Source organism: Streptomyces sp. NPDC101151, from assembly GCF_044768335.1.
Taxonomy (GTDB): Bacteria; Actinomycetota; Actinomycetes; order Streptomycetales; family Streptomycetaceae; genus Streptomyces.
In genome coordinates, this window is the sequence record NZ_JBIWPP010000013.1 from 1 (window position 1) to 57,181 (window position 57,181).

Consider the following 57,181-nt stretch of genomic DNA (forward strand, 5'->3'; position numbering starts at 1 on the left):
TTGGGTTTGGTTGTTTTTTGTTTTTGTTTGTGTTGGGTGTGGGGGGGGGGGGGGGGGTGGGGGGGTGGGGGGGGGGGGGGGGGGGGGGGGGGGGGTGGGGGGGGGGGGGGGGGGGGGGGGGCGGGGGGGGGGGGGGGGCCCCCCCGGGGGGGGCCCCCCCCCCCGCCGCATCGCTCAGCGCCCGAGAGCGCGGCGGCCGCGGCCCTGGGAGAGGACGGGCAGGTTGCGAGACGGCGCCTGCCCGCGCGTGTCCTCCTCGAGGCGCAGCGCCAGCGCCGGGCAGCGGCGCACCGCACGCAGCGCCTTCGCCTCCGCATAGCGCGGCACCTGCGCCTGCGCCACGGTCGGGAAACCGTCCGCTCCCAGTTCGAAGACCTCCGGGAGGATGTCGGCGCACAGGCCGTGGCCCCGGCACAGCGTCCAGTCGACGTAGATCTTCTGGCGGCTGGCGCCGCTCTCCTCGGGTTCTGCGCCGCCCGGGATGCCCGTGGGGCCCCTGCCCCCCTCGAAGAGCGGCAGAACGCCCTCCACGGGCCGTCCGCAGCCGTTTCCGAGGACGTGCGCGGCCAGGTCGTCGGTGAACGCCTTGATGGTCGACTCCAGGAACATCGCGGAGCCGTCGGGATGCGAACACGCCCCGCGCCGCTTCACGTTCTTCGCGACCTGCTTCAGCGCCTCCAGGGCGGCCGGTCCGCCGCCGTTGAGGATGTCCTCCATGCCGCGCGCGGCCGCGGGCAGTCCGAGGTAGCAGGGGCCGCACTGGCCGGCGCTCTCCTCGGCCAGCCACTGGGCCACCCGCAGTGACTCGCCCAGCGGGCAGGTGTCCTGGGTGATCGGCAGGATCGCGCCCGCGCCGAGCGAACCGCCCACCGCGTCCAGGGAGTTGCGGGAGACGATCGCCTCGTTGACGGTCGCCGCGTCGATCCACTTGCCGTGGTAGCCGCCGGTCAGCACACCCTGCGGCATCGGAGGGGCGCCTGCCAGCTGCAGGACGTAGCGCAGCGGCACGCCCGTGGGCACTTCGAGCACCATCGGGCGGGCGACCGCGCCGGAGACGGTGAGCATGACGGTGCCCGGCTCGTCGTACAGGCCGGTGTTGCCGTAGCGCTCGGGGCCGATCCGGGCGGCGATGGCCAGCTGCGCGAACGTCTCCGCGTTCGACAGCAGTGTGGGCGCCCCGCCGACGCCGGTCTGCGAGGCGCTGATCTTGCGGCCGGGCGGGATCGCCGGGCCGCCGTCGATCGAGCGGATCAGCGACGCGGCGGCGCCGGTGACCATGCGCACGGGGTTGCGCTGCACCCACGCGCGCAGCGCCGATCTGCGGCTGTTGCTCAGGCCGCGCTCGGCGAGCGCGGCCTCCATGGAGCGCTGGGTGGACTCCCGGGTGACCCCGATCACGAGCGTGCGTGCGCCCAGGGCCTCGGCGCACAGCAGGGCACCGTCCAGGATGAGGTGCGGGGCCCGGTTGATGAGCACCGTGTCCTTGCGGCAGGCCGGTTCGTCCTCACTGCCGTTGACGACGACGACCGGCCGTACGCCTCGCTTGATCGCCGACTCGGCGACCGAGCGCAGCTTCTTGTGGAAGGGGAAGCCCGCGCCGCCGCGGCCCTTGAGGTTGATGCCCTCCGCCAGTTGGGCGAGCTGTTCGCCGCCCAGGGGATCGAGCGGCCCGTGCACCTTGAGGTGCATGGGCAGGTCGAGTCGCTCCACAAGGTCGAAGCCCGACGTGAGCTGAGGAAGCCCGACCACGCGGACTTCGGGGACGTCGGGCAGGGCCTCGTTCACCTATAGCCTCCGGAAGGCGTGTTCCAAGGTTCGCCCGAACCCGGCGTGTCGTAGGAGGTGCCGGGGGTTGGTTCAGTGGCGGGACCGCTGTTGTACGTGTCACCCGAGTTGTACGTGCCGTAGAGGTTGTTCGTCTCACCCGTGTCGTACATGTCACTTCCGCCGTATCCGCCGGTGCCCGAATTGCCGTAGACCGGGATGTTGTATCCGGTGTCCTGCAGCGGGTCGTACGCCGACGGAGGGGCCTCGCCGACCGGCGGCGGGGACGGGATCGGCCAGCTGCCCGAGGTGCTGGACGGGCCGTCCATGCGCGGGATCGCCTCCGTGGCCTGCAGATCCAGTGGCAGGTCCATGCGCGTGGTCTGGCCGGGCGCGAACGGCTGCTGGGGGCGGCCCGGCGTGGACACCGCGCGGTAGGCCGCCGCGAAGCCGGACGCCGGCTCGGGGGCCGGGGCCACGGGGGTCTGGTACAGCGGCGCGGAGGCGGGAGCCTGCGACTCCGCGGGCGACGCCTTCGGTTCGCGCCGGCCCTCGAAGCCCGGCCGCCCGGACTCGGCGACCCGGGAGCGGCTCGCCTCCAGGTCGTCCATGCCCGGCCGCTCCGAGCTGCCCAGGACGGCGACGAGCCGGTCGGCGACCTTGCGCTTGAAGGGGCGCGGAGCCGAGCGCAGCGCGAGGGCGCCCATGACCCCCAGCAGCGACAGGCTGTAAAGGATCACGAAGATCGGCTTCGCCTGGCGACCCGCGTAGAGGCCGTGGACCAGCGCCGCGCACCAGGCCGGGTAGGCCAGCATGTGCATGGCCCGCCACCGGGCGGCGACGGGGGCGGGGGCGGCGAAGTTGCTGCGCAGGGCACCGGTGATGCCCACGAAGATCATCAGCAGGCCCGCCAGCGAGCCCAGCCCGATCAGCCCGGCGCTTCCGGTGATGCCGAGCGAGAACGGGATGATCGCGGCGATCAGCTGGGTGTGGTCCAGTGCGATCTTGGTGGTGATGTGCAGCAGCAGGAACGCGATGGAGGCGACCGCGGTCGTCCGGTGCACTGCCTGGCCGACGATCCGCTGGCGTGTGTTCAGGAAGATCCGGTCCTGTGCGAACAGGCCCCAGATCACCGAACAGCTGAGCGAGACGAGGGACAGCACGCCCGCACCGAAGTTCAGGAACTCACGGAACTGGCTGCCTCCCACCAGCACCGCCACGGGTATGAGCAGCAGGATGACAGCGGACGCCACTCCATAGGCCGACCGACCCGGCCTGGGGAGCGAGCTGTTACTACGACGAGGGTTCATGGGGGCAACTCCGAGCAGTTTCGGGAAAGCGGTCCCGCTGCCGAACTCTAAGTGGCGCCATACTGATCAGTACGAGGTTTGAGTTATTGCGTTGTTATCAAAGGACAATGCGCCTGGGATGTTGTCCCTTAGTGGGTGTTACGCGAAGTAATCTTTGACCTTGGTTCAATGCTGGTGGGCTTCGTGACATGTCCATCAGGCATACGGAAGCGCGTCGCGGCTTGCTCAAGTCCGTCGCAGGTCGCTCAGGGGCTGCGGTACCCTTGGCGCCATGCGTGCCGTACGCCTTCTGCTTAGCGGGCCGCGCTGATCAGTACCGACCACCGGTCGAACCGGACGGTCGGCATCGGCGCGGCGTCCCCTCCTGTGCGAGGGGTTTTTTCGTTTCCGCAGGCAGAGACGATCGATGGAGCTTTGAGGATCATGAGCGAGACGAACCCCGCTGCCACCGCCGAGGCGGCCGCGCCGCACCGCTACACGGCCGTCCTGGCGGCCGAGATCGAGGCACGCTGGCAGGACTTCTGGGACGCCGACGGCACCTACGCCGCTCCGAACCCGAAGGGTGACCTGGCCGGCGATCCCCGGCTGGTCGCGAAGCCCAAGAAGTTCATCATGGACATGTTCCCGTACCCCTCGGGCGCGGGCCTGCACGTCGGTCACCCCCTGGGCTACATCGCCACCGATGTCTACGCCCGGTTCCAGCGCATGACCGGCCACAACGTACTGCACACCCTGGGCTTCGACGCCTTCGGCCTGCCCGCAGAGCAGTACGCGGTACAGACCGGCACGCACCCGCGCGTGTCCACCGAGGCCAACATCGAGAACATGAAGGCCCAGCTGCGCCGGCTGGGTCTGGGCCACGACAAGCGCCGGTCGTTCGCCACGATCGACCCGGACTACTACAAGTGGACCCAGTGGATCTTCCTGCAGATCTTCAACTCCTGGTACGACGACGAGGCGAAGAAGGCCCGCCCGATCTCCGAGCTGATCGCCCAGTTCGAGAGCGGCGAGCGCGCCGTAGCCGGTGACCACGGGCGCACGTGGAACCAGCTGACCGCCGCCGAGCGCGCCGAGGTCCTGGGCGAGTACCGCCTGGCCTACGCCTCCGAATCCCCGGTCAACTGGTGCCCCGGCCTGGGCACCGTGCTGGCCAACGAGGAGGTCACCGCCGACGGCCGCTCCGAGCGCGGCAACTATCCGGTCTTCAAGGCCAAGCTGCGCCAGTGGAACATGCGCATCACCGCCTACGCCGACCGGCTGCTGGAGGACCTGGAGGAGCTGGACTGGCCCGAGGCCATCAAGCTGCAGCAGCGCAACTGGATCGGCCGCAGCGAGGGCGCCCGCGTCGACTTCCCGATCGACGGCGAGTACATCACGGTCTTCACCACCCGCCAGGACACCCTGTTCGGCGCGACCTACATGGTGCTGGCGCCCGAGCACCCGCTGGTCGAGAAGTTCACCCCCGAGGCATGGCCCGAGGGCACCCACCAGGTGTGGACCGGCGGTCACGCCACCCCGGCCGAGGCTGTCGCCGCCTACCGCGCGCAGGCCGCCTCGAAGTCCGACGTGGAGCGCCAGGCCGAGGCCAAGGACAAGACCGGCGTCTTCACCGGCGCCTTCGCGACCAACCCGGTCAACGGCGAGCAGGTCCCGGTCTTCATCGCCGACTACGTCCTGATGGGCTACGGCACCGGCGCGATCATGGCGGTCCCGGCGCACGACACCCGCGACTTCGCCTTCGCGCGCGCCTTCGAGCTGCCCATGCGCTGTGTCGTCGAGCCGGCCGACGACCGCGGCACCGACCCGTCCACCTGGGACGACGCCTTCGCGTCGTACGACGCGAAGATCGTCAACTCCTCCAGCGGCGACGTGAAGCTGGACGGCCTGGGTGTCACCGAGGCCAAGGCCCGCATCACCGAGTGGCTGGCGCGCAAGGGCATCGGCGAGGGCACCGTCAACTTCCGCCTGCGCGACTGGCTGTTCAGCCGTCAGCGCTACTGGGGCGAGCCCTTCCCGATCGTCTACGACGAGGACGGCGTCGCCCACGCGCTGCCCGAGTCGATGCTGCCGCTGGAGCTGCCGGAGGTCGAGGACTACTCGCCGCGCACCTTCGACCCGGACGACGCCGACACCCACCCCGAGACGCCGCTGTCGCGCAACGAGGACTGGGTCAACGTCACCCTGGACCTGGGCGACGGGCCGAGGAAGTACCGGCGCGAGACCAACACCATGCCCAACTGGGCCGGTTCCTGCTGGTACGAGCTGCGCTATCTGGACCCGCACAACGACCAGAAGCTGGTCGACCCCGAGATCGAGCAGTACTGGATGGGCCCGCGCGAGGGCCAGCCGCACGGCGGCGTCGACCTGTACGTCGGCGGCGCCGAGCACGCCGTGCTGCACCTGCTGTACGCGCGCTTCTGGTCCAAGGTGCTGTACGACCTGGGGCACGTCTCCTCGGCGGAGCCGTTCCACAAGCTGTTCAACCAGGGCATGATCCAGGCCTACGTCTACCGCGACAGCCGTGGCATCGCGGTGCCGGCCGCCGAGGTGGAGGAGCGCGACGGCGCGTACCACTACCAGGACGAGAAGGTCAGCCGCCTGCTGGGCAAGATGGGCAAGTCCCTGAAGAACGCGGTGACTCCGGACGAGATCTGCGCCGAGTACGGTGCGGACACGCTGCGCCTGTACGAGATGGCGATGGGCCCGCTGGACGTCTCCCGGCCCTGGGACACGCGCGCGGTGGTCGGCCAGTTCCGGCTGCTGCAGCGGCTGTGGCGCAACATCGTCGACGAGAACACCGGCGAGGTCACCGTCGTCGACGCCGAGCCCGACGAGGACACGCTGCGCGCCCTGCACAAGGCGATCGACGGCGTGCGCCAGGACCTGGAGGGCCTGCGCTTCAACACGGCCATCGCCAAGGTCACCGAGCTGAACAACCACCTGACCAAGGCGGGCGGCGCCGTGCCGCGGTCGGTCGCCGAGCCACTGGTGCTGATGGTCGCCCCGCTGGCCCCGCACATCGCCGAGGAGCTGTGGCGCACGCTGGGCCACACCGGCTCGGTCGTCCACGAGGACTTCCCGGTCGCCGACCCGCGGTACGTGGTGGACGAGACCGTGACCTGCGTCGTGCAGATCAAGGGCAAGGTCAAGGCCCGTCTGGAGGTGCCGCCGGCCATCTCCGAGGAGGAGCTGGAGAAGGTGGCCCTGTCCGACGAGAAGGTCGTCGCGGCACTGGACGGCGCGGGGATCCGCAAGGTGATCGTGCGGGCGCCGAAGCTGGTGAACATCGTTCCGGCCTGAGCGCCGGCCCGCTTCGGGGGCCTCGCACCGGGCGCGCCCGGTATCGGGGTGGTCCCCTACGGGCAGGTTCGGGGTTTTTCTGGAACTCCGGGCCTGCCCGCTGCGTTTACCGTGGAGAGCAGGGCGGCGTGTGTGCCGCGACAGGCCGAGGAGGAGCGTCATGGCAACAGTGCTCACCGTGTTCGCTCTGCTCTTCCTGGTCTTCGTCGGCCTCGGCGCGTACGCCACGGTCAAGGCGATCGGCGCCGCCAAACGCGGAGTGGACCGTACGATCGCGCAGGCCAGGCGCACGGTCGAGGACCACACCCTGCGCGCCAAGTCCTTCGCCCAGCCCGGCCCGGCCGGCGAGATCGCCCAGCTGCGGCTCACCCTGCGGACCTCCATGCGCGCCACCCAGGACGCGCTGCACGCGGGGGCGGCCGAGGACGAGTCGCTCAAGGAGTCTCTCGGCCTCTTCGAGAGGCTCAGCGTGCACGGCCGCGAGCTGGACGCCGAACTCAAGCGTCTGGAGTCCGAGCCCGACCGGAGCACGCTCACCGCGCGGCTGCCCGAACTGCGCAGCCGCACCGAGCGCATCACCAAGTCCGCCGACTCCCTGCGCTGGGCCGCCCGCGACCGGGCCCGCCGCTTCTCCGACGACGACCTGGACATGCTCAACGCCCAGATCGACGTGGAGGCAGGAGCCCTCCGGCACTGGACGGGGACCGAGCCCACACCGGCACCCCCACCGTGGCCCGACGCCCAGGCCGCCGCCGGCGGTCCGGCGGCGCAGCAGCAGACCTGGCAGGAGACACCGGGGTCCCGCACCGCCGAGGAGCCGACGACCCCCGCGATCACCCCGCCGGCGCAGCGCCCCGCCTATCCCTGGCAGAAGAAGCCGCGCCCCGAGAGCACCGCATGACCGGTCCGCTCCCGGACCGGCAGACAGGGGCCGGGCTGCCGTGCCGGCGCTACGGCAGGTAACCTCCAGCTCATGTCCCGCCATGTCGCGATCGTCACCGATTCAACGGCCTACCTGCCGCCGCGGACGATGGAGCGTCACGGCATCACAGCGGTGCCCCTGACCGTGGTCCTCGGCGACCAGGCGCTCGAAGAGGGCACCGAGATCTCGACCCGTTCCCTGGCCCAGGCGCTGCAGAAGCGGCGCCCGGTCACCACCTCCCGCCCCAGCCCCCAGGTGTTCGCGGAGACCTACCGCAGGGTCGCCGGGGCCGGGGCGAGCGGCATCGTCTCTCTGCACCTGTCCGCCGAGCTGTCAGGCACTTATGACGCGGCGGTCCTCGCGGCGCGTGAGGCACCGGTGCCGGTGCGGGTGGTGGACACCGGGATGGTCGCGATGGCCCTGGGCTTCTGCGCGCTAGCCGCGGCCGAGGCGGCGGAGGCGGGCGGCACGGTGGACGAGGCCGTGACGGCCGCCGAGAAGCGGGCCGCGGGCACCTCTGCCTACTTCTACGTCGACACGCTGGACTATCTGCGCCGCGGCGGCCGCATCGGTGCCGCACAGGCCCTGCTGGGTTCCGCCCTGGCCGTCAAGCCGTTGCTCCAGTTGGACGGCGGCCGCATCGAACTCCTCGAAAAGGTCCGTACGGCGTCCAGGGCGATCGCCCGCCTCGAGGAGATCGTCGCCGACCGGGCGGGCGGCACCGAGGTCGACATCGCCGTCCACCATCTCGCCGCCCCCGACCGGGCCTCCGCCCTCGCCGACCGGCTGCGGGGGCGGGTACCCGGCCTGACCGATCTGCATGTCAGCGAAGTCGGTGCGGTGATCGGGGCCCACACCGGGCCCGGGCTGCTGGGAGCGGTCGTCTCGCCGCGCTGACACCCGTTCCGCGGGCCGCCCTCACTCGTGCGAGTGATCAAGTTTTCCACAACTGGGCGGTAATCCCCGGGAATTGAGCAAGATCATCACGTCGTGGCGAGATGCCCGACGCTCGTCGCATGGCACTTCGATCACGCTCACGCATCGCCCACCCGACCAGCGGACCGGGCCGAGGCCCCGCCTCCGACGGCCGCATCCACCGCCGCCCCACCGCACGCAGCCGCACCCGTCACCGCGGGCCCGCACCGGCGGAGGAACTGCGCCGCCGAGCGGAACTCCTCTTCGGTGAACGGGCCGTGCAATGGGGGGAGTCGGGCAACGCCCCACCGAACGGGCAGCCGCCCGGGAGTACGACGACGATGACGGGGGCGGCGCCCGGTCTGCGGACGGGGTGCGCGGCGCCGCCCGGACCGGGTGAGGCGCGCCCGCCGTCCACCGAGCCCGGGCCGACCGGGCCGGCCGGGGCCCAACCGGCCGGTCCGGAGAGCGAATCGGAGATGATGCGCCCGCCCGTGCCGGGCCTGCGGGAACGAGCCGGGCTCGCTCTCCGGGAGCGGTTGCCGGTATGGCTCCAGCTGCGGTGCGGGATGGAGCGGCGGGGAGTGATCGCGCTCGCCATGGTGCTCGTGGTGGCCGCCGCGTTCGCCGTCCAGCACTTCTGGACCGGCCGGACGCAGACCGTGAGCGCTCCTCAAGTGGTCCGCGCGGAGACACCGTTCACCAGGAAGGGCGAGGGTACGAAGTCCGGTGGGTCCGTGAACGCCCGGTCCACGCCGGGCGGCGAGATCGTCGTGGACGTCAGCGGCAAGGTCCGCCGGCCCGGGATCAGGAGCCTGCCGGCCGGCTCCCGGGTGGCCGACGCGCTGCGGGCGGCGGGCGGGGTGCGACCGGGTGTCACCACCGAGGGGCTCAACCAGGCCCGCTTCCTGGTGGACGGCGAGCAGGTCCTGGTCGGCGCCAGCGCAGGGACGGCCCTCGCCCCGCCCGGGCCCGGCAGCGGTGCGGGCCCCGGATCGGCGGGAACGGGACCGGCGGCCCCGGTCTCCCTCAACACGGCGACCGCGGCCCAGCTCGACACCCTGCCCGGAGTGGGCCCCGTGCTGGCCCAGCACATCATCGACTACCGCACCCGGCACGGCGGCTTCCGCTCGGTGGCCGAGCTGCGCCAGGTCAACGGCATCGGCAACCGCCGCTTCTCCGACCTGCGGACCATGGTGCGGCCATGAGCGGCCCCTCGGACGTGCAGTCGCCGGTCGCTGCCGACCTGCGGCTGGTGGCCCCCGCATTAGCGGCCTGGGGGACGGCTGCCCTGGTCCTCGATGCCCCGCCGGGCCGGAGCGCCGGCATCGCGGTTGTCTGTCTGGTCGCCGGTGCCGTCCTGCTGTCGGCCAGACGGTGGGGGAGGCCGGGCCGGTCGCCCGCCCGGTTCGCCTGGGCCCGTGCCCCGATCGCCGCCGTGCTGCTGTGCGTGGCCGCGGCCGCCGCATCGGCCGGGCTGCACGGGGCGGATGTGCGGCGCGGGCCGCTGCCCGAGCTGGCCCGGCGGTCCGTGACCGTGACCGCCGAGGTCGAGCTGACCGGCGACCCCTGGCTGAGCAGGCAGCGGGTGCGGGGCGACCACGCGGCGCCCGTGGCGGTGCTCGCCAGGGCGGAAGTGCGCCGCGTGGAGGAGGGCGACGGGGCGATGGTCAGGACACGGACTCCGGTGCTGTTGGTCGTCGACGCGGACGTTCCGGCACCGCACGCACCTCCCGGCGGGGAAGCGCCCGCCGTGCCGGGCACGCACGGTGCGCGCACAGCCTGGCTCGGGCTGCTGCCCTCCACCCGGCTGCGGCTGAACGCCCGGCCGGCCCCCGCCCTGACCGGCGGTGACCGGACCGCGGCCGTGCTGCGCGTGCGGAGCGCGCCCGTGCCGGACGTCGTCGCGGGACCGAACGGCCCGCAGCGGCTGGCGGGCCGGCTCCGGGCCGGGTTGCGAGAGGCGACCGAGGGACTGCCGGCGGACGCCCGGGCGCTGCTTCCCGGACTGGTCGTCGGCGACACCTCGCGGATCACGCCCGAACTGGACGACGCCTTCAAGGAGACGGATCTGGCGCACACGCTCGCCGTCTCGGGCAGCAACCTCACGATCCTGCTCGCGCTGCTCATCGGGCCGCCCGGACTGGCCCAACGCGTCGAGCGCCGCGGACTCGCCCCGCGTCTGGGGCTCTCGCTGCGGGCCACCGCCGTGCTCGCGGGCGCGCTCACACTCGGCTTCGTGATCGTGTGCCGGCCCGACCCCAGCGTGCTGCGGGCCGCGGCCTGCGGCTCGATCGCCCTGCTCGCCCTGGCGACAGGGCGCCGCAGATCTCTGATCCCGGCGCTGGCGACGGCCGTACTCCTGCTGGTCCTGTACGACCCCTGGCTGGCCCGCAGTTACGGCTTTCTGCTCTCCGTGCTGGCCACCGGTGCGCTGCTCGTGCTGGCGCCCGGCTGGAGCGAGGCGTTGCGGCGGCGCCGGGTGCCTCCCCGGCTTGCCGAGGGACTGGCCGCGGCCGCCGCCGCGCAGGCGGTGTGCGCGCCGGTCGTGGCGGTGCTGTCGGCCCGGGTGAGCCTGGTGGCGGTGCCCTGCAACCTGCTGGCCGAGGTCGCGGTCGCTCCGGCCACGGTTCTGGGGTTCGCCGCGCTTGCCACGGCGCCCGTGGCGATGCCGGTGGCCAAGGCGCTGGCGTGGTGCGCGGGCTGGCCCGCCGGATGGATCGCGGGCGTCGCGCGGACCGGGGCAGCGCTGCCCGGCGGAGGAGTGGACTGGCCGGAGAGCTGGCCCGGGGCGCTGCTGCTCGCCGCGGTCACCGTGGCCGTCGTCCTGGCCGGGCGGCGGCTGCTGCGGCACCCCTGGTGGTGCGGTGCGCTCGGCGTGCTGCTCCTGCTGGTGGTGGTGCGGCCGGCGCCGCTGACCCGGGTGATCACGGGTTGGCCGCCGCCGGGCTGGCGGTACGCGATGTGTGACGTCGGGCAGGGCGACGCGACCGTGCTGGCGGCCGGCGAGGGAGCCGGGGTGGTCGTGGACGCCGGACCCGACCCCGCGCTCGTCGACCGCTGCCTGCGCGAGCTGGGCATCACCCGTGTCCCGCTGCTCGTCCTGACCCACTTCCACGCCGACCATGTCGCGGGACTGCCCGGCGTGCTGCGGGGCCGTTCGGTGGCGGCGATCGAGACCACGGACTTCGAGGAACCGGCGGACCAGGCCGAGTTCGTGAGAAGGGCCGCGGCCGAGCGGCACATCCCGCTCACCCGGGCCGTGGCCGGGGAGGAGCGGCGCACCGGACCGCTGGCCTGGCGGGTGCTGTGGCCACCGGCGGCTCCGGCCCCCGGGCAGCTCCCGGTACCGGAGCCGGACGGACCCAACGACGCCAGTGTCGCCCTGCTCGTCCGGTCCGGCGGGCTGCGGATGCTGCTGCTCGGGGACCTCGAACCCCCGGCCCAGCAAGCCCTGTTGCGGTCCCCGGCCGCGGCCGGGATGGCGGGAGTGGACGTCCTGAAGGTGGCCCACCACGGCTCGTCGTATCAGGACCCGGACCTGATACGGCTGGTGTCCCCGCGGCTTGCGCTCATCTCCTGCGGCGCCGACAACCCCTACGGCCACCCGGCACCGGCGACCGTCGCCGCGCTGAGGGCCGGCGGGGCGGTGGTACTGCGCACGGACCGGGACGGGGCGCTCGCGGTCGGCGGGGCGGACGGGGAGGTGCGGGTGACGAGAGACTGAGGGGCGGGTGTTCACGCAGACTGAGTGCATGAACTCAGCACGGGCAGACGCCTATCTCCGCCGCCTCGGGGCCACCCGCCCGCAGCACCCCACCACCGGGGCCCTGCGCGAGCTGCACCTGCGCCATCTGCGGACCGTCCCCTTCGAGAACCTGTCGATCCACCTCGGCGAGGAGATCGTGCTGGAGGAGAAGCGGCTGCTGGACAAGGTGGTCGAGGCGCGGCGGGGCGGCTTCTGCTACGAACTCAACGGCGCGTTCGGCGCCCTGCTCAGCGCCCTCGGCTACGAGGTCGGGCTGCTCGCGGGACGGGTCTACGGGGACGAAGGCCGGCTCGGCATCCCGTACGACCATCTCGCACTGCGGGTGCGGACTGCCGACGGCGGTGACTGGCTCGCCGACGTCGGGTTCGGGGCGCACAGCCACTATCCGCTGGCGTTCGCGGAACGCGGGGACCAGACGGACCCCGGTGGGACGTTCCGGGTGGCCGAGGCCGGTGCGGACCCCGCCGGGGTGCTCGGCGGCGGGGGCGCCTCGGCCGGGACGGCGGACCTGGACGTCCTGCGCAACGGCAAGCCGCAGTACCGGCTGGAGACGCGGCCCCGTGCGTTCGGGGACTTCGCGGCGGGGGCCTGGTGGCACAGCACCTCGCCGCACTCGCACTTCACCCGGTCCCTGGTGTGCTCACGGGTGACGGACGACGGAGGGCGGATCACCATCGGCGGGCGGACGTTGACGACGACGGCTCCCGACGGACGGAAGGAGACACGGGAACTGGGCACGGACGAGGAGGTGCTGTCGGTGTACCGGGAGCGGTTCGGGATCGGGCTGAGCAGCGTGCCGACGGTGCGGAGCCGGAACGGGAACGAATGAGAGACCGCGACGTACGGCTCGTGCTCACGAGCCGCCCTGGCCGTTCCGGCCCCGCCGGGTGCCGGGAGAATAGGGCCGTGAGCGATGTGAGACATGTGCTGGTGCTGCCCGACCGGGATGCCGCCGAGGAGGCGGCCGAGGCGCTCGGGGAACGGTTCGCCGTCGACGAGGAGCCCCAGCTCGTCCGGGACGCCCTGGCCGGTGAGGACGACGCGGAGGACGCCCAGTGGCTGGTGGTCCTGCACGACGAGAGCGGACGCCTGGACCCCGCCGAGCTGGACGCGTTCGCGGGCGAGTGGGACGGCTGGCGCGAGGAGCCGTGACCCCGACACGGACTCCGGGTGCGGTCCGGGACGGGTCAGGGTGGCGAGCAGGTTCGCTGTCAGTGCCGCGTGGGATGCTGTAGGCGATGGCCAGAAAGACTGCGAATGACGACCCTCTCGCCCCGGTGACCCTGGCCGTGGGCCAGGAGGACCTCCTGCTCGACCGTGCCGTGCAGGAGGTGGTGGCCGCCGCCAGGGCCGCCGATGCCGACACGGACGTACGGGACCTGACCCCGGACCAGTTGCAGCCCGGCACGCTCGCCGAGCTGACGAGTCCCTCGCTCTTCGCCGAGCGCAAGGTCGTGGTCGTACGCAACGCGCAGGATCTCTCGGCCGACACGGTCAAGGACGTGAAGGCGTACCTGGGGGCGCCCGCGGAGGAGATCACCCTCGTGCTGCTGCATGCGGGCGGTGCGAAGGGCAAGGGGCTGCTGGACGCCGCGCGCAAGGTGGGGGCGCGGGAGGTGGCCTGTCCGAAGATGACCAAGCCGGCGGACCGGCTGGCGTTCGTGAGAGGGGAGTTCCGCGGTTTCGGGCGGTCGGCGACGCCCGAGGCCTGCCAGGCGCTGGTCGACGCGATCGGCAGCGACCTGCGCGAGCTGGCCTCCGCGGTGGCGCAGCTCGTCGCCGACGTCGAGGGGACGATCGACGAGGCCGTCGTCGGGCGGTACTACACCGGGCGGGCCGAGGCATCCAGCTTCACGGTCGCCGACCGGGCGGTGGAGGGCCGTACGGCGGAGGCGCTGGAGGCGCTGCGATGGTCGCTGGCCACCGGAGTGGCCCCGGTGATGATCACCAGCGCGCTGGCCCAGGGAGTGCGGGCGATCGGGAAGCTGTCGTCGGCGCGCGGTGGCCGGCCCGCCGATCTGGCCCGTGAGCTGGGCATGCCGCCGTGGAAGATCGACCGTGTGCGTCAGCAGATGCGCGGCTGGACGCCGGACGGGGTGGCCGTGGCGCTGCGGGCGGTCGCCGAGGCCGACGCCGGTGTGAAGGGCGGTGGCGACGACCCCGGGTACGCCCTGGAGAAAGCGGTCGTGACGATCGCGCGGGCCGCGCGGTCCAGAGGGCGGGGCTGAGTCGCCCGGCGGGAGGGGTGATCCAGTCGCCCCGCCGTCGCCGACGAGGAGAATCGGAGCTGTCAGCCGTACATCGCCGACGTACGGAAAGGTGGCGATCGCCATGGCTGAACACCCGCACGCAACGCTCGTCCGAAAGAGTTACGACGCCTTCGCCCGCGCCGACCTGGACGCGCTGCGCGGGCTGATGACGACGGACGTCACCCATCATGTGCCCGGCAGCCACCCGTTGTCCGGTGACTTCAAGGGCCAGGACGCGGTCATCGGCATGTACAAGCGGCTCTTCCAGGAGACCGGTGGCAGCATGCGCGCCCAGTTGCGCAATGTGTTCGTCGACGGCCGGGGTCACGCCGTGGCCCTGCACCACATCACCGCGGAGCGCGCGGGCAGGCGCTATGCCGAGGACGCATGCCAGGTCTTCCGGATCGTCGGGGACAAGATCACCGACATCGACGAGTGCGTGGGGGACATCGATCTGGACAACGCGTTCTGGTCGTGACGCACGGGCCCTGGGCGGCCATGCCGAAGGCCCCGCCGCCCACCCTGGGGAAGGGAGGGCGCCGGGGCCTTCGGACCAAGCTGTCGGATCCACGCCCGCGTGGCGAACGCAGGCCGCGCGTGAATCCTGGGGTGCCGGTCGGGAGCGGATGAGAGAGGGCCCGCTCTGGGTCCTTCCGGCGGTCAGATCAAAAGGGAGTTTCAGCCCTTGAGGGACGCGACCTTGGAAGCAAGCGCCGACTTCTTGTTGGCGGCCTGGTTCTTGTGGATGACGCCCTTCGAGACGGCCTTGTCGAGCGCACGCGCGGCAGCGCGCTGCAGCTCGGTGGCCTTCTCGACGTCACCCGCGGCAGCGGCCTCGCGGGCCTTGCGGACGGCGGTCTTCAGGGAGGACTTGACGGCCTTGTTGCGCAGCCGAGCCTTCTCGTTGGTCTTGATCCGCTTGATCTGGGACTTGATGTTCGCCACGAAGGAGCCTTTTCAGGTTCGGGAGCGGGGCCGCTCGGGCCCCGTACCGGTGATCCAAAATTTTCTGTTGTGCCTCGCGCTGAGAGGGCATGAGGCACAGCCATCTACAGTACCAGTGGCCCTCCGGGCGGCCCAAAACGGTCCCCGGTCCCTCCGCGTGGGACCATGGAGACTACGTAACGATCCGACCCGAGGCATAAGGCGCCTCAAGAGACAGGACCCTGCGTGCCCGCGACCCCTAACCATGTGCCCGAGCCGAGCCGTACCGCCCCGGCTCAGATCCGCAATTTCTGCATCATCGCGCACATCGACCACGGCAAGTCCACACTCGCCGACCGGATGCTCCAGCTGACCGGTGTGGTCGAGCAGCGGCAGATGCGTGCTCAGTACCTCGACCGGATGGACATCGAGCGCGAGCGCGGCATCACGATCAAGTCCCAGGCGGTGCGTCTGCCCTGGGCCCCGACCGAGGGCCCCGACCAGGGCACGACGCACATCCTCAACATGATCGACACCCCGGGGCACGTCGACTTCACCTATGAGGTCTCGCGGTCGCTGGCCGCCTGTGAGGGGACCGTCCTCCTCGTCGACGCCGCCCAGGGCATCGAGGCGCAGACCCTCGCCAACCTCTACCTGGCGATGGAGAACGAGCTCACGATCATCCCCGTGCTGAACAAGATCGACCTGCCGGCCGCGCAGCCCGAGAAGTTCGCCGAGGAGCTGGCGAACCTGGTCGGCTGCGACCCGTCGGACGTGCTGAAGGTCTCCGCCAAGACCGGCCTCGGTGTCGACTCGCTGCTCAACAAGGTCGTCAAGGAGATCCCGGCGCCGGTCGGGGTCGCCGACGCGCCGGCCCGCGCCATGATCTTCGACTCGGTCTACGACTCCTACCGCGGTGTCGTGACCTACGTCCGTGTCATCGACGGCCAGCTCAACAAGCGCGAACGCATCAGGATGATGTCGACCGGCGCCACCCACGAGCTGCTGGAGATCGGCACCAACTCGCCCGAGATGCTCCCCGCCGACGGCCTCGGCGTGGGCGAGGTGGGCTACCTGATCACCGGTGTGAAGGACGTCCGCCAGTCCAAGGTCGGCGACACCGTCACCAGCCAGGCCAAGGGCGCCACGGAGGCCCTCGGCGGTTACAAGGACCCGAAGCCGATGGTCTTCTCGGGTCTGTATCCGCTGGACGGCTCCGACTACCCCGAGCTGCGCGAGGCTCTGGACAAGCTGCAGCTCAACGACGCCGCGCTCGTCTACGAGCCGGAGACCTCCGCCGCCCTCGGCTTCGGCTTCCGCGTCGGCTTCCTCGGACTGCTGCACCTGGACGTGATCCGGGAGCGGCTGGAGCGCGAGTTCGGCCTCGACCTGATCGCCACCGCGCCCAACGTGGTCTACCGGGTGGTCATGGAGGACGGCACCGAGCATGTCGTCACCAACCCGAGCGAGTTCCCCGAGGGCAAGATCGACGAGGTGTACGAGCCGGTCGTGCGCGCCACCGTCCTGGCGCCGACCGAGTTCATCGGCTCGATCATGGAGCTGTGCCAGACCCGGCGCGGCACCCTGCTCGGCATGGACTACCTCTCCGAGGACCGGGTCGAGATCCGCTACACCCTCCCGCTCGCGGAGATCGTCTTCGACTTCTTCGACCAGCTGAAGTCCAAGACCCGCGGTTACGCGTCCCTCGACTACGAGCCCACCGGCGAGCAGACCTCCAGCCTGGTCAAGGTCGACATCCTGCTGCACGGCGACAAGGTGGACGCCTTCTCGGCGATCACCCACAAGGACGCCGCGTACGCGTACGGGGTGCGGCTCGTCGCCAAGCTGCGCGAGCTCATCCCGCGGCAGGCCTTCGAGGTGCCGATCCAGGCGGCCATCGGCTCCCGGGTCATCGCCCGCGAGACCATCCGCGCCATCCGCAAGGACGTCCTCGCCAAGTGCTACGGCGGTGACATCTCCCGTAAGCGGAAGCTGCTGGAGAAGCAGAAGGAAGGCAAGAAGCGGATGAAGATGGTGGGTTCCGTGGAGGTTCCGCAGGAAGCCTTCATCGCGGTCCTCTCCAGTGATGACAGCGCGGGGTCGGCCAAGGGCAAGAAGTAGTCAGCGGCCGAACGGGTTGCGTCCGCAAACCGGGCACACGGGGGCTCGTCGTACGAAAGTGCGGCGAGCCCCTACGCGTGCGTAGCGTCGCTCTGCGTGGAAAGTGACAGGCCGATGCCCCTTACGCAGCGGCCGGTCGCGCCTTACTCTGATCCCTGCTCGATAGTTACTCGCGAGTTAAACAACAAGTCCGAACCTCACCCGTGAGTTAACCCAGCCGCACTTGAGCCAGCCGCACCGTCGCGGGCCCCGGAGGATGTCGTGAGCGACACACAGACCCTGATCGAGAACCGTTCGCCGTCCGTGGCGGCCCTCTTCCTGGAGCGCGTGGCGGCCACACCGGACGCCGAGGCCTACCGCCACCCCGTCCCGCCTGCCTCCGGCCAGGGCCCCGACGACTGGAAGTCGCTGAGCTGGGGCGAGGCCGCGCAGCGGGTGTACGCGATCGCGGCCGGGCTCATCGAACTGGGCCTGCAGCCGGAGCAGCGGGTGGCGCTCGCCTCCTCGACCCGCGTCGAGTGGATCCTCGCCGACCTCGGCATCATGTGTGCGGGCGGCGCCACCACGACCGTCTACCCGCAGACCAACGCCGACGAGTCGGCGTTCATCCTTTCCGACTCCGAGAGCCGGGTCCTGATCGCCGAGGACGCGGACCAGGTCGCCAAGGCCGTGGAGAAGCGTCCTGAGCTGCCCGCACTGACCAAGGTCGTCGTCATCGACCCGGCCGGTGTCGAGAGCGGCGACTGGGTGATCACCCTCGCCGAACTGGAGCAGCGCGGCGCCGCCTACCTGGAGCAGCACCCGGAGCTGATCAAGGAGCGGGTCGGCGCGATCACCAGGGACCAGCTGGCCACCCTCATCTACACCTCCGGCACCACCGGCCGCCCCAAGGGCGTGCGACTGCCGCACGACAACTGGGCGTACATGGCGAAGGCCATCGCCGCGACCGGCCTGGTCACCATGGACGACGTGCAGTACCTCTGGCTGCCGCTCGCCCACGTCTTCGGCAAGGTCCTCACCTCCGGCCAGATCGAGGTCGGCCACGTCACCGCCGTCGACGGCCGCGTCGACAAGATCATCGAAAACCTTCCGGTGGTGCAGCCGACGTACATGGCGGCCGTGCCGCGCATCTTCGAGAAGGTCTACAACGGCGTCGCGGCCAAGGCCCGCGAGGGCGGCGGGGCGAAGTACAAGATCTTCCAGTGGGCCGCCGAGGTCGCCCGCGAGTACGCCAAGGCCAGCCAGGACAACTTCCGCCGCACCGGCACCGCCGCCGTGCCGTTCGGCCTGGCCGCCAAGCACAAGGTCGCCGACGCCCTCGTCTACTCCAAGCTTCGTGAGGCCTTCGGCGGCCGGCTGCGCGCCTGCGTCTCGGGCGCCTCCGCCCTCTCTCCCGAGATCGGCTACTTCTTCGCCGGCGCCGGCATCCACATCCTGGAGGGCTACGGCCTCACCGAGACCTCCGCCGCCTCCTTCGTGAACCCCGGCGAGGCCTACCGCACCGGAACCGTCGGCAAGCCGCTGCCCGGCACCGAGGTCCGCATCGCGGACGACGGCGAGATCCTGCTGCGCGGCCCTGGTGTCATGCAGGGCTACCACCAGCAGCCCGAGAAGACCGCCGAGGTGCTGGAGTCCGACGGCTGGTTCCACACCGGCGACATCGGTGAGCTGTCGCCCGACGGCTACCTGCGCATCACGGACCGCAAGAAGGACCTCATCAAGACCTCCGGCGGCAAGTACGTCGCACCCGCCGAGGTCGAGGGCCAGTTCAAGGCGGTGTGCCCCTACGTCTCCAACATCCTGGTGCACGGCGCCGACCGGAACTACTGCACCGCCCTCATCGCCCTGGACGAGATCGCCATCGCCCAGTGGGCCAAGGAGAACGGCCTGGAAGGCAGGTCGTACGCCGAGATCGTGGCCGCGCCGCAGACGGTCGACATGGTCGATGGCTACGTCAAGCAGCTCAACGAGGGCCTGCAGCGCTGGCAGACCATCAAGAAGTTCCGGCTGCTGCCGCGCGACCTGGACGTGGAGCACGGCGAGATCACGCCGAGCCTGAAGCTGAAGCGGCCTGTCGTCGAGCGGGAGTACAAGAACCTGATCGACGACATGTACGCGGGGACGCGGGAGGCATAGCGCGCCTTCCCAGGGGGTGGTGGGGCGGCGGGACCGTCGGCGGCCGCGGTTCGTGCGTGGCCGATCGCGGCCGCGCGGCGGAGCTGCATATGCCGCGGAGCTGCATATATCGACGCGACCCCGCCCCCCTGGGCAGCTTGCGCTCGGCCCCGCTCGAAACTGTCCGTCTTTGAGCACTCAAGTAGCACACTTCTCATACGTTGCTGCCCGCTTCGGTAACTCAACGCTAACGGCTGCGCTCGGTCTGTCACCCTGGCCGCATGGACATGGCGGCCATACCGACGCAGCGGGAGACGGAGCCCCGGGCCTGTGACGCGCCCGCGCACGACGGCGCGGGCCCGCGCGCACGGGGGCGGGCCACCCTGCCCGGCAGCCCCCTCGCGCCCGGTTCCGCCCGCGTGCTGTTGCGCGCCGCGTTCGCCGAGTGGGCCGACCAGGGACTCACCGGGTCCGAGGGATCCACGCGGCTGGCCGACGACGCCATGGCCGTCGTCAGCGAACTGGTCACCAACGCCGTCGTACACGCGGGCACCGAGGTGGAGATCGACTGGCGCCTGGAGCGGACGGGCGCGTTCGTCGTGGAGGTGTGCGACCACCATCCCGCGCGTGCCCCGCGCGATCCCGCGGGCGGCGAGGCACCGTACGACATTCCCGACCACGGGCGCGGCCTGCGTATGGTCGCCACCCTCGCCGAGTCCTGGGGCGTCACCTACCGCGCCGGCACCAAGACGGTGTGGGCGCGGCTGCCCGCCGGCGGCAAGGAGGACCCGGACGGGCCCGCCCCGGACCACACCCTGGAGGCCGCAGAGGCCCTCGCCCCGCATCCACCGCGCCCCGGGGCAGACCGGGACTGGCTCGGCCGGGGCGCGCTGTCCTTCCTCGCCGAGGCCTCCGACCTGCTCGCCGGACAACTGGACGAGACCCTGGTCACGGCCCTCACCGGCCAGCTGATCGTGCCCCGGCTCGCCGACTGGTGCGCGGTGTGGCTGGAGGACGAGGCGACCCTGCGCGGCGGCGACGGCGGCGCGCCCGCGCGCGTCTGGCACACCACCGAGAGCCGCATCGAGGAGCTGTCCCGCGCGCTGGAGAAGGACCCGCCGTGCCCGCGGGACGGGATGGGGGTCCCCCCGTTCGAGCGAAGTCGGGAGTGGGGGAGGTCCGGCCCGGAACCGTACCCCTGGCCCGGCGACGCGCTCGGTCCGCAGGGCGCCCACGGCACGTCGCTGGCGTACCGGCTGATCGCGGGCGGCCGGCCGCTCGGCACGCTGGTCATCGGACGCTGCGGGCTGGAGGGCTTCCCCGACGAGGTCACCGGTCTCGTCGAGGACCTCGGCCGCCGCGTGGCCCTCGCCATCGGCGCGGCCCGCCAGTACGCCCGGCAGGTCACCATCAGCGCGGTCCTGCAGCGCGGCCTGCTGCCCGGCGCGGTCGCCGAGATCCCCGGGGTGAGCAGCGCGCTCGTCTACGAGCCCTGCGACAAGGGCGGCCCGAGCGGCGACTTCTACGACCTGTTCCCGGCGGGCGACGGCCGCTGGTGCTTCGCCGTCGGCGATGTGCAGGGCAAGGGCCCCGAGGCGGCGGTCGTGATCGGACTCGCCCGCCCCTGGCTGCGCCTGCTCGCCCGCGAGGGCTACCGGGTCGCCGACGTCCTCGACCGTCTCAACCAGCTCCTCCTGGACGACGCCACCGAGGCCGCCGACGCGGCCGCCCGCGCGCTGGTCGCCGTCGGCGGCCGGCCCGTGGTCGCCGGGGAGGGCCCGCAGACCCGCTTCCTGTCCCTCCTGTACGGCGAGCTGACCCCGCACGACGGCGGTGTCCGCTGCACCCTCGCCTCCGCCGGGCACCCCCTGCCGCTGCTGCTGCGCCCCGACGGCGAGGTGCGCACCGCCGCCCGGCCGCAGACCCTGCTCGGCGTCGTGGAGGACGAGACCTACACCAGCGAGACCGTCGAGCTGGGGCCGGGCGACAGCCTGTTGTGCGTCACCGACGGTGTGACCGAGCGCCGCTCCGGCACCCGCCAGTTCGACGACGGCGACGGGCTCGCACAGGCCCTGTCCGGCTGTGCGGGCCTGAGCGCCGAGCTGATCGCGGAAAGGATCCGGCGCCTGGTGCACGACTTCGGCGGCGGTCTCCCGGAGGACGACCTGGCCCTGCTGGTGCTCCAGGCGGGGTGAGCGTCGCCGTACGGGACAATGGGAGACATGCCTTCCGCACTCCCCGACGGCGAGCCCGTCCCCGCCGACGGCGCGCTGCCCGCCTCCGCGCTCGCCGGAGCCGCCGGCCGCCCCCTCGGGTTCTATCTGCACGTCCCGTACTGCGCGACCCGCTGCGGCTACTGCGACTTCAACACGTACACCGCGACCGAGCTGCGCGGCACCGGCGGAGTGCTCGCCTCCAGGGACAACTACGCGGACACCCTGACCGACGAGATCCGCCTGGCCCGCAAGGTGCTCGGCGACGACCCGCGCGAGGTCCGTACGGTCTTCGTCGGCGGCGGTACGCCGACGCTGCTGGCCGCCGAGGACCTGGTACGGATGCTGGGCGCGATCCGCGACGAGTTCGGTCTCGCGCCGGACGCGGAGATCACGACGGAGGCGAACCCGGAGTCCGTCGACCCGGCCTACCTCGCCACGCTGCGGGAGGGCGGCTTCAACCGGATCTCCTTCGGCATGCAGAGCGCGAAGCAGCACGTGCTGCGCGTGCTCGACCGCACGCACACTCCGGGACGTCCCGAGGCATGCGTGGCGGAGGCGCGGGCGGCCGGCTTCGAGCACGTCAATCTCGACCTGATCTACGGCACCCCCGGGGAGTCCGACGACGACTGGCGGGCTTCCCTGGAGGCGGCGCTCGGTGCGGGGCCGGACCACGTCAGCGCCTACGCGCTGATCGTCGAGGAGGGCACCCAGCTCGCGCGTCGCATCCGCCGGGGCGAGGTCCCGATGACCGACGACGACGTCCACGCCGACCGGTACCTGATCGCCGAGGAGGCCCTGTCGGCGGCGGGCTTCGACTGGTACGAGGTCTCCAACTGGGCCACCTCCGAGTCCGGGCGCTGCCTGCACAACGAGCTGTACTGGCGGGGCGCGGACTGGTGGGGCGCGGGGCCGGGTGCGCACTCGCACGTGGGCGGCGTGCGGTGGTGGAACGTCAAGCATCCGGGGGCGTACGCGGCGGCGCTGGCTTCGGGGCGGTCGCCGGGGGCCGGGCGGGAGGTCCTGTCGGAGGAGGACCGGCGGGTGGAGCGGATCCTGCTGGAACTGAGGCTGCGGGAGGGCGTTCCGTTGGCGCTGCTGAAGGAGGAGGGGCTTGCGTCGTCCCGGCGGGCGCTGGCGGACGAGCTGCTGGAGTCCGGTCCCTACGCGCAGGGGCGGGCGGTGCTGACGCTGCGGGGGCGGCTGCTGGCGGACGCGGTGGTGCGGGACTTGGTGGACTGATCACTCCGGTGAGTGAATCGGTGCGGAACGCCGGTTCGGTCCCTAACCTGGTTCGTAGGCTGCCGCCGTAATTGCATGGTGGCGGAAACCGGAGGGCTGCGGAGATGACCGCTGTGGACGACCGACCGATGACCACCGGCATCGTGAAGATCTTTGAGAACCTTGAGGTTCCCGACGGCTTCAAAGTCGAGCTCCTCCGGGGGGTAATTGTGATGATGGCGGGGCCAGACGTGGCCCATAACGACATCGTGGAAGCTGTCCAGGACCAGATCCCTCGGCGACAGTGGCGGCGACTTCAGACCCAGGACATCGCCATCCTCGAAGAGACCAGCGAGCCGCAGCCCGACCTCGTGGTGGTCGAGCGTGGCGCTGGACCCGGTCAAGGGAGGTTGATGCCGTCTGAGGTCATCACCTTGCTCGTGGAGGTTGTCTCCAAGACAAGCGTGGACCGGGACTACGGGGTCAAGCGTTCGATCTACGCAGCGGCAAAGATCCCCGCTTACTTCATCATCGACCCCGTCATGGGCCAGTGCGTACTGCTCACCGAACCGACGGGTCACGGAGAGGATGCGGATTACCGGTGCCAGCGGGTCACCAAGTTCGGCGACCTCACGCCATTGGAGCCCCTTGGTATCGAACTGGACACCAGCGAGTTCGCCACGTACGAGAAGGTCAGGCCCCACCGCTGGCCGTAACGAAGTCGATCAGCTCCTCCACCCGCCCCAGCAACTCCGGCTCCAGGTCCTTGTAGGACCGCACGCACGACAGAATCCCCTGCCAAGCGGCCCCCGTGTTCTCCGGCCAGCCCAGCGCCCGGCACACCCCCGTCTTCCAGTCCTGGCCGCGCGGCACCCGGGGCCAGCCGGGGATCCCCAGGGACGACGGCTTCACCGCCTCCCAGATGTCGATGTACGGGTGGCCGACGACCAACGCGTGCTCACTGGTCACGGACTCCGCGATCCGCCACTCCTTCGTGCCCGGCACCAAGTGATCCACGAGCACACCCAGGCGCGCGTCCGGCCCCGGCCCGAACCCGGCCACGATCGACGGCAGGTCGTCCACGCCCTCCAGGTACTCCACGACCACGCCCTCGATGCGCAGGTCGTCGCCCCACACCTTCTCGACCAGCTCGGCGTCGTGCCGGCCCTCGACGTAGATACGGCCGGCCCGGGCCACACGCGCGCGTGCGCCGGGCACGGCCACCGAACCGGATGCCGTCCGGGTGGGCCGCACCGGACCCGAGGAGGCCTTCACCAGGGTGACCGCCCTGCCCTCCAGCAGGAAGCCGCGCGGCTCCAGCGGGAACACCCGGTGCTTGCCGAACCGGTCCTCCAGCGTCACCGTGCCCGCCTCGCAGCGGATCACCGCCCCGCAGAACCCGGTACCGGGCTCCTCCACCACCAGCCCCGGCTCGGCCGGTACCTCGGGCACGGGCCTGGGCTTCTTCCACGGCGGGGTCAGGTCGGGGGTGTACGTACGAGAGCGCGGGCCCGAAGGGCCCTCGTCGGAAGGGCGGTGGCGGGAGACGGGTGGGCGCATTCGGATGACGATAGGAGAACCGCGGGACCCGCACTCACGACACGCCGAAACGTGCTGCCAGCTCGTCGCGTTGCCGTCGTACGAACGCGGCGTCCACCACCGCTCCGTGACCGGGCACGTACAGTGCGTCCTCGCCGCCCAGGGCGAGCAACCGGCCGAGCGCGTCCGGCCATCGCGACGGTACGGCGTCCGGGCCCGCCTGGGGCTCGCCGGACTCCTCGACCAGGTCGCCGCAGAAGACCACCTCCGGCCCGCCGGAGGCCGAGCCGGGGACGAGGACCGCGAGATCGTGCGCCGTGTGGCCGGGGCCCACGTTGGCCAGCAACGCCTGGCGGCCGTCGCCGAGGTCCAGCGTCCACTCGCCCGAGACCGGATGCCGGGGCGGGACCAGGGCGTCCACCGCCTCGTCCGCGTCCGACTCCGGCAGGCCGTTCCTGATCGCGTCCAGGCGCAGGTCCTCGCGTTCGTGCGCGAAGACCGCGTCGATGCCCACCGCCGCGTACACCTCGGCCCCGGCGAAGGCGGCCGCGCCGAAGACGTGGTCGAAGTGGGGGTGGGTGAGCGCGAGATGGGTCACACGGTGCCCCGCCAGCTGCTGTGCCCGCGTCCGCACCCGCTCGCCCTCGGCCAGACTCGACCCGGCGTCCACCACCAGCGCCGTGCCCGCGCCGACGACCAGGCCCGCGGTGCAGTCCCAGCCGGGCAGCCGGCACCGCCCGACCCCGGGCGCCAGCCGCTCCCACCCCAGCTCTTCCCAAGTCACCGTCATACCGCGACGCTAGCGGTACAACCTTCCCCCGCTCCCGGCTTCGCTCGGGCGGGGGGGACCCATCGGCAGGACCGACCTTGCCCAGTGAGTACCCCACGGCCGTACACTGGGCCGGGGATCGCTGGCACTCGGAGACGCAGAGTGCCAGGTGGGTGACGCGAAGGGCCGAGGGGAAGACATGCGGGAGGTGCGCGCGGATGCTGAGTGAACGCAGGCTTCAGGTGCTGCGCGCCATCGTCCAGGACTACGTGGGCACCGAGGAGCCGGTGGGATCGAAAGCGCTCACCGAGCGGCACAACCTCGGCGTCTCCCCGGCGACCGTGCGCAACGACATGGCTGCCCTGGAGGACGAGGGGTTCATCGCCCAGCCGCACACCAGTGCCGGGCGCATCCCCACGGACAAGGGCTACCGGCTGTTCGTGGACAAGCTCGCGGGCGTCAAGCCGATGACGCCGCCCGAGCGCCGGGCCATCCAGAACTTCCTGGAAGGCGCCGTCGATCTCGACGACGTCGTGGCCCGCACGGTACGGCTGCTCGCGCAGCTGACCCGGCAGGTCGCCGTCGTGCAGTACCCGTCCCTGACCCGCTCGACCGTGCGGCACGTGGAGCTGCTCTCCCTCGCGCCCGCGCGTGTGATGCTCGTGCTGATCACGGACACGGGCCGGGTGGAGCAGCGGATGGTCGACTGCCCGGCGCCCTTCGGGGAGGCGTCCCTGGCGGACTTCAGGGCCCGGCTGAACAGCCGGGTCGCGGGCCGCCGGTTCACCGACGTGCCGAGTCTGGTCGAGGACCTGCCCGATGCCTTCGAGCTCGAGGACCGCGGTACGGTCTCCACGGTGCTCTCCACACTGCTGGAGACACTGGTCGAGGAGAACGAGGAGCGGCTGATGATCGGCGGTACCGCCAATCTCACCCGCTTCGGACATGATTTTCCCCTCATGATCCGGCCTGTCCTGGAGGCCCTCGAGGAGCAGGTCGTGCTCCTCAAGCTCCTGGGCGAGGCGAAGGATCCGGGCATGACCGTGCGCATCGGGCACGAGAACGCCCATGAGGGACTCAACTCCACCTCCGTCGTGTCGGTCGGCTACGGTTCGGGCGGCGAGGCGGTTGCCAAGCTCGGCGTGGTCGGACCGACCCGCATGGACTATCCGGGAACGATGGGAGCGGTACGCGCAGTGGCACGGTACGTCGGACAGATCCTGGCGGAGTCGTAAGTGGCCACGGACTACTACGCCGTTCTCGGCGTGCGCCGCGACGCGTCGCAGGATGAGATCAAGAAGGCGTTCCGTCGGCTCGCGCGCGAGCTGCACCCGGACGTCAATCCCGACCCGAAGACCCAGGAGCGGTTCAAGGAGATCAACGCCGCTTACGAGGTTTTGTCGGACCCGCAGAAGAAGCAGGTCTACGACCTCGGCGGCGACCCGCTCTCCCAGGCCGGCGGTGCCGGTGCGGGCGGCTTCGGGGCCGGTGGCTTCGGCAACTTCTCCGACATCATGGACGCGTTCTTCGGTACGGCGTCGCAGCGCGGCCCGCGCTCGCGCACCCGGCGCGGCCAGGACGCGATGATCCGGATCGAGGTCGAGCTGGACGAGGCGGCCTTCGGGACGACCAAGGACATCCAGGTCGACACCGCGGTCGTCTGCAACACCTGCAACGGTGAGGGCGCGGCTCCCGGCACGTCCGCCCAGACGTGTGACATGTGCCGTGGCCGCGGTGAGGTCTCCCAGGTGACCCGGTCCTTCCTGGGCCAGGTCATGACCTCCCGCCCCTGCCCCCAGTGCCAGGGCTTCGGCACGGTCGTGCCGACCCCGTGCCCGGAGTGCGCGGGCGACGGCCGGGTCCGCTCCCGGCGCACCCTCACCGTCAAGATCCCGGCCGGTGTCGACAACGGCACCCGGATCCAGCTCGCCGGCGAGGGCGAGGTCGGCCCCGGCGGCGGTCCGGCCGGTGACCTGTACGTCGAGATCCACGAGCTGCCGCACCAGACCTTCCAGCGGCGCGGCGACGACCTGCACTGCACGGTCACGATCCCGATGACGGCGGCGGCCCTCGGCACCAAGGTGCCGCTGGAGACCCTGGACGGCATGGAGGAGGTCGACATCCGGCCCGGCACCCAGTCCGGCCAGTCGATCCCGCTGCACAACCGGGGCGTCACGCATCTGCGCGGCGGCGGCCGGGGCGATCTGATCGTCCACGTCGAGGTCATGACCCCGAGCAAGCTGGACCCCGAGCAGGAGCGAGTGCTGCGCGAGCTGGCGAAGCTGCGGGGCGAGGAACGGCCGCAGGGACAGTTCCAGCCCGGGCAGCAGGGGCTGTTCTCACGGTTGAAGGACGCGTTCAACGGGCGCTGAGGCTCTCGGAGGGGGTGCCTCGGCACCCCCTTATGCCCGCGGCCTATGCCACGGGAAGCCCGGATTCGGACTTGTTCAAAGGACGTGACAACATGCCGTCATGTCCTCCGCACTGACCGATCTCTTCCCCCAGCCGATCGTGCAGGCCCCCATGGCGGGCGGTGTCTCCGTCCCGCAGCTCGCCGCCGCCGTGTCCGAGGCGGGCGGTCTCGGGTTCCTCGCCGCCGGATACAAGACCGCCGACGGCATGTACCAGGAGATCAAGCAGCTGCGGGGGCTCACGAGCCGGCCCTTCGGCGTGAACCTCTTCATGCCCCAGCCGGAATACCCCGGTGCGAACACCGGCCCCACCGGAGCGGCCAATGCCGTGCCCCCGTCGGGCGCCGTCGAGGTCTACGCCCATCAGCTGGCCGGTGAGGCCGCCTGGTACGAGACCGAACTGGGCGACCCCGACAGCGGCCGGGACGACGGCTACGACGCAAAGCTCGCCGTCCTCCTCGACAACCCGGTGCCGGTGGTCTCCTTCCACTTCGGCGTCCCGGGCCGGGAGGTCCTGGACTCCCTGCGCCGGGCCGGGACCTTCACCCTGGTCACCGTCACCACCGCCGAGGAGGCCCTCGCGGTCGAGCGGGCCGGGGCGGACGCGGTGATCGCGCAGGGCGTGGAGGCCGGCGGTCACCAGGGCACCCACCGGGACATCCCGGAGAACGACGGCTCCGGCATCGGCCTGCTGTCGCTGGTCGCGCAGATCCGGGAGGCCGTGAGCATCCCGGTCGTCGCGGCCGGCGGCATCATGCGCGGCAGCCAGATCGCCGCCGTCCTCGCGGCGGGCGCGAGCGCGGCCCAGCTGGGCACGGCGTTCCTCGCCACCCCCGAGTCAGGCGCCCACGCCCTGCACAAGCAGGCGCTGACCAACCCCCTGTACGCACGCACCGAGTTGACCCGCGCCTTCTCCGGCCGCCCGGCGCGCGGACTGGTCAATCGCTTCCTGCGCGAGCACGGCCCCTACGCCCCCGCCGCCTACCCCGAGATCCACCACCTGACCTCGCCGCTGCGCAAGGCCGCCGCCAAGGCCGGTGACGCGCAGGGCATGGCGCTGTGGGCGGGCCAGGGACACCGGATGGCCCGGGAGCTGCCGGCCGGGGAGCTGGTGGGGGTGCTGGCGGCCGAACTCGCCGCCGCTCGGACAGCGTTGTCGGCCGGAGGTGACGGGCGATGACCGCCCCGGTCTTCGTGGTGGACCGACTCGAAGGCGTCGGGCCGGAGTTCGTGCTCGACGGGCCCGAAGGACGGCACGCCGTCTCCGTGAAGCGGCTGCGGCCGGGCGAGGACGTCGTCCTCACCGACGGGCGCGGCCGCTGGGCCGAGGGTGTCGTCAAGGCGGCCGAGGGCAAGGACCGCCTGGTGGTCATGGACCTGGAGTCCGTCCACGAGGAACCCGAGGAGTCCCCCCGTATCACCGTCGTCCAGGCCCTCCCGAAGGGCGACCGGGGCGAGCTGGCCGTCGAGACGATGACCGAGGTCGGCGTCGACGCCATCGTGCCCTGGCAGGCGTCCCGGTGCATCACACAGTGGAAGGGCGACCGCGGTCAGAAGGCGCTCGGCAAGTGGCGGGCCACCGCCCGGGAAGCCGGCAAGCAGTCCCGCCGGATCCGCTTCCCCGAGGTCGCGGACGCGGCGACGGCCAAGCAGGTTGCCTCACTTCTGGCCAAGGCGGACTTCGCGGCCGTACTCCACGAGAGCGGCGACGAGCGGCTCGCCACCGCCGAACTCCCCACCGAGGGCGAGATCGTGCTCGTCGTCGGCCCCGAGGGCGGCGTCTCGCCCGAAGAGCTGGCCCTCTTCGCTCAGGCGGGCGCACACCCTTATGTGCTCGGCCCCACCGTGCTGCGCACCTCCACCGCCGGCACCGCCGCCGCGGCACTCCTCCTGGGCCGCACCGGCCGCTGGTCCTGACACCTGGGGAACACGATGGAACTCGCCCAGATACGGCTCCTGGTCACCGACTTCGCCGCCTGCTACCGCTTCTACGCCGAGGTCCTCGGCCTCAAGCCGCAGTCGGGCGCGACCGAGGGCCCGTACGAGAAGTTCAGCCCGCACGCCGGCTCCGCCGGGATCGCGCTGCAGGACCGCGCCATGATGGCCGAGATCCTGGACGAGCTGGGCGACACGGCGACGGGCCACCGGTCCCTGGTCGTCCTGCGCGTCGACGACCTCGACGCCTACTGCGAGCAGATCACCGCCCGCGGCGCCACCCTCGTCCACGGCCCGGCTCCCATGACCGACCGCATGCGCGCGGCCCACCTCAGGGACCCGGAGGGCAATCTGGTGGAACTCCAGGAGTGGCTGCTGCTGCGCGGCTGACGGCGACGGAGGGCAGCAGCTCCCACCCGTCCAGCTCGCCGGCCGCCCACCCGCGGCTCCGCACCTCGTCCACGAAGGCCCGTACGACACCGGGTTCGTGCAGATTGACCGAGTGCCCGCGTCCATCGGCGACCAGCCCGGAATGGCTGTAGCCCATGCCACCGCCGGCGACCCGCCCCGCCCCGTTCCGGAACACGATCAGGGTGGCGGCCCCGTCCCGGTACAGGGCCAGCACCTCCCGGCAGGGCGCACCGACCGTGTGCCGGTGCCGGACGGTCCACCGGTGGACGGTCCCCTCCACCACAAGGCGCCTGAGCCTGCGTTCACTGCGCATCCGGCCAGGCTAGGCGGCCGGGCAGCGCCCCGCCTCGGGTTTTCCGCGGGAATCGGCTGGACGTCCGCACGGCGCACGGCGAAGGAGCGGTGCGCTGTGCCCGGGTCCCACAGCTCCACCCACTCGCCGGCGGCTCCGAAGGACAGCACCGGGTGGCCTCTGACCACCGGGTCGTTGTCGACGGGGACCGGGCGCGCGACAGGGCGTACACGGACGAGCGTCCCGTGCAGGCCGAAGTGGGCCCGTGTGTCATCCGATGGTGACGTCTCCGAACTGACGAGTGGCCATATGCGGCCTTCCGCCGTGCGCGGGCCGGTGGCACGCTGCCCTCCATGGGGGTATTGAGGCGGATTCGGCGTCGGCCGCGACCCGTGCGCGTGCTGGCCGTGGCAGGACTCGCGGTGGCGAGCGTGGGTGCGGTGACGGCGTGCCGGCCGGGGGATCTCAGCTCGGCCTCGGCGGCGTACACCACCGACCAGACCGCGACCGCGAAGCTGAAGCGGCAGCATGTGGACGTCAGTTGGCTCTCCTGCACCGGGAACTACGGCAAGGGCGGCTACACGCCCGGGAAGCCCCCCTCGCCGACCGAGTCCACCGTCGTCTCCGTCGACTGTCAGGGGCAGACCACGGACGGGCGGAAGATCACCGTCACCGGGAAGGTGACCAAGGCGGTCGACGGCGCCTGTGTCCGCGGGGATCTGACGGCGAGGGTCGGCGGCAGGCAGGTGTTCCACGTCAGCGGGCTCGGCGACTGCGACGCCACGAAGGGGCCGACCTACAAGCCGCCCGTCACCTACCGGCCCCCCGGCGGGCAGCCGACCGTCACCGTGACCGTGACGCGGACGTTGTGGTGCAAGGCTGATCCGACCTGCTGGCCCGTGCAGGGCAAGTGATCCGAACCAGGGGCGCTGGCGCCGGACGCTGCGTAGAGTGACGGGGTGACTCAGGGCGCTTCGACGGGATCCTCCGGCTACCTCCGATTCCCCCATCTCCACGGCGACTTGGTGGCCTTCGCCGCCGAGGACGACGTATGGCTGGCGCCCCTGGAGGGCGGGCGGGCCTGGCGGGTTAGCGCCGACAACGTGCCGGTGAACCATCCCCGTATCTCGCCCGACGGCACGACCGTCGCCTGGACCTCCACCCGCGACGGCGCCCCCGAGGTGCACATCGCCCCGGTCGACGGCGGTCGGTCCAAGCGGCTGACGTACTGGGGCAGCTGGAAGACCCAGGTGCGCGGCTGGACCCCGGACGGCGAGGTCCTCGCGGTCAGCACCCAGGGCCAGGCGAGCCTGCGCCGCACCTGGGCGCGTGCCGTCCCACTGGACGGCGGACCGGCCACGACCCTGCCGTACGGGCCGGTCGGCGACATCGCGTACGGCCCCCGAACCGCGCTGCTGTCCGCCCCGATGGGCCGTGAGGCCGCCTGGTGGAAGCGCTACCGGGGCGGCACGGCGGGCAAGTTGTGGATCGGCGGGGACGGCAGCGACACGGACGTCGGCGCCGGGGAACGCGCCGGGGAGTTCGTCCGGCTGCACGAGGAGCTGGACGGCAACCTCGAGTACCCGCTGTGGGTGGGGGACCGGATCGCGTTCCTGTCCGACCACGAGGGCACCGGCGCCCTCTACTCCTCGCTCGCCGACGGGACGGAGCTGCGGCGCCACACACCCCTTGGGGGCATCTCCCGCTCGGGCGAGGCCGAGAGTGGGGGAGGCTTCTACGCCCGGCACGCCGCCACCGACGGTCACCGGGTCGTGTACTCGAGCGCGGGTGAACTCTGGCTGCTCGACGACCTCGACGCCGCCGAACCGCGCCGGCTGGACATCCGGCTCGGCGGCCCGCGTGTGGACCTGCAGCCGTTCCCGGTCAACGCCTCCCGCTGGTTCGGCTCGGCCGCCCCCGACCACACCGCGCGCGGCAGCGCGGTCGCCGTGCGCGGCGCCGTCCACTGGGTCACCCACCGCTCCGGCCCGGCCCGCGCACTCGCCGCACAGCCCGGCGTACGGGCCCGGCTGCCGCGCACCTTCCGCACGGAGGGCGAGGAGTGGGTGGTGTGGGTGACGGACGCCGAGGGGGAGGACGCCCTGGAGTTCGCGCCCGCCACCGGCATCACCCTCGGTACGACCCCGCGCCGGCTCGCCGTCGGACAGCTCGGCCGCGTCCTGGAGCTCGCCATGGCTCCCGACGGCAGCAGGGCCGCCGTCGCCTCGCACGACGGCCGGCTGCTGCTGGTCGAGCGCGAGAGCGGCGAGGTCCGCGAGGTGGACCGCAGCGAGCACGGTGACGTTTCCGACCTCGCCTTCTCGCCGGACTCCGGCTGGCTGGCCTGGTCGCACCCCGGGCCGCGGCCGCTCGCCCAGCTCCGCATCGCCAACACCACCGACCTGTCGGTCACCGAGGCCACCCCGCTGCGCTTCCAGGACTACGCGCCCGCCTTCACCCTGGACGGCAGGCACCTCGCGTTCCTCTCCAGCCGCTCCTTCGACCCGGTCTACGACGAGCACGTCTTCGACCTGGCCTTCGTGGAGGGCGTCCGCCCGCACCTGATCACCCTCGCCGCGACCACCCCATCCCCGTTCGGGCCGCAGCGGCACGGCCGGCCCTTCGGGACCCCCGACAAGGAGGAGACGCCCGACAGCGAGGGCACCCCGGCGACCCGGATCGACCTCGACGGCCTCGCCGACCGCATCGTGCCCTTCCCGGTCGAGGCCGCCCGCTACTCCAATCTGCGCGCCGCCAAGGACGGGGTTCTGTGGCTGCGCCACCCGGTGCGCGGGGTCCTCGGCGCCACCCGCGCCACGCCCGACGCCCCCGACCCGAAGACCGAGCTGGAGCGGTACGACCTCGCCCAGCAGCGCCTGGAGCACCTCGCCGCCGACGCCGACCACTTCGAGGTCAGCGGCGACGGCAAGCGGGTGCTGCTGTGGAGCGACGGCCGGCTCAGGGTCGTACCCGCCGACCGGCGCGCCTCCGACGACGAGGACAGCGACTCGAACATCTCCGTCGACCTCAGCCGGATCCGGCAGACCGTCGACCCGGTCGCCGAATGGCGGCAGATGTACGACGAGACGGGCCGCGTCATGCGGGACAACTTCTGGCGGCCCGACATGAACGGAGTCGACTGGGACGGCGTCCTCGACCGCTACCGGCCCCTCCTCGGCCGCCTCGCCACCCACGACGACCTCGTCGACCTCCTGTGGGAGGTGCAGGGCGAACTCGGTACCTCGCACGCCTATGTCACCCCGCACGGCGGCTTCGGCAGCGGCGCCCGGCAGGGCCTGCTCGGCGCCGACATCTCCCGTCACGAGGACGGCAGTTGGCGTATCGACCGCATCCTGCCCTCGGAGACCTCCGACCCGAACGCCCGCTCCCCGCTCGCCGCGCCCGGCGTCGCCGTGCGCCCCGGGGACGCGATCGTCGCGGTCGCCGGACAGCCGGTCGACCCGGTGACCGGCCCCGGCCCGCTGCTGATCGGCACCGCCGGGAAGCCCGTCGAGCTGACCGTCTCGCCCGCCGGCGGGGGCGACCTCCGGCACGCGGTCGTGGTCCCCCTCGCGGACGAGGAACCACTGCGCTACCACGCCTGGGTCGCCGACCGCCGCGCCTACGTCCACGAGACGTCCGGCGGCCGCCTCGGCTATCTCCATGTGCCGGACATGCAGGCGCCCGGCTGGGCCCAGATCCACCGCGATCTGCGCATCGAAGTGGCCCGCGAGGGGCTCGTCGTCGACGTGCGGGAGAACCGTGGCGGCCACACCTCCCAGCTCGTCGTGGAGAAGCTGGCCCGGCGGATCGTCGGCTGGGACCTGCCCCGCGGCATGCAGCCCGAGAGCTATCCGAGGGACGCGCCGCGCGGTCCCGTCGTCGCCGTCGCCAACGAGTTCTCCGGCTCCGACGGCGACATCGTCAACGCGGCGATCCGCGCCCTCGGTATCGGCCCGGTCGTCGGCACCCGCACCTGGGGCGGCGTCATCGGCATCGACAGCCGCTACCACCTGGTCGACGGCACCCTGATCACCCAGCCGAAGTACGCGTTCTGGCTGGAGGGGTCCGGATGGGGCGTCGAGAACCACGGCGTGGACCCGGACGTGGAGGTGGTCCAGCGCCCGCAGGACTGGGCGGCGGGCAGGGACACCCAGCTCGACGAGGCAGTGAGGCTGGCGCTTGAGGCACTGGAGGCGGCACCCGCGAAGACGCCGCCGGGCCTGCCCACCTGAGAGGCGCGGGGCCGTGCCGGCATGCGGCTCCACCGCGTGGGAGCGACCGGCCCTAACCGGCCCGCACTCGGCCGACTACCATGCCCTCGTACTAGATCATCCGGCGTGAGGAGGCACACCCATGGCGGGAGAGCCGCAGGACGACTGCCTGTTCTGCAAGATCGTCGCGGGGCACATCCCGGCGACGGTCGTCCGTGAGACCGAGACCACCGTCGCCTTCCGCGACATAAACCCCCAGGCGCCCACCCACATCCTGGTGATCCCCAAGGTGCACCACCCGGACGCGGCTTCCCTCGCCACCGCCGAGCCGGGGGTCGCAGCGGACGTACTGCGTGAAGCCGGCCAAGTCGCCGAGGACGAGAAGCTGGAGAGCTACCGCATCGTCTTCAACACCGGCAGCGGCGCCGGCCAGACCGTCTGGCACGCCCACGCGCATGTGCTCGGCGGCCGTGGCATGGAATGGCCCCCCGGATAAGCCGCCATGTCCGTCCGTGAATTGGTGGTCCTCGGCACCGCCAGCCAGGTCCCGACCCGGCACCGCAACCACAACGGCTACCTGCTGCGCTGGGACGGCGAGGGCATCCTGTTCGACCCCGGCGAGGGCACGCAACGCCAGATGCTGCGCGCCGGGGTCGCCGCCCACGACCTGAACCGGATCTGCGTCACGCACTTCCACGGCGACCACTCCCTCGGCCTCGCCGGAGTCATCCAGCGGATCAACCTCGACCAGGTGCCGCACGAGGTCACCGCGCACTACCCGCGCTCCGGGCAGCGCTTCTTCGAGCGGCTGCGGTACGCGACCGCCTACCGGGAGACGGTCCGCCTCACCGAGGCACCGGTCGCCGCCGACGGCACCCTCGCGACGACCCCGTCGTACACGCTTCAGGCCCGCAGGCTGTCCCACCCCGTCGAGTCCTACGGCTACCGGCTGACCGAACCCGACGGGCGCCGCATGCTGCCCGACCGGCTCGCCGCGCACGGGATCAAGGGGCCGGACGTCGGCCGCATCCAGCGCGAGGGCCGGATCGGGGACGTGAGCCTGGACGAGGTGAGCGAGGCGCGGCGCGGGCAGCGGTTCGCGTTCGTCATGGACACCCGGCTCTGTGACGGGGTGCATGCGCTCGCCGAGGGCTGCGATCTGCTTGTCATCGAGTCGACCTTCCTCGACGAGGACGTCGAGCTGGCCGTGGACCACGGTCATCTGACGGCCGGCCAGGCGGCGGCCGTGGCACGGGACGCGGGGGTGCGGCACCTCGTCCTCACCCACTTCAGCCAGCGCTACTCCGACCCCGAGGAGTTCGAGCGGCAGGCCCGCGCCGCCGGGTTCGAGGGCGAGCTGACCGTGGCGCACGACCTGCAGAGAGTGCCGCTGCCCAAGCGCAGATGAACAGGTGGGAGGGCCGTACGATGCTTTGATGTCCCTCCCCAAGGCAGAACTGCACCTCCACATCGAAGGCACTCTGGAGCCCGAGCTGGCGTTCGAGCTGGCCGCGCGCAACGGCGTCGAGCTGCCCTACGCCGACACCGACGAGCTGCGCAAGGCGTACCAGTTCGAGGACCTCCAGTCCTTCCTGAACCTGTACTACGAGCTGATGGCCGTCCTGCGCACCGAGCAGGACTTCGCGGACCTGGCCGACGCCTATCTCGCCCGCGCCGCCACGCAGGGTGTGCGGCACGCCGAGATCTTCTTCGACCCGCAGGCCCATCTCGCCCGGGGCGTGACCATGGGCACGGTGGTGGAGGGGCTGTGGCGGGCGCTCGGCCGCAGCGAGGAGAACCACGGTGTCTCCACCAGACTGATCATGTGTTTCCTGCGCGACGAGTCTGCCGACTCGGCCCTGGAGACGCTGGAGGGGGCGAGGCCCTACCTGGACCGGATCACCGGTATCGGCCTCGACTCGGCCGAGGTCGGGCATCCGCCGGCGAAGTTCCGGGAGGTGTACGAGGCGGCCGCCGCGCTCGGGCTGCGCCGGGTGGCGCACGCCGGTGAGGAGGGCCCGCCGGCGTACATCACCGAGGCCCTGGACGTGCTCGGCGTGGAGCGGGTCGACCACGGCCTGCGCTGCATGGAGGACCCGGCGCTGGTCGAGCGGCTGGTCCGGGACCGTATTCCGCTGACCCTGTGCCCGCTGTCCAATGTGCGGCTGCGGGCGGTCGACGTCCTCGCGGACCATCCCCTACCGGCGATGCTCGACGCCGGCCTGCTGTGCACGGTCAACTCCGACGACCCGGCCTACTTCGGCGGCTACGCCGGTGACAACTTCGACGCGGTGCGCGCGACGCTGGGCCTCGGCGAGGAGCGGCTGCGCGAGCTGGCCCGCAACTCCTTCCTCGCGTCCTTCCTTGAGGACGACGAGGAGCGGCGGGCGGGTTACCTGGCCGAGGTGGAGGCGTACGAGTTCGGGTAGGCGGTCTCGTAGGCGCGCCGGGCGGGCACGGCGGGCGTCTCCACCGCGACCTCCACGACCGGCAGGGGCCGCCTGCCCGCCCGCAGCGCCACCGCCGTCATCGGCACCGCCACCCCGAGCAGCCCGACGGCCAGCACCTCGCCCATGACCGGGAAGCCCGCCCACGCGCCCAGCACGCTCCCGGCCAGCGGTCCCGCCGCCGTGCCCAGCGAGGACGCCGAGCCGACCAGCACCGCCCAGCGGCCGCGCGGGTCCAGGGAGGCGGCCAGGCCGATGACGTACGACAGCACGACCGGGTAGAGCAGGTTCCAGGCGATCTCGCCCGCCGCGAAGGCCGGCAGGTCGGTCGCCGACGCGCTGAGCGCGATACAGCCCGCGATGAGCACCGTACCCACGCCGATCGGCACCGCCCGGCCCATCCGGGGCCCGAGCGCTCCCGCGCCCAGGACCCCGACCAGCCCCGCACCGAGCGCGAGCGCGAACACCGCGCCGACGGTGACCTCGGTGAGGTGCGCCTGGCCGAGACCTATGCGGCCGCTGACACCCCACAGCGAGTTCTGGGCCAGGGACCAGCAGAGCATGGCCGCGGCCAGCAGCAGACCGGCGCGGCGGCGGGGGAGCCGGCCGCGCCCGGTGGACGAACGGGCCGCGGCCGTACGACCGGACAGGCGCCCGGTGAGCGGCCACACCGCGAGGGCGGTCAGCGCGATCGCGGTGAGCGGCTGCCCGTGGCCGGGGCCGAGGCGCGGGAGCGTCAGGTAGAGGGCGCCCGCGAGCGCGGAGACCCCCAGCAGGCCGAGCGTGGTGACCCGGTGCGGGTCGTTCCCCCAGGCTCTCGGCTTCGTTCTGGCTGGGGGCGCCCCGAGGGCCGCGATACCGCTCGCGGCGACCGCGGTGACCGTGCCGGATCCGAACCCGCCGACGAGCGCGCCCACGACGACGGCCGGTACGACCTCGGTGAGGGCCGCCCCGCCGTAGCCGAGGAAGGCGAGTGTGAGCCCGAGCCGGGCGAGGGTGCGGGCGCCGATCCGCTCGACCCGGGAGGCCAGCAGAAAGCCCGCCGCGGCCGAACTCAGCAGAAGCGCACTGCCGATGGCTCCGGCCGAGGCGGCGGAGAGCGGAAGCCCGGCGTCGAGCCGGCCGACGGTGGTCGGCAGCAGATACGGGGCGAGATACCCGGCCGTGAAAAGGGCGACGAGGGGCCAGGGCATGGAGCGGGGGGCGAACACGGGCGTTCCCAGGGCAGGCGAAAGGAGCGGCTCGAAGAGGGGGAGGGGCGACGGCCGTCGACGGACGGGAACGCGCGAGCAAGTTGTATCAAGCACGTGGTTCGGGAAAGAAGTTCGGTGGACGTGATCCGGGTCACTCTTGTGTTTGGAGCCGGTGGGTGCGGGTAAAAGAGCGCCTCGCCGCCGGCCGATGACGGTTTCCTGCGCGCGGAAGCCGAGGCTGCCGCAAGGCCTGCCCGGCGTTCCGGTCGAGCCCGATCCCGTGAGAGCCCATTGACGACCCCTTGTTCGTGTATCTAGCCTCTGTTCTCATACATAGACGCCATTCATAAGGGGAGATGGTCAGGTGGGCGGCGACCCGAGTGCGCACGACGTGACGCGACGACTGCGGGAGGGCATGGCGCACGGCGTGCTGTCCTTCCCGCTCACCGCCTTCCACGACGACGGCTCCCTCGATCCCGACGGCTTCCGCGCCCATGTCACCGCGCGGCTCGCCGCCGGGCCCGGGGCCGTCTTCCCGGCCTGCGGCACCGGCGAGTTCTTCTCGCTGGACGAGGAGGAGTACCGGCAGGTCGTCACCATCGCCGTGGAGGAGGCGGCCGGCCGGTGCCCGGTGGTGGCCGGGGCCGGGTACGGCTGGGCGCAGGCCGCCCGGTTCGCCCGGATCGCCGAGGAGGCCGGCGCCGACGCCCTGCTCGTGCTGCCGCACTACCTCGTCGCCGCCCCGCAGGAGGGCCTCGTCGCCCAGCTGGAGGAGCTCGCGGCCCGCACCCGGCTGCCGATCGTCGCCTACCAGCGCGGCCAGGTCGCCTATGCGGTGGCCTCGTTGCGGCGCATCACGCGCATCCCGAACGTCATCGGCCTCAAGGACGGCCACAGTGACCTCGACCGCCTCCAGCGTCTCACCCTCGCCGCCCCCGCGGACTTCCTGTTCTTCAACGGCGCCGCGACCGCCGAGATCCAGGCCAGGGCCTACGCCGGCGTCGGTGTCCCCGCCTACTCCTCCGCCGTGCACGCCTTCGCCCCCGAGATCGCGGACGCCTTCTTCACCGCCCTGCGGGGCGGTGACCACGGCACGACCGAGAAACTGCTGCGCGACTTCTACGTCCCCTTCGTCGAAGTCCGCGACCGCACACCCGGATACGCGGTGTCCCTGGTGAAGGCGGCGGCCCGGCTCCGCGGCGAGCGCGTCGGCCCCGTCCGCGCCCCGCTCACCGACCCCTCGTCCGCCGACCTCGCCGACCTGAAGGCCCTCCTCGCCGCCGGACTCGACCTCGTAGGAGCCTCTCTGTGACCCGTGACCTGACCATCGCCGAGGTGCGGCTGACGCCGATCCTGGTCGCCGACCCGCCGCTGCTCAACACCCAGGGCGTGCATCAGCCGTACACCCCCCGGCTGATCGTGGAGGTCGTGACGGCCGACGGGATCACCGGCCTCGGCGAGACCTACGGCGACACCAGGTACCTGGAGCTGGCCCGGCCCCTCGCCGAGCGCCTCCCCGGACGCTCGGTCATGGATGTGAACGGCCTGTTCGCCCTCGACCTGGCTGTGGACGACAGCCGGGTCAGGGGTGCCGTGGACGCGGGCGGCCTGCGCGGCGTGCAGAGCGCCGACAAGCTGCGGCTGTCCGTGCTGTCCGCCTTCGAGGTGGCCTGTCTGGACGCCCAGGGCAGGGCGCTCGGGCTGCCCGTGCACGCGCTGCTCGGCGGCAAGGTGCGGGACGCGGTCGAGTACAGCGCCTATCTCTTCTACAAGTGGGCCGGCCACCCGGAGGGCGTCGCGGCCGAGCCGGACGACTGGGGTGCCGCCCTGGACCCGGCCTCGGTCGTCGCCCAGGCCCGGGAGTTCAAGGAGCGGTACGGGTTCACCTCCTTCAAGCTCAAGGGCGGCGTCTTCCCGCCCGAGGAGGAGATCGCGGCCGTACGCGCCCTCGCCGAGGCCTTCCCCGGGCATCCCTTGCGGCTGGACCCCAACGGCGCCTGGTCCGTCGAGACCTCGCTGAACGTGGCGAAGGAACTCGGGGACGTCCTCGAGTACCTGGAGGACCCCACCCTGGGCACCCCGGCGATGGCCGAGGTCTCCGCCGGGACGCAGGTCCCGCTCGCCACCAACATGTGCGTGACCACCTTCGGCGAGATCAAGGAGGCGTTCGCCAAGGACGCCGTCCAGGTGGTGCTCTCCGACCACCACTACTGGGGCGGGCTGCGCAACACCCGGCACCTCGCCGCGATCTGCGACGTCTTCGGCGTCGGGGTGTCCATGCACTCCAACACCCACCTCGGCATCAGTCTCGCCGCGATGACCCAGGTGGCATCCACCGTTCCGGGCCTCCGTCACGCCTGCGACTCCCACTACCCCTGGCAGTCCGAGGACGTCCTCACCGAGCGGCTCGCCTTCACCGGCGGCAGGGTCGTGGTGTCCGACGCGCCCGGTCTCGGCGTCGAGCTGGACCGGGACGAACTGGCCCGGCTGCACCGGCGGTGGGCCGAGGACGACGGCACGATGCGCGAGCGCGACGACGCGGCGGCGATGCGGGTGGCCGAGCCCGGATGGCGGACGCCGGTGATGCCCCGCTGGTAGCCGAGCCCCGGTGCGACCGGTGGTGACCCACGGGTGGCCGCGCGCCCGTGCCACCGGCGCTGCCCCTGGGGGATGTGGTGCACACTGGCCAGATCCGCACCACGTCAGGGAGCGCACCGTGACCCCGTCCCGCACGATCGCCGGAGAGGAACCCGAGCACCTCACGCAGGCAGCGCGCTGCCAGGCCCAGGTCGACCCGCTGGCCGCGCTGCGCGCACCGGGCGATCCGCCCTGGGACGTGTACCTCACGGGCACGGTCTTCCTCGACATCATCTTCACCGGCCTGGACTCGGCACCCGTGCGCGGCACCGAGTCCTGGGCCCGGGGGATGGGCTCCAGCCCGGGCGGGATCGCCAACATGGCCACGGCTCTCGCCCGCCTCGGACTGCGCACGTCCCTCGCGGCGGCCTTCGGGGACGACCACTACGGCGAGTACTGCTGGGACACGCTGGAACAGGGCGAGGGCATCGACCTCACCCCCTCGCGGACGGTGCCCGGCTGGCACTCGCCGGTGACCGTCTCCATGGCCTACGAGGGCGAGCGGACCATGGTGTCCCACGGCCACGAGCCGCCGCCGGAGGAGCCGGCACCGGACCTCCCTCCCCGCGCGCGTGCGGCCGTCGCCTCGCTCACCCCCGGGACGCGCGCCCCCTGGATCGCCGAGGCCGCACGGGAGGGCACCCGGATCTTCGCGGACGTCGGCTGGGACGACACCGGGGCCTGGGAACTGCCGGGCCTCACCGACCTCCGGCACTGCGAGGCGTTCCTGCCCAACGCGGAGGAGGCGATGCGGTACACCGGCGCGCGGTGCCCGCGGGAGGCGGCGCGTGCGCTGACCGAGCATGTGCCGGTGGCGGTGGTGACGCTCGGGGCCGAGGGGGCGTACGCGGTGGACCGGCGTACCGGCGAGACGGCCGAGGTGCCCGCGATCGGCGTGGAGGCGCTGGATCCGACCGGGGCGGGGGACGTCTTCGTGGCGGGGTTCGTCACCGGCACGCTGGCCGGGTGGCCGCTGGCGGACCGGCTGGCCTTCGCGGGGCTCACGGCGGCGCTGTCCGTGCAGGAGTTCGGTGGCTCGCTTTCGGCGCCGGGGTGGTCGGAGATCGGCGCGTGGTGGCGGCGGGTGCAGTCGGTGGAGGGACAGGATCCGGCCGCGCTGCGACGGTACGCGTTCTTGGAGCCGCTGGTCCCGGAGGAGCTGGACCGGCCGTGGCCGCTCAGGCGTGCGGTGCCGACGATCGGCTTCCGGCGCTCGGGGTGACCGGCACGGCTCTTCGTCCTTGAGCGCCCTCGACTTTCCCGCGCCGAACGCCGGTTGCCGCTGCCCGTGAACGCCCCCGTGAACGCCCCCGTGAACGCCCCCGTCACGCCCGTCGAACGGAGCGCGGCGGGGGGGGCGGACGTACACCGGCGAGTACAGCACGGACGGTGAGAACGGGGAGGGGGCCGGTACGGCGACGCCGGGCGGCGCGGCGCGGACCCAGGACGTCGGCGCGTTCATGACGGCGGCCGACGGCTGGACGGGGGTGAGGGGGACGGAGACGTTCGAGGACTTCACCGTCCAGCCGATCTCTCCGTACGGAAAAGCCCTACGGCGTTGTCAGTGCACCGTCGTACTCTGGACAGTGCGAGGCCGCCCTCAGCTACGCGGCCGTGACGAGGAGGAACCGCAGGCCTTAAGCGCCGGCCCATGACTCAGACACCCACAGCTCACACCCCCGCGCAGGAGCAGGCGAGAGCGCAGTTGACCGTCCCCGCCCAGCACCCCATGGTGACCGTGCTGGGTTCCGGCGACTCCCTCCTGCGCGTGATCGAGAAGGCCTTCCCGGCAGCCGACATACATGTCCGGGGCAATGAGATCAGCGCGGTCGGCGACCCTGCGGACGTCGCCCTCATTTCGCGCGTGTTCGACGAGATGATGCTGGTGCTCCGCACCGGGCAGCCGATGACGGAGGACGCAGTGGAACGCTCGATCGCCATGCTCAAGGCGAGCGAGAACGGGACGAGTGACGGTCCGGAGACCCCGGCCCAGGTACTGACACAGAACATCCTGTCCTCGCGTGGCCGCACGATCCGCCCCAAGACCCTCAACCAGAAGCGGTACGTCGACGCGATCGACAACCACACGATCGTCTTCGGTATCGGCCCCGCCGGTACGGGCAAGACCTACCTGGCGATGGCCAAGGCTGTGCAGGCCCTGCAGTCCAAGCAGGTCAACCGGATCATCCTGACCCGTCCCGCGGTGGAGGCCGGCGAGCGCCTCGGCTTCCTGCCGGGCACGCTCTACGAGAAGATCGACCCCTACCTGCGCCCGCTGTACGACGCGCTGCACGACATGCTCGACCCCGACTCGATCCCGCGGCTGATGGCGGCGGGGACGATCGAGGTCGCGCCGCTCGCCTACATGCGTGGGCGTACGCTCAACGACGCTTTCATCATCCTGGACGAGGCCCAGAACACCAGCCCCGAACAGATGAAGATGTTCCTCACCCGTCTGGGCTTCGACTCGAAGATCGTGATCACCGGTGACGTGACGCAGGTCGACCTGCCGAACGGCACCAAGAGCGGTCTTCGGCAGGTGCAGGACATCCTGGACGGCGTGGAGGACGTGCACTTCTCCCGGCTGTCGTCCCACGATGTCGTACGGCACAAGCTGGTGGGCCGTATCGTCGACGCGTACGAGCAGTACGACAGCGAGCACGGCACCGAGAACGGCACCCACAAGGGCGGCCGGGGCCGGTCCGGGCACAAGGGGAAGTAGAGACACGGCACCACCATGTCGATCGACGTCAACAACGAGTCCGGCACCGCGGTAGACGAGCAGGCGATCCTCGACATCGCCCGCTACGCGCTCGCGCGGATGCGCATCCACCCGCTCTCCGAGCTCTCGGTGATCGTCGTGGACGCCGACGCCATGGAGCAGCTGCACATCCAGTGGATGGACCTGCCGGGTCCGACCGATGTCATGTCGTTCCCGATGGACGAGCTGCGGCCGCCGTCCAAGGACGACGAGGAGCCGCCGCAGGGGCTGCTCGGTGACATCGTGCTGTGCCCGGAGGTCGCCGCCAAGCAGGGAACGGAAGCGCCGACGCAGCACTCCATGGACGAGGAGCTCCAGCTGCTCACCGTCCACGGCGTGCTGCACCTGCTCGGCTACGACCACGAGGAGCCCGACGAGAAGGCCGAGATGTTCGGGCTCCAGGCCGCCATCGTGGACGGGTGGCGGGGCGAGCGGGGGCTGACGGGGCCGTCCCCGGCGCCGACCGTCTCGTAAGGGGACCGGTCTTCGTATGAGTCCGCAGATCGTCATCGGTGCGATCGCACTGGTCGTCGTCGCCTGGCTCGCCGCCTGCGCGGAGGCGGGCCTCGCGCGCGTCTCCAGCTTCCGCGCCGAGGAGTCCGTACGCACCGGACGGCGCGGCAGCGCCAAGCTGGCGCAGGTCGCCGCCGACCCGACCCGCTATCTGAACGTGGCCCTCCTGGTCCGCGTCGCCTGCGAGATGGCGGCCGCGGCCCTGGTGACCTATGCCTGCCTGCAGGAGTTCACGGCCACCTGGCAGGCCCTGCTGGTCGCCATCGGCGTGATGGTCCTGGTGTCGTACGTCGCCGTCGGTGTCTCCCCGCGCACCATCGGCCGCCAGCACCCGCTGAACACCGCGACCGTGGCGGCGTACGTGCTGCTGCCGCTGGCCCGGATCATGGGCCCCATCCCGTCGCTGCTGATCCTCATCGGCAACGCGCTCACCCCCGGCAAGGGCTTCCGCCGCGGCCCCTTCGCCTCCGAGGCCGAACTGCGCGCACTGGTCGACCTCGCCGAGAAGGAGTCGCTGATCGAGGACGAGGAGCGCCGCATGGTGCACTCGGTCTTCGAACTCGGCGACACCCTGGTGCGCGAGGTGATGGTCCCGCGCACCGACCTGGTCGTCATCGAGCGGTACAAGACCATCCGCCAGGCCCTCACCCTCGCCCTGCGCTCCGGGTTCTCCCGGATCCCGGTCACCGGCGAGAGCGAGGACGACATCGTCGGGATCGTGTATCTGAAGGACCTGGTCCGCAAGACGCACATCAGCCGCGACGCCGAGAACGACCTGGTGTCCACGGCCATGCGCCCGGCCGTCTTCGTGCCCGACACCAAGAACGCCGGCGACCTGCTGCGCGAGATGCAGAAGGAGCGCAACCACGTCGCCGTCGTCATCGACGAGTACGGCGGCACCGCCGGGATCGTCACCATCGAGGACATCCTGGAGGAGATCGTCGGCGAGATCACCGACGAGTACGACCGCGAACTCCCGCCCGTGGAGGACCTCGGCGACGACCGGTACCGGGTCACCGCGCGCCTCGACATCACCGACCTCGGCGAGCTGTACGGCCTGGAGGAGTACGACGACGAGGACGTGGAGACCGTCGGCGGACTGCTCGCCAAGGCGCTCGGCCGCGTGCCCATCGCCGGTGCCTCGGCCGAGGTCGAACTCCCCGACGAGCGCACGCTGAAGCTGACGGCGGAGGCGGCGGCCGGACGCCGGAACAAGATCGTCACGGTCCTGGTGGAGCCGGCCCCGAAGGAGAAGTCCGAGTGACCCCCAAGGAACTGCGCGCCTTCTGCCTGTCCTTCAACGCGGTCGTGGAGGACTTCCCGTTCAATCCGGAGACCTCCGTCTTCAAGGTCCTCGGCAAGATGTTCGCCCTGACGGGCCTGGACGCCCGGCCTCTGACGGTCAACCTCAAGTGCGACCCCGAGGACGCGATCCGGCTGCGCGGCGAGCACGAGGGTCTGATCGTCCCCGGCTGGCACATGAACAAGCGGCACTGGAACACGGTCACCGTGGACGGCGGCCTTCCGGCCCGCCTGGTCGAGGAGCTGATCGAGGACTCGTACGACCTGGTCGTGGCGGGCCTGCCGAAGGCGGAGCGGCTGCGGCTGGACCGGCCCTGAAATTCCCGGCCCGGCCGACTGAGCGCATGTCAGAATCCCGCGCATGACTGTTCGATACCCGCGCCCTCTGCGCCCCGGTGACCGTATCGGTGTGACCTCTCCCTCCAGCGGGGTGGCCGAGGCGCTCCAGGGGCGCCTCGAGGTGGCGGTGCACGACCTGGAGGAGCGGGGGTACGAGGTGGTCGTCGGCCGGTGCATGGACGGCTCGGGCCACCTCAGCGCCCCGGCCGCCGAGCGCGCCGCCGAACTGACCGAGATGCTGACCGACCCGGCGATCCGGGCCGTGGTGCCGCCGTGGGGCGGGGAGACCGCGATCGATCTGCTGCCGCTGCTCGATTTCGAGCGGATCGGGCGGGCCGAGCCGACCTGGGTCGTCGGTTACTCGGACATGTCGACCGTGGCCACTCCGCTGACCCTGCTGACCGGCGTCGCGACCGTCCACGGCAACAACCTCATGGACACCCCGTACCGGACGCCCGGGGGCCTGCTGTCCTGGCTGGACATCGTGACCGCGCCGCAGGGTGAGCCGTTCGCCCAGACCCCGCCGGGCCGGCACCGGTCGGGCGGCTGGGACGACTGGGCCCGGAACCCCGGGATCCGCGATCTCACCCTGGACGCCGAGGGCACCTGGACCCGGCTCGACGCGGACGGCGACGTGGACGTCGAGGGCCGGCTGATCGGCGGCTGCATCGAGACCCTCGTCAACCTCGCGGGCACGCCGTACCTCGACACCTCGCGCTTCGCCGGGGACGAGCCGCTGCTCGTGTACGTCGAGGCCGGCGAGGACAACGCCTTCACCATCTGCCGGGGCCTGCACGGCATGCGCCTGGGCGGCTTCTTCGACCGCGCGAGCGCCGTCCTCGTGGGCCGCACCCACGCCCCCGACGGCCGCACCCTCACCCAGCACGAGGCCGTCCTCGACGCCCTCGGCCCCCTGGGCGTACCGATCGTCGCGGACGTCGAGTGCGGCCATGTGGCGCCCTCCCTGCCCTTGGTCAACGGCGCGCGCGGCCGTGTGGTGCACACGGCCGCGCGGAGCGAGATCGTTCAGGTCCTGGACTGACCCCGGCGCAGGCCCAGTCCGATCAGAACGGCGGCGGCCAGGACGATCACCGCGTCCAGGGCGAGGACCGTGTGCACGCCCGACAGCAGGTCCTCGGAGGTGGTGGCCAGTACACCCAGCAGCGGGATGCCGACCGTGATGCCGACCTGCTGGGTGGAGGTCACCAGGCCGGTGGCCAGGCCCTGTTCCTCGTCCGGGACGCCGGAGGTGACGATGAGGCCGTACGAGATGATCGCGCCCAGGTGGCACATGCTCGCCAGGGACACGGCGGCCGTGGCGAGCCAGACCGACCAGCTGTGGTCGTTCAGGAGCAGCAGGGCGGCCACCAGCGCGCCCTGGCCGGTCAGCGAGCCGACCAGGGTGCGGCGGGCGCCGAAGCGGCCGATGACCTTCGGGGCCAGCGTGCCGGCGACGGCCGACAGCACGCCCTGGAAGCCGAAGACCAGGCCGGTCTCGAAGGCCGACAGGCGCAGAATCTCCTGCAGGTACAGGGTCAGCACGAAGATCACCGTCGACATCATCGAGAAGGTGACCAGACCGCCCACGTTGCCCCACGCCACCGTGGGGCGGCGCAGCATGGGGAGCGAGACCAGGGGTGCGGCGGAGCGGGACTCGACCACGGTGAACGCCGTCAGCAGGAAGAGTCCGGCGATCAGTGCGGTGATGACATCGGTGCGGCCGAAGCCGTGGTCGGCGGCCGTGGACAGGGCGTAGATCAGGGACAGCAGGCCCACGGTGACGGTGACCGCGCCGGGCACGTCCAGGCGTGGGCGGTTCGAGGTGCGGGACTCCGGCAGCAGGCCCGGGGCCAGCGGCAGCACGATCAGCGCGAACACGGACAGCAGGGCCATCGTGGAGCGCCAGCCGAACGCGTCGGTCAGGAGACCGCCCGCGACCATGCCGACCGTGAAGCCCAGGGACAGCAGCGTGCCGGAGATGCCGAGGGCGCGGTCCCGGGCCGGGCCCTCCGGGAAGGTGGTGGTCAGCAGGGACATGCCGGTCGGCACGATCGCCGCCGCGGCCAGGCCCTGCAGCGCGCGCCCGGCGAGGAAGGACGCCGGGTCCCAGGCCAGGGTCGCCAGCAGCGAGGCCGCGCCGAACAGGGCCAGGCCGGACAGGAACAGCTTCCGGCGGCCGTACAGGTCGCCGATCCGCCCGAAGAGGAGCAGGAAGCCGCCGGACGGGAGCGCGAACGCGGTGACCGCCCACTGCAGGGCGGAACGGCTCATGCCGAGGTCGGTGCCGAGTTCGGGCAGAGCCACGTTCAGGACGGAGAAGTCCAGGGCGACCATGAACTGGGCCGCGCACAGGACGAAGAGGACGAGCCTGTCACGCGTCGAGAGCCGGGGGGTGCCGAGCGGTTCGCCTACGGAAGTGGTGGATTCTGGAGTGGTGTCGATCGCCATGCTCAGAGCTTGCGGCGGACGGAATACCTGTGGGGAGTCAGAACTTATGGTGGTGGTGGCACCACCAGACACGGGGACGAGGGGGATCGGTACGTGGCTGCTGCGGATGAGCTGAAGAACCATCGGCTGCGCGAACTGCGGGAGTTCCTGATGAGCAGGCGCGCCCGGGTCAGCCCCGAGGAGGCCGGTCTGCCGGTCGGCGGGGCCCGGCGCCGAACGCCCGGACTGCGCCGGGAGGAGGTCGCCGTGCTCGCCGGGGTGGGCGCGTCCTGGTACCAGTGGCTGGAGCAGGGGCGGGACATCTCCGTGTCCCCGCAGGTGCTCGACTCCGTGGCGCGGGTGCTCAGACTCAGCAACGCCGAGCGCCGCCATCTGTACGCGCTTGCCGGGCTCAACCCGCCCGCCCCCGAAGTGGCGCCCGAGAAGCGGGACATGTGCGACGGGCTGCGGCGGGTGATCGACACCTGGATGCCGTATCCGGCGCACATCATGGACCAGTACTACAACTGCGTGATGTACAACGACGCGGCCGCTCTGGTCCTCGGCATGCGGCCCGGCATCACACAGAACTGCCTCGTCGACTTCTTCACCGACCCGCTGTACCGGTCACGGAGCAGGAGCTGGGAGGAGAACGCGCGCACGGTCGTCGCGCAGTTCCGGGCCGCGTGTGCCGCGCGGCCGGACGACGAGGGGTACCAGTCGGTGCTCGCCGAGGTGAGCGCGGTGAGCAGCGAGTTCGCGGCGATGTGGGAGCAGCGGGACATCGAGGACCAGGGGCAGATCCGCAAGGAGCTGGACCATCCACTGGTCGGGCTGCTGGTCGTGGAGTCGACGGTGATGAAGGTGCCGGCCCGGCCCGATCTCTCCATCGTGCTGCACACCCCGCTGGAGGAGGCGAACACCGCGGCCAAGCTGGAGTGGCTCGCTTCTCCGGAGGGCAGGCGAGGAGCGATGTACCCCGTGGCGGGGTGAGCGGCCCGCTGATCCGTATGCTCGGGGCATGACCGACAGCAACGCGCTCGACCCCGAGGACCGCAAGATCGTCACCCTGGCCCGTTCCGCCCGGGCCCGCAACGGTGTGCCCGAGGGGGCGGCCGTACGGGACGAGACCGGGCGTACGTATGTCGCCGGGTCGGTGCAGCTGGCTTCGCTGAAGCTGAGTGCCCTGCAGACCGCCGTTGCCATGGCCGTGGCGTCCGGGGCGAAGTCGCTGGAGGCGGCGGCGGTGGTGAGCGAGGCGGAGGCGGTCGCTCCCGAGGACCGGGCGGCCGTGGCCGACCTGGGGGGAGCCGGGACACCGGTGCTGCTCGCCGGGCCCGACGGAGCCGTGCGGCAGACGGTCCCGGCCGGCGCTGCGGAGTAGTCCGGATTTCATCCTTGCCGTCGCCCGTCTCTCGCGCATCAATGGAACCGTAAGTTCCGACGACCCGTCAGATCCGCACCGCCGCCGCAGTGTGCCGCACTCACCTGCTCAGGCCTGCCGTTCGTCGGCGCACCTTCCGACCATCCCCACATGGCATCCCCACAGGGAAGGGAAGCGGATCCCCATGAGAGGCAAGCGCACAGCAACAGGTGCGGCGCTGGTCGCCGGGGCCCTCGCGGTCACCGGCCTCGCCTTCGCGCCCACCGCGGCCGCCGTCACCCCACAGTCGGCGACCATCAACGCGAACTGCGGCATCTTCGGCGGCGGTGCGGCCACGCTCACCGCCACCCAGAGCGGCACCTCGGCCACCATCACCCTCACCTCCACCGCGGTCAAGGCGCCGGTCGCGGTGGCGGCGGACTCCATCACCTCCAAGCTCACCCTGGTCAAGGCGAGCGGCGGCACCACCGTGTTCACCGGGACGAAGAACCCGGCCATGGCGGCCGGCGACCCGGTCAGCGCGGGTCCGCTCAGCGGCACCGTGGCCTCGGGCGACAGCCTTGAGGCGTACGGCGGCTCGCTGCAGATGACGATCTTCGGAATCAATGTGACCTGCACCGCGACGGCCAAGCAGTCACCCGGCCCGTTCGTGTTCGACTGAGTCACCGAGTGAACTGAGCGATCTGTTCCGGATAGTGCCGGATCTCCCGGGGATGCCGCAGAAACTGATGATCCGTCAGTTTTCTGCGGCATCTCCATTGACTTCTCACGCGGGCTCCACATCAATGCCCCCTGTCGGCGCAGATGAGCCGCTGCGCCCGCAACCCTCAGGAGGGGGCCCCATGGGTTCGACACCCCGAAGATCCCGACGGTGGCGCTGGGCGTCACTGTTCGGGGCGACCGCTCTCGCGGTCACCGCGGGCGGCGCGCTGGCCTGTCCGGCCGGTGCCGCCGGTACGAACGTGGACTTCGCCACGCACTGCATCCCGCCCGCCGTCTCAGGCCTTCCGCCGATCGACGGCACCACCACCGCGAACGTGTCGGTGGACAACGCCAGCCCGAAAGTCGGCGACACCGTCACCGTGACCTACACCGTGGTCACACCCGCCGCCGGCAACCCCACCGACCTGGCGCTGCCGGCCGACATCATGACCCCGACCGGCAAGGTCGCGCTCGGCGGAGCCCAGACCGGGTCCGTCACGGTCGCCGGGCCGAAGAAGAACACCCCGGTCCCGGGGAAGGCTCCCTTCCCGTCCTTCTCCATGACCGGCACGTTCACCGTCACCAAGGCCGGCCAGATCACCCTCTCGCCGGGCGACTACAACATCCACACCAGCTACATCCTGGAGCTGGACACCCCCTGCACGGTCACCAACCCGCCCGCCCCGGTGTCGCAGACCGTGACGGCGACCGACGGGACCCCGGCCAACACCCGTGCCATCTCGCTGAGTTCGGCCTCCGGTGACCAGGGTGCCGGTGTCACCGTCAGCGGCAGCAACTTCACGCCGGGTGCGGCCGTCACCCTGGCCGGGCGGGCCGGGGACAACCAGACCGCGGACACGGCCACCGTGACCGCGAACGCCCAGGGCTCCTTCAGCGGTTCGCTGGTCGTCAACGACAAGACGACGACCGGGGTCGTGGCCTACGAGGGCAGCTCCTGGAGCGCGGACAAGGGCGCGGGCCCCGCGGCCTACGTCGTCAACGACAACACGCCCGTCCCGGCCGGCAGCCAGAAACTGACCGCCACCGTCAAGGCGGGCACCCTGTCCATGTCGCAGGCCGGTGACGCCGTCGCACTGTCGGCGGTCGACTTCGGCCAGGGCGGGGCCTCGACCGGAGCCCTGCAGACGGTGACCGTCAAGGACTTCCGCGGCGGACCCGCCGGCTGGTCCCTGACCGGCAAGGTCACCGACTTCACCGGTCCCGGCGCCAAGATCGACGCGAGCAAGCTGAGCTGGACCCCCGCCTGCGCGGCCAAGGCGGGCAGTCCCAGCACCTGCAAGGCCGGTTCGACGGGCACGGTGGGCACCTCGGGAGCGACCCTCGCGTCGACCTCCGACGGCACGCTCACCGGCGGTGAGTTCACCGTCGACGCCGGACTCTCCCTGGACGTACCGGCGTTCACGCCTCCGGGCTCGTACTCCGGCGTCCTGACCCTCACCCTCACCTGACCCGCACCCCTTCTCCGGTGGCCGGGCGCCCCCCCGCACCACGGGGCCGCACCCGCCCGACCGCCCGACCCGAGCCCATGGGAGGTCCGCACCCATGCGCAAGCCGTACGTCCTCCTCCTGAGCCTCCTCGGCCTGTTCCTCGGGCTGACGGCCGTCCCCGCGCGGGCCGCCGACAACGGAAGCTGGTCCGTCTACCCGGTCGCCTCGAAGGTGGCCGCGCGCCCCTACTTCTACCTCTCGGCCGACCCCGGCCAGACCCTCACCGACAAGGTCGCCCTCGCCAACAAGACAGGCGAACCGCTCACCTTCCGGCTGTACGCCGCCGACGCCTACAACACCGCGCGCGACGGCGGGTTCGCCGTACGCACCCTGAAGGAACACATGCGGGGAGTCGGCGCCTGGGCGAAACCGGCCACGTCACGCGTCACCGTGCCCGGCCACAAGACCGTCACCGTGCCCTTCACGCTGCGGGTGCCCCAGGGCGCCGAGCCCGGCGACCACCCGGGCGCGATCGTCGCCCTTGACGAACGGATCGATCCCGGCAGCGGCAAGCTGGCGCTCGGCGTGCAGCGGGCCGTCGGCGCCCGCGTCTATCTCCGGGTCAGCGGGCCGACACTGCCCGCGATCTCCGTCGAGCACATGCACATCAGCCACCCCCAGCCGCTCGTCCCCGGCATCGGCAACAGCACGGCGACCATCAGCTACACCCTGCGCAACACCGGGAACGTCACCCTCGACCCCAAGGTCGAGCTGAGGGCCCGCGGGCTGTTCGGCCGTACGCTGCTCGACCGCGACCTGACCCGGGTCCCGTCCGAGCTGCTGCCGGGGCAGCGGGTGCGGCTCACCGAGGCCTGGCACGGCGCACCCCAGCTCGACTGGGGCGACATCACCCTGACCGCCAGCGCGCAGGACACCCGTCAGTCGGCGAGCGCGTCCTTCTTCGCGCTGCCGTGGCTGCTCGCCGGGCTGGTGTTCGTCGCCGGAGTGGTGACCGGAGTGCTGCTGGTCAGAGCGCGTCGGGGCCGCGCTCGCCGGTCCGCACCCGTACGACGGTCTCCACGGGCAGCGCCCACACCTTCCCGTCCCCGATCTTCCCCGTCTGCGCGGCACTGACGATCGCGTCGATCACGTCGTCCGAGACCGCGTCCTCGACCACGACCTCGATCCGGACCTTCGGCACCAGGTCGACCCGGTACTCGGCTCCCCGGTACACCTCGGTGTGGCCGCGCTGTCGGCCGTACCCGCTCGCCTCGGTCACGGTCATCCCCTGCACGCCGAGCTCCTGCAGGGCGGTCTTGACGGCGTCCAGACGGTACGGCTTGACGATCGCGGTGATGAGCTTCATTCCTGGCTCTCGACCTTCTGGGTGGGGGCCTTCTGGGCGGCGACGGAGTGGGACACCGGGGCGCCATGGCCCAGGACCCCGTGATCGTAAGCCGTCTCGGCGTGCACCGTAAGGTCCAGACCGGTGTGCTCCTGCTCCTCGCTCGCCCGGAAGCCCATCGCCCGGTCGATCAGCCTGCCGAGGCCGTACGTCACCGCGAAGGCGTAGACAGCGACCGCCAGCACGGCCAGCAGCTGCTTGCCGAGCGGAACCAGCCCGCCGCCGTAGAACAGCCCCTCGGCGCCCCCGGTCATCGCCTTCTCGGCGAACAGGCCGATGAGCAGGGTGCCGATGACGCCGCCGACCAGGTGGACGCCGACGACGTCCAGCGAGTCGTCGTAGTTCAGCCGGAACTTCCAGCCCACCGCGTAGGAGCAGACGACGCCGGCCGCCAGGCCCACGACCAGCGCGCCGAGCAGCGAGACCGTGCCGCACGAGGGCGTGATCGCGACCAGGCCGGCCACCGCGCCCGAGGCGGCGCCCAGGGTGGTCGGGTGGCCGTCGCGCCTCTGCTCGACGAAGAGCCAGCCGAGCAGGCCCGTGCAGCCGGCGGCGAGCGTGTTGAGGAAGGCGGCCGCGGCGAGGCCGTTCGCGCCGAGCGCGGAGCCCGCGTTGAAACCGAACCAGCCGAACCAGAGCAGACCGGCGCCGAGGATCACCATGGGCAGGTTGTGCGGGCGCATGGCGTCCCTCCTGAACCCCAGGCGCGGGCCGAGGACCAGGCACAGGGCGAGGCCCGAGGCGCCGGAGGTGATCTCGACGGGCAGGCCGCCGGCGAAGTCGAGGGCGCCTAGCCTGTCGAGGATCCAGCCGTCCGGGCCCCACACCCAGTGGGCGACCGGAACGTATACGAGAAGGGTCCACACCGGGACGAAGACCAGCCAGGCCGAGAATTTCGTCCGGTCGGCAACCGCGCCGCTGACCAGGGCGGCCGTGACGATCGCGAACGTGAGCTGGAAGGTGGCGAAGAGCAGCGTGGGGACCGAGCCGTGCACGCTGTCCGGGCCGAGCCCGCTCATGCCGGCGTGCTCCAGCCCGCCGATCAGCCCGCCGCCGACATCGTCTCCGAAGGCGAGCGAGTAGCCGGCCACGAGCCACACCACCGTCACGAGGGCGATCGACACGAAGCTCATCATCAGCATGTTGAGGACGCTCTTCGTGCGGACCATGCCGCCGTAGAACAGGGCCAGGCCCGGAGTCATCAGCAGGACGAGGGCGGTGGCGGCGAGCAGCCAGGCGGTGTCGCCGGTGTCGACGTGCGCTGCGGCGAGGGTCACGGGCGTCTCCAACGGTGTGGTGGCTCGTCAGAGGGTCACCGGTGTGGATTTCCGGTTGCGTACGGGTGTGTTTCCGTGACGTTTCGTTGCGTGCGGGTTTCCGAAAGCTCACGCGGAGAAGCGGTGCTCCCCACTGGTACGGCACGGTCTCGTGGATCAGGGAGAATGGTCGCCATGAGCGTTCGCAGTCAGTCATCCGAGAAGCCGGCCGAGACCGTCCACCGTGCCGGCTTCGCCTGCTTCGTGGGCCGTCCCAACGCGGGCAAGTCCACCCTCACGAACGCTCTGGTCGGGCAGAAGGTGGCGATCACCGCCAACCAGCCGCAGACGACGCGGCACACGGTGCGCGGCATCGTGCACCGGCCCGACGCCCAGCTGATCCTGGTGGACACCCCGGGGCTCCACAAGCCGCGCACCCTGCTCGGTGAGCGGCTCAACGACGTCGTGCGGACGACGTGGGCCGAGGTCGACGTGATCGGCTTCTGCCTGCCGGCGAACGAGAAGCTCGGCCCGGGCGACCGCTTCATCGCCAAGGAGCTGGCCGGGATCCGGAAGACCCCGAAGGTCGCCATCGTCACCAAGACCGACCTGGTCGACTCCAAGACCCTCGCCGAGCAGCTGATCGCCATCGACCAGCTGGCCAAGGAGCTGGGCTTCGAGTGGGCGGAGATCGTGCCGGTGTCGGCGGTCGGCGACAAGCAGGTGGGCCTGCTGGCCGACCTGATCGTCCCGCTGCTGCCGGAGGGCCCGGCCCTCTACCCCGAGGGTGACCTCACGGACGAGCCCGAGCAGGTCATGATCGCGGAACTCATCCGCGAGGCCGCCCTGGAGGGTGTCCGCGACGAGCTGCCGCACTCCATCGCGGTGGTCGTGGAGGAGATGCTCCCGCGCGAGGACCGCCCGGCGGACCGCCCGCTCCTGGACATCCACGCCAACGTCTACATCGAGCGCCCGAGCCAGAAGGGCATCATCATCGGCCCCAAGGGCAAGCGCCTGAAGGAGGTCGGCATCAAGTCCCGCAAGCACATCGAGGCGCTGCTGGGCACACCGGTCTTCCTGGATCTGCATGTGAAGGTGGCGAAGGACTGGCAGCGGGATCCGAAGCAGTTGCGGAAGCTGGGGTTCTAGGGTCTTCTGCTGGCCGCGCCCGACCTGGTCGGCCGAGGGCTTGCCGTCCGGGGGCTGTTTCGCGTCCCGCATGTGCATCGAGGCGCTGTTGGGCGCGTCGGCCGGGTGGCGGTAGCCGCGTGTCGATGCAGTCTGGATCTGCATGTGAAGGTGGCGAAGGACTGGCAGAGGGATCCGAAGCAGTTGCGGAAGCTGGGGTTCTAGGGTCGTACCGCCGGACAGGCCCTAGCCGACAGCCCCCTGCGGGGACATGTCCTGCAAGCCCACCACCCTCAGCAGCTGAAGCCTCTCGTAGGACTCCGTGCCCGGGCGGGCCGTGTGGATGACGAGGAGCTGGTGGTGGTCGTGGTGGAGGAGGACCTCGCAGTCCAGTTCCAGGAGGCCGACCACCGGGTGCTGGAAGCGTTTGGTGGCGGCCTGCCGGACGGCCACCTCGTGTTCCTCCCACAGGCGGGCGAACTCCTCGCTGGCGGCGCGTAGTTCGGCCACCAGAACCGCCGGTTCGGGATCGTCGGGGCGGGCGGCCGTCACCGCGCGGAGGCTCGCCACCTGGGCGCGGGCGTGCCCGGGTCCGTCCTCCGGCGGGAAGAGGGCGCGGGCGGCCGGGTCCAGGAAGAAGCGGCGGATCAGGTTGCGCTCGTGCGGCGGACGGGCCGAGGCGTCACCGGACAGGGCCTTCGCCATCGCGTTCTGGGCCAGCACCTCGCCGCAGTCCGTCACCACCTGGGCCGGTGTGTCGTGCAGTCGGTCCAGCACCAGGAGCAGACCCGGGCGCACATGAGCGGAGGTCGCCCCCGGGCGCGGCGGCTCCTCGCCCGCCAGGTGGAAGAGGTGGTCCCGTTCGTCGTCGGTCAGGCGCAGGGCGCGGGCCAGCGAGGCGAGTATCTGGCGCGACGGCCGCGGGCCCCTGCACTGTTCCAGGCGGGTGTAGTAGTCCACCGACATGCCGGCCAGCGATGCCACCTCCTCGCGGCGCAGGCCCGGGGTACGGCGGCGGGCGCCGGGAGCGAGGCCCACGTCGGACGGGTCGAGGCGGGTACGGCCACGACGCAGGAAGTCGGCGAGTTCGGTCCGGTTCACCCCTCCAGCGTGGAGCAGCCCGCCCGGCTTATCCAGGGACTGCCGATCCCCTGATCGACGGGTCTCTCCCGCCCGTCCCGGCTCCGTCCGACGGTGGTGGCACCCGATCGTGAGGAGCAGATGATGACGGTGACACTGGTGACGGGTACGACGGGACAGGTCGGCCGGCGCTTCGTACCGAGGCTGCTGGCGCAGACCCGGGCGGGGATGGGGGTCCCCCCGCTCGGGCGAGGCCGAGAGTGGGGGAGGGTGCGGATCCTGGTGCGCGACGCCGCCCGTGGGGAGCGGTTCGCGGAGCTGGGCGCCGACGTCGTCCTCGGGGATCTCCGGGACTCGGACGCGCTCGGCAGGGCGGTGGCCGGAGCGGACGCGGTCGTGAACGTCGCCGCGTCCTTCCGCGGGGTGCCCGACGAGGAGGCGTGGGCCGTCAACCGGGACGCGGCCGTGGCACTGGGCCGCGCCGCACTGGCCTCGGGCGTACAGCGCTTCGTGCAGGTCAGCACGGGGAACGTGTACGGCCTGGGGCGGGGCCGCCCGCTGACCGAGGAGGACGAGAGCCGGCCGGGCGGCGAGATGTGGGGCGCGTACGCCGAGTCGAAGGCGCGGGCCGAGCGGGAACTGCTCGGGCTGGCGGGCCTGGACGTGCGCGTCGGCCGGCTCCCCTTCGTCTACGGCGAGGGCGATCCGCACCTGGCCCAGTCCCTGAGGTGGGCGTCGGGCTGGGCGGCGGCCCAGCGGCTGCA

Annotated in this window: 50 protein-coding genes (1 of these 50 cut by a window edge); 39 read left to right on the plus strand and 11 right to left on the minus strand. The window is 71.8% G+C overall.

Translation table 11 applies throughout. The features are described from left to right. Positions 1 to 174 precede the first annotated feature (174 nt). Both ACIRU3_RS23745 and ACIRU3_RS23750 read right to left on the minus strand, forming a co-directional pair. Positions 175 to 1,785 carry an NADH-ubiquinone oxidoreductase-F iron-sulfur binding region domain-containing protein gene (locus ACIRU3_RS23745; protein WP_404059499.1) on the minus strand — a complete coding sequence of 537 codons (1,611 nt, stop codon included), beginning with the start codon at positions 1,783 to 1,785 and terminating at the stop codon, positions 175 to 177. Next, positions 1,782 to 3,074, minus strand: coding sequence for a cytochrome b/b6 domain-containing protein (locus ACIRU3_RS23750; RefSeq protein WP_404059502.1), 1,293 nt, complete (start codon positions 3,072 to 3,074; stop codon positions 1,782 to 1,784). The genes ACIRU3_RS23745 and ACIRU3_RS23750 overlap by 4 nt, the downstream gene beginning before the upstream one ends. A gap of 423 nt (positions 3,075 to 3,497) precedes the next feature. Here ACIRU3_RS23750 and leuS point away from each other — a divergent pair, with 423 nt between their 5' ends. The 9 genes from leuS to ACIRU3_RS23795 all read left to right on the plus strand — a co-directional run bounded on the left by leuS (position 3,498) and on the right by ACIRU3_RS23795 (position 14,707). Next, positions 3,498 to 6,374: a leucine--tRNA ligase gene (leuS, locus tag ACIRU3_RS23755; RefSeq protein WP_404059504.1), complete on the plus strand. Its 2,877-nt coding sequence runs from the start codon at positions 3,498 to 3,500 to the stop codon at positions 6,372 to 6,374. A 160-nt stretch (positions 6,375 to 6,534) separates the two neighbouring features. Beyond that, a complete protein-coding gene (locus tag ACIRU3_RS23760; RefSeq protein WP_404059507.1) occupies positions 6,535 to 7,275 on the plus strand; it encodes a hypothetical protein in 741 nt (246 codons plus the stop codon). 72 nt (positions 7,276 to 7,347) lie between these two features. Further along, on the plus strand, positions 7,348 to 8,193 hold the full coding sequence (locus ACIRU3_RS23765; protein WP_404059510.1) for a DegV family protein: 846 nt from the start codon (positions 7,348 to 7,350) through the stop codon (positions 8,191 to 8,193). A gap of 119 nt (positions 8,194 to 8,312) precedes the next feature. Beyond that, a complete protein-coding gene (locus ACIRU3_RS23770) occupies positions 8,313 to 9,419 on the plus strand; it encodes a helix-hairpin-helix domain-containing protein (RefSeq protein WP_404059512.1) in 1,107 nt (368 codons plus the stop codon). Next, complete coding sequence (locus ACIRU3_RS23775) at positions 9,416 to 11,938, plus strand: ComEC/Rec2 family competence protein (protein WP_404059515.1); 2,523 nt, start codon at positions 9,416 to 9,418, stop codon at positions 11,936 to 11,938. The genes ACIRU3_RS23770 and ACIRU3_RS23775 overlap by 4 nt, the downstream gene beginning before the upstream one ends. A gap of 28 nt (positions 11,939 to 11,966) precedes the next feature. Then, entirely contained in the window at positions 11,967 to 12,809 is an 843-nt protein-coding gene (locus tag ACIRU3_RS23780; protein ID WP_404059517.1) for an arylamine N-acetyltransferase, read from the plus strand. Between the two features lie 77 nt (positions 12,810 to 12,886). Further along, positions 12,887 to 13,132, plus strand: coding sequence for a hypothetical protein (locus ACIRU3_RS23785; RefSeq protein ID WP_404059520.1), 246 nt, complete (start codon positions 12,887 to 12,889; stop codon positions 13,130 to 13,132). Between the two features lie 86 nt (positions 13,133 to 13,218). Continuing rightward, a complete protein-coding gene (gene holA, locus ACIRU3_RS23790) occupies positions 13,219 to 14,208 on the plus strand; it encodes a DNA polymerase III subunit delta (protein WP_404059522.1) in 990 nt (329 codons plus the stop codon). Positions 14,209 to 14,311: 103 nt separating this feature from the next. Beyond that, a complete protein-coding gene (locus ACIRU3_RS23795) occupies positions 14,312 to 14,707 on the plus strand; it encodes a nuclear transport factor 2 family protein (RefSeq protein WP_404059524.1) in 396 nt (131 codons plus the stop codon). A gap of 200 nt (positions 14,708 to 14,907) precedes the next feature. Here ACIRU3_RS23795 and rpsT read toward each other — a convergent pair whose 3' ends face one another. Beyond that, positions 14,908 to 15,174 carry a 30S ribosomal protein S20 gene (gene rpsT, locus ACIRU3_RS23800; RefSeq protein WP_089106790.1) on the minus strand — a complete coding sequence of 89 codons (267 nt, stop codon included), beginning with the start codon at positions 15,172 to 15,174 and terminating at the stop codon, positions 14,908 to 14,910. A 225-nt stretch (positions 15,175 to 15,399) separates the two neighbouring features. Here rpsT and lepA point away from each other — a divergent pair, with 225 nt between their 5' ends. The 5 genes from lepA to ACIRU3_RS23825 all read left to right on the plus strand — a co-directional run bounded on the left by lepA (position 15,400) and on the right by ACIRU3_RS23825 (position 23,539). Continuing rightward, a complete protein-coding gene (gene lepA, locus ACIRU3_RS23805) occupies positions 15,400 to 17,274 on the plus strand; it encodes a translation elongation factor 4 (RefSeq protein WP_404059527.1) in 1,875 nt (624 codons plus the stop codon). A gap of 261 nt (positions 17,275 to 17,535) precedes the next feature. After that, on the plus strand, positions 17,536 to 19,410 hold the full coding sequence (locus tag ACIRU3_RS23810; RefSeq protein ID WP_404059529.1) for an AMP-dependent synthetase/ligase: 1,875 nt from the start codon (positions 17,536 to 17,538) through the stop codon (positions 19,408 to 19,410). Positions 19,411 to 19,676: 266 nt separating this feature from the next. After that, positions 19,677 to 21,584 carry a SpoIIE family protein phosphatase gene (locus tag ACIRU3_RS23815; RefSeq protein WP_404059955.1) on the plus strand — a complete coding sequence of 636 codons (1,908 nt, stop codon included), beginning with the start codon at positions 19,677 to 19,679 and terminating at the stop codon, positions 21,582 to 21,584. 27 nt (positions 21,585 to 21,611) lie between these two features. Further along, complete coding sequence (hemW, locus tag ACIRU3_RS23820) at positions 21,612 to 22,844, plus strand: radical SAM family heme chaperone HemW (RefSeq protein WP_404059532.1); 1,233 nt, start codon at positions 21,612 to 21,614, stop codon at positions 22,842 to 22,844. A gap of 104 nt (positions 22,845 to 22,948) precedes the next feature. Then, complete coding sequence (locus ACIRU3_RS23825) at positions 22,949 to 23,539, plus strand: Uma2 family endonuclease (protein ID WP_404059535.1); 591 nt, start codon at positions 22,949 to 22,951, stop codon at positions 23,537 to 23,539. On the opposite strand, the gene ACIRU3_RS23830 is transcribed toward ACIRU3_RS23825, so the two are convergent. Next, complete coding sequence (locus tag ACIRU3_RS23830) at positions 23,517 to 24,383, minus strand: DUF3097 domain-containing protein (protein WP_404059537.1); 867 nt, start codon at positions 24,381 to 24,383, stop codon at positions 23,517 to 23,519. The two genes, ACIRU3_RS23825 and ACIRU3_RS23830, sit on opposite strands and share 23 nt — an antisense overlap. 34 nt (positions 24,384 to 24,417) lie before the next feature. Beyond that, positions 24,418 to 25,152, minus strand: coding sequence for an MBL fold metallo-hydrolase (locus ACIRU3_RS23835; protein WP_404059540.1), 735 nt, complete (start codon positions 25,150 to 25,152; stop codon positions 24,418 to 24,420). Between the two features lie 197 nt (positions 25,153 to 25,349). Here ACIRU3_RS23835 and hrcA point away from each other — a divergent pair, with 197 nt between their 5' ends. The 5 genes from hrcA (at position 25,350) to ACIRU3_RS23860 (ending at position 29,867) form a co-directional block, all read left to right on the plus strand. Then, complete coding sequence (gene hrcA / locus ACIRU3_RS23840) at positions 25,350 to 26,366, plus strand: heat-inducible transcriptional repressor HrcA (protein WP_404059542.1); 1,017 nt, start codon at positions 25,350 to 25,352, stop codon at positions 26,364 to 26,366. Further along, positions 26,367 to 27,503 (plus strand): molecular chaperone DnaJ, encoded by a 1,137-nt coding sequence (dnaJ, locus tag ACIRU3_RS23845; RefSeq protein WP_404059545.1) that lies wholly within the window; start codon positions 26,367 to 26,369, stop codon positions 27,501 to 27,503. Positions 27,504 to 27,603: 100 nt separating this feature from the next. Beyond that, positions 27,604 to 28,722: a nitronate monooxygenase gene (locus tag ACIRU3_RS23850; protein WP_404059548.1), complete on the plus strand. Its 1,119-nt coding sequence runs from the start codon at positions 27,604 to 27,606 to the stop codon at positions 28,720 to 28,722. Beyond that, positions 28,719 to 29,459, plus strand: coding sequence for a 16S rRNA (uracil(1498)-N(3))-methyltransferase (locus tag ACIRU3_RS23855; protein WP_404059551.1), 741 nt, complete (start codon positions 28,719 to 28,721; stop codon positions 29,457 to 29,459). Before ACIRU3_RS23850 ends, ACIRU3_RS23855 begins: the two co-directional genes overlap by 4 nt. Before the next feature lie 15 nt (positions 29,460 to 29,474). Beyond that, complete coding sequence (locus ACIRU3_RS23860) at positions 29,475 to 29,867, plus strand: VOC family protein (RefSeq protein WP_404059554.1); 393 nt, start codon at positions 29,475 to 29,477, stop codon at positions 29,865 to 29,867. On the opposite strand, the gene ACIRU3_RS23865 is transcribed toward ACIRU3_RS23860, so the two are convergent. Continuing rightward, entirely contained in the window at positions 29,809 to 30,201 is a 393-nt protein-coding gene (locus ACIRU3_RS23865) for a hypothetical protein (RefSeq protein WP_404059557.1), read from the minus strand. The two genes, ACIRU3_RS23860 and ACIRU3_RS23865, sit on opposite strands and share 59 nt — an antisense overlap. Before the next feature lie 332 nt (positions 30,202 to 30,533). Between ACIRU3_RS23865 and ACIRU3_RS23870 the strand changes: the two genes are divergently transcribed. The 5 genes from ACIRU3_RS23870 to ACIRU3_RS23890 all read left to right on the plus strand — a co-directional run bounded on the left by ACIRU3_RS23870 (position 30,534) and on the right by ACIRU3_RS23890 (position 36,823). Next, entirely contained in the window at positions 30,534 to 31,094 is a 561-nt protein-coding gene (locus tag ACIRU3_RS23870) for a hypothetical protein (protein WP_404059559.1), read from the plus strand. A 45-nt stretch (positions 31,095 to 31,139) separates the two neighbouring features. Continuing rightward, positions 31,140 to 34,415, plus strand: coding sequence for a S41 family peptidase (locus ACIRU3_RS23875; RefSeq protein ID WP_404059561.1), 3,276 nt, complete (start codon positions 31,140 to 31,142; stop codon positions 34,413 to 34,415). A 121-nt stretch (positions 34,416 to 34,536) separates the two neighbouring features. Continuing rightward, complete coding sequence (locus ACIRU3_RS23880) at positions 34,537 to 34,890, plus strand: histidine triad nucleotide-binding protein (RefSeq protein WP_404059564.1); 354 nt, start codon at positions 34,537 to 34,539, stop codon at positions 34,888 to 34,890. Positions 34,891 to 34,896: 6 nt separating this feature from the next. Further along, positions 34,897 to 35,802, plus strand: coding sequence for a ribonuclease Z (locus ACIRU3_RS23885; RefSeq protein ID WP_404059567.1), 906 nt, complete (start codon positions 34,897 to 34,899; stop codon positions 35,800 to 35,802). 28 nt (positions 35,803 to 35,830) lie between these two features. Continuing rightward, on the plus strand, positions 35,831 to 36,823 hold the full coding sequence (locus ACIRU3_RS23890) for an adenosine deaminase (protein ID WP_404059570.1): 993 nt from the start codon (positions 35,831 to 35,833) through the stop codon (positions 36,821 to 36,823). On the opposite strand, the gene ACIRU3_RS23895 is transcribed toward ACIRU3_RS23890, so the two are convergent. Beyond that, positions 36,787 to 38,052: an MFS transporter gene (locus ACIRU3_RS23895; RefSeq protein WP_404059573.1), complete on the minus strand. Its 1,266-nt coding sequence runs from the start codon at positions 38,050 to 38,052 to the stop codon at positions 36,787 to 36,789. The two genes, ACIRU3_RS23890 and ACIRU3_RS23895, sit on opposite strands and share 37 nt — an antisense overlap. 397 nt (positions 38,053 to 38,449) lie before the next feature. Between ACIRU3_RS23895 and ACIRU3_RS23900 the strand changes: the two genes are divergently transcribed. The 8 genes from ACIRU3_RS23900 (at position 38,450) to ACIRU3_RS23935 (ending at position 46,628) form a co-directional block, all read left to right on the plus strand. Continuing rightward, positions 38,450 to 39,346: a 5-dehydro-4-deoxyglucarate dehydratase gene (locus ACIRU3_RS23900; RefSeq protein WP_404059958.1), complete on the plus strand. Its 897-nt coding sequence runs from the start codon at positions 38,450 to 38,452 to the stop codon at positions 39,344 to 39,346. Next, positions 39,343 to 40,632, plus strand: a complete 1,290-nt coding sequence (locus ACIRU3_RS23905; RefSeq protein ID WP_404059576.1) for a glucarate dehydratase family protein — start codon at positions 39,343 to 39,345, stop codon at positions 40,630 to 40,632. The genes ACIRU3_RS23900 and ACIRU3_RS23905 overlap by 4 nt, the downstream gene beginning before the upstream one ends. Before the next feature lie 136 nt (positions 40,633 to 40,768). Then, positions 40,769 to 41,893, plus strand: coding sequence for a carbohydrate kinase family protein (locus ACIRU3_RS23910; RefSeq protein ID WP_404059960.1), 1,125 nt, complete (start codon positions 40,769 to 40,771; stop codon positions 41,891 to 41,893). Between the two features lie 429 nt (positions 41,894 to 42,322). Further along, on the plus strand, positions 42,323 to 43,393 hold the full coding sequence (locus ACIRU3_RS23915) for a PhoH family protein (RefSeq protein WP_404059579.1): 1,071 nt from the start codon (positions 42,323 to 42,325) through the stop codon (positions 43,391 to 43,393). A 15-nt stretch (positions 43,394 to 43,408) separates the two neighbouring features. Continuing rightward, complete coding sequence (ybeY, locus tag ACIRU3_RS23920; RefSeq protein WP_404059582.1) at positions 43,409 to 43,906, plus strand: rRNA maturation RNase YbeY; 498 nt, start codon at positions 43,409 to 43,411, stop codon at positions 43,904 to 43,906. 16 nt (positions 43,907 to 43,922) lie between these two features. Further along, on the plus strand, positions 43,923 to 45,209 hold the full coding sequence (locus tag ACIRU3_RS23925; protein WP_404059584.1) for a hemolysin family protein: 1,287 nt from the start codon (positions 43,923 to 43,925) through the stop codon (positions 45,207 to 45,209). Next, positions 45,206 to 45,565: an MmcQ/YjbR family DNA-binding protein gene (locus ACIRU3_RS23930; RefSeq protein ID WP_404059586.1), complete on the plus strand. Its 360-nt coding sequence runs from the start codon at positions 45,206 to 45,208 to the stop codon at positions 45,563 to 45,565. The genes ACIRU3_RS23925 and ACIRU3_RS23930 overlap by 4 nt, the downstream gene beginning before the upstream one ends. Before the next feature lie 43 nt (positions 45,566 to 45,608). Further along, positions 45,609 to 46,628 (plus strand): S66 peptidase family protein, encoded by a 1,020-nt coding sequence (locus tag ACIRU3_RS23935; protein WP_404059589.1) that lies wholly within the window; start codon positions 45,609 to 45,611, stop codon positions 46,626 to 46,628. Here the strand turns inward: ACIRU3_RS23935 and ACIRU3_RS23940 are convergent. Then, the gene (locus tag ACIRU3_RS23940) at positions 46,613 to 48,034 is read right to left on the minus strand and encodes an MFS transporter (RefSeq protein WP_404059592.1); all 1,422 of its coding nucleotides are present in this window, start codon (positions 48,032 to 48,034) and stop codon (positions 46,613 to 46,615) included. The two genes, ACIRU3_RS23935 and ACIRU3_RS23940, sit on opposite strands and share 16 nt — an antisense overlap. Positions 48,035 to 48,127: 93 nt before the next feature. On the opposite strand from ACIRU3_RS23940, the gene ACIRU3_RS23945 reads away from it, so the two are divergent. The 5 genes from ACIRU3_RS23945 to ACIRU3_RS23965 all read left to right on the plus strand — a co-directional run bounded on the left by ACIRU3_RS23945 (position 48,128) and on the right by ACIRU3_RS23965 (position 52,682). Next, positions 48,128 to 49,006 carry a helix-turn-helix transcriptional regulator gene (locus ACIRU3_RS23945; RefSeq protein ID WP_404059594.1) on the plus strand — a complete coding sequence of 293 codons (879 nt, stop codon included), beginning with the start codon at positions 48,128 to 48,130 and terminating at the stop codon, positions 49,004 to 49,006. Between the two features lie 28 nt (positions 49,007 to 49,034). Next, on the plus strand, positions 49,035 to 49,397 hold the full coding sequence (locus ACIRU3_RS23950; RefSeq protein ID WP_404059597.1) for a cytidine deaminase: 363 nt from the start codon (positions 49,035 to 49,037) through the stop codon (positions 49,395 to 49,397). A gap of 184 nt (positions 49,398 to 49,581) precedes the next feature. Beyond that, the gene (locus ACIRU3_RS23955) at positions 49,582 to 50,058 is read left to right on the plus strand and encodes a hypothetical protein (RefSeq protein WP_404059599.1); all 477 of its coding nucleotides are present in this window, start codon (positions 49,582 to 49,584) and stop codon (positions 50,056 to 50,058) included. A gap of 181 nt (positions 50,059 to 50,239) precedes the next feature. Beyond that, on the plus strand, positions 50,240 to 51,568 hold the full coding sequence (locus ACIRU3_RS23960; protein ID WP_404059601.1) for a beta-xylosidase: 1,329 nt from the start codon (positions 50,240 to 50,242) through the stop codon (positions 51,566 to 51,568). A 94-nt stretch (positions 51,569 to 51,662) separates the two neighbouring features. Beyond that, positions 51,663 to 52,682, plus strand: a complete 1,020-nt coding sequence (locus ACIRU3_RS23965) for a WxL protein peptidoglycan domain-containing protein (protein WP_404059603.1) — start codon at positions 51,663 to 51,665, stop codon at positions 52,680 to 52,682. Here ACIRU3_RS23965 and ACIRU3_RS23970 read toward each other — a convergent pair. Further along, positions 52,576 to 52,914: a P-II family nitrogen regulator gene (locus tag ACIRU3_RS23970; protein ID WP_404059606.1), complete on the minus strand. Its 339-nt coding sequence runs from the start codon at positions 52,912 to 52,914 to the stop codon at positions 52,576 to 52,578. The genes ACIRU3_RS23965 and ACIRU3_RS23970 overlap by 107 nt on opposite strands. Further along, positions 52,911 to 54,230 (minus strand): ammonium transporter, encoded by a 1,320-nt coding sequence (locus ACIRU3_RS23975; RefSeq protein WP_404059608.1) that lies wholly within the window; start codon positions 54,228 to 54,230, stop codon positions 52,911 to 52,913. Before ACIRU3_RS23975 ends, ACIRU3_RS23970 begins: the two co-directional genes overlap by 4 nt. Before the next feature lie 174 nt (positions 54,231 to 54,404). Here ACIRU3_RS23975 and era point away from each other — a divergent pair, with 174 nt between their 5' ends. Then, positions 54,405 to 55,358: a GTPase Era gene (gene era, locus ACIRU3_RS23980; RefSeq protein ID WP_404059611.1), complete on the plus strand. Its 954-nt coding sequence runs from the start codon at positions 54,405 to 54,407 to the stop codon at positions 55,356 to 55,358. A gap of 225 nt (positions 55,359 to 55,583) precedes the next feature. Here the strand turns inward: era and ACIRU3_RS23985 are convergent, their stop codons facing one another. Continuing rightward, positions 55,584 to 56,438, minus strand: a complete 855-nt coding sequence (locus ACIRU3_RS23985) for a helix-turn-helix transcriptional regulator (protein WP_404059614.1) — start codon at positions 56,436 to 56,438, stop codon at positions 55,584 to 55,586. 123 nt (positions 56,439 to 56,561) lie between these two features. Here ACIRU3_RS23985 and ACIRU3_RS23990 point away from each other — a divergent pair, with 123 nt between their 5' ends. Next, positions 56,562 to 57,181: the 5' portion of an NAD-dependent epimerase/dehydratase family protein gene (locus tag ACIRU3_RS23990; protein ID WP_404059616.1), read on the plus strand. 274 nt of this gene lie beyond the right edge of the window; the window shows 620 of its 894 coding nt (coding positions 1–620); its start codon is at positions 56,562 to 56,564; its stop codon lies beyond the right edge, outside the window.

Bases quoted from the DNA above. Each gene is read 5' to 3' on its own strand.
- hrcA (WP_404059542.1), top strand. From the start codon at position 25,350: ATGCTGAGTGAACGCAGGCTTCAGGTGCTGCGCGCCATCGTCCAGGAC.
- ACIRU3_RS23955 (WP_404059599.1), top strand. From the start codon at position 49,582: ATGAGAGGCAAGCGCACAGCAACAGGTGCGGCGCTGGTCGCCGGGGCC.
- ACIRU3_RS23890 (WP_404059570.1), top strand. From the start codon at position 35,831: ATGTCCCTCCCCAAGGCAGAACTGCACCTCCACATCGAAGGCACTCTG.
- ACIRU3_RS23935 (WP_404059589.1), top strand. From the start codon at position 45,609: ATGACTGTTCGATACCCGCGCCCTCTGCGCCCCGGTGACCGTATCGGT.
- ACIRU3_RS23835 (WP_404059540.1), bottom strand. From the start codon at position 25,152: ATGACGGTGACTTGGGAAGAGCTGGGGTGGGAGCGGCTGGCGCCCGGG.
- ACIRU3_RS23900 (WP_404059958.1), top strand. From the start codon at position 38,450: ATGGCGCACGGCGTGCTGTCCTTCCCGCTCACCGCCTTCCACGACGAC.
- ACIRU3_RS23885 (WP_404059567.1), top strand. From the start codon at position 34,897: ATGTCCGTCCGTGAATTGGTGGTCCTCGGCACCGCCAGCCAGGTCCCG.
- ACIRU3_RS23850 (WP_404059548.1), top strand. From the start codon at position 27,604: ATGTCCTCCGCACTGACCGATCTCTTCCCCCAGCCGATCGTGCAGGCC.
- ybeY (WP_404059582.1), top strand. From the start codon at position 43,409: ATGTCGATCGACGTCAACAACGAGTCCGGCACCGCGGTAGACGAGCAG.
- ACIRU3_RS23925 (WP_404059584.1), top strand. From the start codon at position 43,923: ATGAGTCCGCAGATCGTCATCGGTGCGATCGCACTGGTCGTCGTCGCC.
- ACIRU3_RS23915 (WP_404059579.1), top strand. From the start codon at position 42,323: ATGACTCAGACACCCACAGCTCACACCCCCGCGCAGGAGCAGGCGAGA.
- ACIRU3_RS23760 (WP_404059507.1), top strand. From the start codon at position 6,535: ATGGCAACAGTGCTCACCGTGTTCGCTCTGCTCTTCCTGGTCTTCGTC.
- ACIRU3_RS23775 (WP_404059515.1), top strand. From the start codon at position 9,416: ATGAGCGGCCCCTCGGACGTGCAGTCGCCGGTCGCTGCCGACCTGCGG.
- ACIRU3_RS23860 (WP_404059554.1), top strand. From the start codon at position 29,475: ATGGAACTCGCCCAGATACGGCTCCTGGTCACCGACTTCGCCGCCTGC.
- hemW (WP_404059532.1), top strand. From the start codon at position 21,612: ATGCCTTCCGCACTCCCCGACGGCGAGCCCGTCCCCGCCGACGGCGCG.
- leuS (WP_404059504.1), top strand. From the start codon at position 3,498: ATGAGCGAGACGAACCCCGCTGCCACCGCCGAGGCGGCCGCGCCGCAC.
- ACIRU3_RS23815 (WP_404059955.1), top strand. From the start codon at position 19,677: ATGGCGGCCATACCGACGCAGCGGGAGACGGAGCCCCGGGCCTGTGAC.
- ACIRU3_RS23830 (WP_404059537.1), bottom strand. From the start codon at position 24,383: ATGCGCCCACCCGTCTCCCGCCACCGCCCTTCCGACGAGGGCCCTTCG.
- era (WP_404059611.1), top strand. From the start codon at position 54,405: ATGAGCGTTCGCAGTCAGTCATCCGAGAAGCCGGCCGAGACCGTCCAC.
- ACIRU3_RS23765 (WP_404059510.1), top strand. From the start codon at position 7,348: ATGTCCCGCCATGTCGCGATCGTCACCGATTCAACGGCCTACCTGCCG.
- ACIRU3_RS23940 (WP_404059592.1), bottom strand. From the start codon at position 48,034: ATGGCGATCGACACCACTCCAGAATCCACCACTTCCGTAGGCGAACCG.
- ACIRU3_RS23950 (WP_404059597.1), top strand. From the start codon at position 49,035: ATGACCGACAGCAACGCGCTCGACCCCGAGGACCGCAAGATCGTCACC.
- ACIRU3_RS23960 (WP_404059601.1), top strand. From the start codon at position 50,240: ATGGGTTCGACACCCCGAAGATCCCGACGGTGGCGCTGGGCGTCACTG.
- ACIRU3_RS23965 (WP_404059603.1), top strand. From the start codon at position 51,663: ATGCGCAAGCCGTACGTCCTCCTCCTGAGCCTCCTCGGCCTGTTCCTC.
- ACIRU3_RS23865 (WP_404059557.1), bottom strand. From the start codon at position 30,201: ATGCGCAGTGAACGCAGGCTCAGGCGCCTTGTGGTGGAGGGGACCGTC.
- ACIRU3_RS23855 (WP_404059551.1), top strand. From the start codon at position 28,719: ATGACCGCCCCGGTCTTCGTGGTGGACCGACTCGAAGGCGTCGGGCCG.
- ACIRU3_RS23780 (WP_404059517.1), top strand. From the start codon at position 11,967: ATGAACTCAGCACGGGCAGACGCCTATCTCCGCCGCCTCGGGGCCACC.
- ACIRU3_RS23770 (WP_404059512.1), top strand. From the start codon at position 8,313: ATGGCACTTCGATCACGCTCACGCATCGCCCACCCGACCAGCGGACCG.
- ACIRU3_RS23795 (WP_404059524.1), top strand. From the start codon at position 14,312: ATGGCTGAACACCCGCACGCAACGCTCGTCCGAAAGAGTTACGACGCC.
- ACIRU3_RS23970 (WP_404059606.1), bottom strand. From the start codon at position 52,914: ATGAAGCTCATCACCGCGATCGTCAAGCCGTACCGTCTGGACGCCGTC.
- ACIRU3_RS23870 (WP_404059559.1), top strand. From the start codon at position 30,534: ATGGGGGTATTGAGGCGGATTCGGCGTCGGCCGCGACCCGTGCGCGTG.
- ACIRU3_RS23825 (WP_404059535.1), top strand. From the start codon at position 22,949: ATGACCGCTGTGGACGACCGACCGATGACCACCGGCATCGTGAAGATC.
- ACIRU3_RS23880 (WP_404059564.1), top strand. From the start codon at position 34,537: ATGGCGGGAGAGCCGCAGGACGACTGCCTGTTCTGCAAGATCGTCGCG.
- holA (WP_404059522.1), top strand. From the start codon at position 13,219: ATGGCCAGAAAGACTGCGAATGACGACCCTCTCGCCCCGGTGACCCTG.
- ACIRU3_RS23750 (WP_404059502.1), bottom strand. From the start codon at position 3,074: ATGAACCCTCGTCGTAGTAACAGCTCGCTCCCCAGGCCGGGTCGGTCG.